Genomic DNA, 57671 nt, shown 5'->3' with positions numbered 1-57671 from the left:
ATTCTGCGTCTCCGGTGTCATGGAAGTGGAAACCCCCGACGGCGTCCGTTCCACGATCCATGCCAACGACACCTACACGCTGCCTCCCGGCCACGATGAATGGGTGGTGGGGAACGAGCCGTTCATCGCCGTCGAGTTCCTGGGCGCCGCGTCCTTCGGCCGTCCGGCCAGCCGCGGCGTCCACGCGCGGACCTGACGGCAGGCATCAGGGACGGCAGGCCGCATCGTGGTAGGATAGTTCGTTGTCTGGCAAGGCACGGACGCACAATCCACCAAATTCACTTTGATGAGGTTATGCCCTGCGCCCAGTAGCAAAAGGCAGCGGTTGGCCGATGCTCTCCATCGTGGAGGCCAGTAACACTGACACACCGCAGATATTGGAAGGACACAAGTGGCTAACAACACTCGTGCTCGCCGTACCGCACGCCTTTCGCGTGCACTCGGCATTGCTCTGACCCCCAAGGCCGCCAAGTACATGGAGCGCCGCCCGTACGGCCCCGGTGAGCATGGCCGTGCCCGCAAGAAGCAGGACTCCGACTACGCCGTACGTCTGCGCGAAAAGCAGCGTCTGCGCGCCCAGTACGGCATCCGCGAAGCCCAGATGACCCGTGCCTTCGAAGAAGCACGCCGCACCAAGGGCCTGACCGGTGAAAACCTGATCGAACTGCTCGAAATGCGTCTCGACGCCCTCGTGCTCCGTGCCGGCTTCGCCCGCACCATCGCCCAGGCCCGCCAGCTGGTTGTGCACCGCCACATCCTGGTTGACGGCATCCGCGTTGACCGCCCGTCCTTCCGCGTCGGCGAGGGCCAGCTGGTCCACGTCCACAGCCGCAGCGAAACCATGCCTCCGTTCCAGGTTGCAGCAGCCGGCGCGCACCGCGACGTCCTGCCCCAGGTTCCGGCCTACCTGGACGTCAAGCTTGACGCCCTGCAGGCACGCCTGGTTCGTCGCCCGAAGCGCTCCGAGGTTCCCGTAACCTGCGAAGAGCAGCTCGTCGTCGAATTCTACGCACGCTAAATAAAAGCAGCGTATACAAAGAAGCCCGTGGCAAGCGCCGCGGGCTTCTTTGTATGTAAGGTACTGGGGGGAGTTCCGCAAGAGCGGCCACGGCGCCGGTGCGGAACCCGCAGCAGTCCACGGAAATACAAGGAGATGAACGTCTATGTCTGGTGGCGATATTGCCGGCCTGATCGCGGCAGGGGTGTTTGCGCTCCTCGTGCTGTTACTCGCCGTGCCGATCCTGAAGCTCGGACGGGTTTTTGATGAAGTCCGGACGTCCATCCGTTCGATTAGCGACGGCGCCACACCGCTCATGGACGAAGTCACGGCAACGGTTTCCACCACGAACCAGCAGCTCAAGAAGGTTGACGGCATCTCGTCCAACGTCTCGGACGCCTCGGCCAACATCTCCGCCCTCTCGTCTCTCGTGGCGGCAACCGTGGGTTCTCCGCTGATCAAGGTGGCAGCCTTCAGCTACGGAGTCCGCTCCGCCCTCTCCGCCCGCAAGAAACCCGCCACCGGCCGCCGCAGCCGCTAATCCCGACGGAGCACTCAATGAAAAGAATCCTCTGGATGGGAATCGGCGTCGCCATCGGCGTCATCGCTTTCCGCAAGATCACCGAGGCCCAGTCCACCTTGGGCCCTGAAGGCCTCAACAGGGCGGTGGGCCGGCTGGCCGACGGCATCTACGACTTTGCAGACGCTGTCCGCGATGGCATGCAGGAGCGCGAAAGCGACCTGCGGGCTGCACTGGGCATTGACACCCAGGAGCTGGTGCGGCGCTAACCCGCAGCCCCTGGAACGGCCCGGAAACCGGTCCGGCACCCGCGCGGACATCACAATGCCCGGCGTAGGGGAGAATTAAACCGGTGGCTCCGGCATGTGCCAGGGCAGCCACGCGTTGCATTGCGTGAACCGCACGCATCAGAACTACACGCAGTACACCAAGAAGGGTAAGTAACCAGGTTATGAAGTCGCAGGAGATCACCAAGCGCTGGATCGACTTTTTTGTCAGTAAGGGCCACACGGCGGTGCCTTCCGCATCACTGGTCTCCAGCGACCCCTCCCTGCTGTTCACGGTGGCCGGCATGGTTCCGTTCATTCCGTACCTGACGGCCCGCGAGGAGGCGCCCTACAACCGCGCCACCAGCGTGCAGAAGTGCATCCGCACCGGCGACATCGAGGAAGTCGGGAAGACCGCCCGCCACGGCACCTTCTTCCAGATGTGCGGCAACTTCTCCTTCGGCGACTACTTCAAGGAAGACGCCATCAAGTTCGCCTGGGAGCTCCTCACCACCAGCGTCGACGACGGCGGCTACGGCCTGCCGCCCGAGAAGCTTTGGGTCACCGTCTACGAAGAAGACGACGAGGCCGAGCAGCTCTGGCTCAAGAACACCGGCATGCCCGCCGAGCGGATCCAGCGGATGGGCAAGGCGGACAACTACTGGTCCACCGGCCAGCCCGGCCCGGCCGGACCCTGTTCCGAGATTTACTACGACCGTGGCCCTTCCTACGGCGTCGAAGGCGGCCCCATCGCCGACGAGAACCGCTACGTCGAAATCTGGAACCTCGTGTTCATGCAGTACCAGATCGACAACGTGCGCTCGAAGGTGGACTTCGACATCACCGGTGAACTGCCCAAGAAGAACATCGACACCGGCCTGGGCATGGAACGCCTGGCAATGATCCTGCAGGACGTCGAAAACATGTACGAGACCGACCAGGTCCGTCCCGTCATCGACAAGGCCGCGGCACTGTCCGGCAAGGAATACACCTCGGCCGAGTCCGCCGACGATCCCCACCACACCGACGATGTCCGGATGCGCGTAGTGGCGGACCACATCCGGTCCGCACTGATGCTGATCGCCGACGGCGTGACGCCTTCCAACGAAGGCCGCGGCTACGTACTGCGCCGCCTCATCCGCCGGGCCGTGCGCTCCATGCGGCTCCTGGGCGTCGAAAAGGCCTGCCTGCCCGATCTGCTGCCGGCTTCCCGTGACGCCATGAAGGGCGTCTACCCGGTGGTGGAGACCGACTTCGACCGCATCAGCCGCATCGCCTACGCCGAAGAGAAGGCGTTCCTGCGGACCATTGCTTCCGGCACCGCACGCCTCGAGGACGCCGTCAAGGATTCCAAGGCAGCCGGCCAGCCGCTTTCCGGCGCCGATGCTTTTGCCCTGCATGACACCTACGGTTTCCCGATCGACCTGACGCTGGAAATGGCCGAAGAAGCGGGCCTGAAGGTCGACGAACCCGAATTCCGGAAGCTGATGCTTGAGCAGCGCCAGCGCGCCCAGGCGGACGCCAAGGGCAAGAAGGGTTCGCACGCCGACCTCAGCGCCTTCCAGGAGCTGCTGGCCGAGGGGGAGACGGTCTTCACCGGTTACACGGAGCTTGCCGGCGAATCCAAGGTCCGCGGCATCCTTTCCGGCGGCCGCAAGGTTTCCCAGGCCTCCACCGGCGAGGAAATCGAACTGGTGCTCGCCGAGACCCCGTTCTACGCGGAAGCCGGCGGCCAGGCTGCCGACACCGGGCTCATTACGGGAGACGGCTTCGTCGTCGAAGTGCTGGACGTCCAGCGCCCTGTCAAGGGCCTGAGCGTGCACAAGGCGATCGTCCGCGAGGGCGAAATCGGCGCGGACTCGCTCGTGCAGGCGGCGGTGGACCGCGAGCGGAGGCACTCCGCAGAGCAGGCCCACACCGGCACCCACATTGTGCATGCCGCCCTGCACCAGATCCTCGGCCCGGAGGCACTGCAGCGCGGTTCCTACAACAAGGCCGGATACCTGCGCTTCGACTTCGCCTGGGGAGAGGGACTCAGCGCTGCCACGCGCTCTGAAATCGAAGAAGTTTCCAACCTGGCCATCCGCAACAACTTCCAGGTTGAGACCAAAGTCATGGCGTTGGCCGAGGCCAAGGCCCTCGGCGCCATGGCGCTCTTCGGCGAGAACTACGGCAACGAAGTCCGGGTCGTAGAGATCGACGGCGCATGGTCCCGCGAGCTTTGCGGCGGAACCCATGTGGCCAACACCTCGCTCATCGGCAGCCTGTCACTGCTGGGCGACCAGTCCGTCGGCTCGGGAAACCGCCGCGTTGAAGCCTTCGTGGGAATGGAGGCTTTCCGGCACCTGGCTGCCGAGCGGGCGCTGGTCACGGAGCTTACGGAAATGCTGAAGGTGCCGTCAGGGCTGCTGGCGGACCGCATCGCCACCACCCTGACCAAGCTCAAGACGGTGGAAAAGGAACTAGAGCGCCTGCGCAAGGAGCAGCTGACGGCTGCCGCTGCGCAGCTGGTGGGTACGGCTAAGGACGCTGCCGGGGTGAAGGTCATTGCGCACGACGCCGGACAGGTGAGCGGCGCTGACGACCTCCGGGGACTGGCGCTTGACCTGCGCACACGTCTTGGCTCCGAGGCCGCGGCAGTTGCGGTTGCGGGTGTGAGCAACGACCGCCCTGTGATTCTTGTCGCCACCAACGAGGCGGCCCGTGCCGCGGGTGTGAAGGCCGGAGCACTCGTCCGGCTCGCAGCCGGGATCCTCGGCGGCGGCGGTGGCGGCAAGGACGACGTCGCCCAGGGCGGCGGCACCGATTCCGCGAAGGTGCCGGTGGCGCTGACCGCCGTCGTGGACGCAATCACGAGGCGATAACCGAACCGTGAACCAATCTGTTGAATCCGACGCCTACCCCCGGGGCATCAAACTGGGGGTGGACGTGGGCACGGTCCGTGTAGGCGTCGCGGTGTGTGACCGCGACGGCATCCTGGCCACACCGTTGAAGACGCTCGAGCGAAACGCCAAGAAAAATACGGATGTCCGTGTGCTGGCGGGTCTGGCATCCGAGCTTGGCGCCGTGCAGGTCTTTGTAGGGTTGCCGCGTACGCTCAAAGGGGAAGAGCATGCTTCGGCCCGGATGGCGACGGATTATGCGGAGCTGCTGGCCGAAGCCCTCGCGGCCCGTGGATCGGACATTCCGGTGCAGCTCGTGGACGAACGGTTGAGCACAGTGATGGCCCACCGCAACCTGCACGAAGCTGGCATGAGCAGCCGGAATCACCGTAAGGTAGTGGATCAGGTTGCCGCCGCAGGAATACTGCAGCACGCAATCGACATGCAAAAAGCCAGGGGAACGGATGTAGGAAGCCGCGTGTTCGCGGTTTCCCAGCCGGGGCTTTCCGGGGACGCCGCAGCGGAAAACGCTGATCCGGCAGTCCCGGGAATCAATGTGCAATCTTCAGAAAATGGAAGGCAACAGTGAGCCCGGTTAACAGCGGAGAGTCCTCAGGTGAGGAATTCAGTGACTCCGGACGTCAGCTGACGCGCAAGGAAATTCGGGCCAGGGAGAAATCCCTGACCACCGACGGTAACGACGTCGTCCCGCCGCAGGCGTTTGAAACCGGCCACTCGCCGCAGGTTCCGCCCGCCATGCCGGCGGAGCCGCCCACCGTGCAACAGGACGCTGTTCAGGAACCTGCCCGGGAACCGGTGCACCACGAGCCCGTGCAGCACGACGAACCGCTTCACCCCGACGCGCCGTTGCATCAGGAAGCCGTGCACCCCGAACCGCTCCACCACGAGGAACCGCTGCACCACGACGACTCTGCGGAGTTCGCCCCGCATGCCGGCTACCCCGTGCACCACGAGCACGAGGATGACGCGCACCACGTCTACCCTGTGCACCCCGACCACGAGGACGACGAGCACCACGTCTACGATGACGCCCACCTCTATGCAGCGGGGGAGCACCACGAGGAGCATCTTGACGAACCTGCACATCCGCTGATGGCCGGCGGCTCGTCCGTGGCGGTCGTTCCGGCTACGTCCAAGAAGGTCCGCCGTCGTCGACGCTGGCTCGCACTACTGCTGACCCTTGCGGTGTTCGTGACTGCCCTGGTGGTGGGCGCCCAGTTCCTGAAACCCCTTCTGGGCGGGAACACGATCGCCGATTACCCCGGCCCCGGCACCGGCGAGGTGAATGTTTCCGTGGAGCCCGGTGAAGGTACCCGGTCTGTGGCCACCAAGCTCGCGGAGCAGAAGGTAGTTGCCAACCCGGACACGTTCCTGCGCGAGCTCACAGCTTCCGGCGGCACGATAGCCCCGGGGGAATTCCAGTTTCGCCAGGAAATGAAGAATTCAGACGCCGTGGCCGTGCTGCTGGGCAAGGGCGAGGGCAAAGTCATGTACTTCGCCCTGAGCGCCGGCTTGAGGATCGGCGAATCACTGCAGGCGATATCCAAGGGCTCCGGTATCCCCGTTGCCGAACTCAAATCGCTCAGCGACTCCCCGGCCCAGTTCGGACTGCCGGCGAAAGCCAAGAACCTTGAAGGTTACCTGGCTCCGGGCGAGCACCGGTTCCCGCTGGGAACGCCGGCGAAGGAGATCCTCCAGAACCTTGTGACCACCACGACCGACGAGCTGAAGGCGCAGGGAGTCACGGATCCCGCGAAGCAGTACGACGTCGTCACGGTCGCCAGCATTGTCCAGGCTGAAGGCGGCCAGGCCGAGTACGGCGACGTCGCCGGTGCCATCTACAACCGGCTCAAGCCGAACAACACCGAGACGGCCGGCCTGATCCAGTCCGACGCAACGGTGACTTACGGGCTGGGAATCAAGAGCTTCCACATCGACGAGGATCAGAAAGCTGACAAGTCGAACCCCTACAACACGTACGCCAACCAGGGGCTTCCGGTGGGACCCATCGGCTCACCGGGCAAGAACGCCATCGACGCGGCAGCCAAGCCGAAGGCCAACGACTACATGTACTGGGTGACCATTAACCTGGACACCAAGGAGACGAAGTTCTCCAAGACGCTGGCTGAGCACAACCAGTACGTGGAGCAGTACAACGCCTGGTGCGCCGCCAACGCAGGACGTTGCACGTGACCTTGAAGGCTGCCGTCCTTGGGCACCCGATCGGCCATTCGAAGTCCCCGGCCCTGCACCGCGCTGCCTACCGGCGTTTGGGAATCGACGTCGAGTATTCCGCCATCGATGTGACTGTTCCCGACCTGCCGGCCTTCATGGCGTCGGTCCGCAACCAGCCCGGCTGGTGTGGACTGTCCGTCACCATGCCGCTCAAGACGGCCATGGTTTCCGAGGTTGACGAGGTCCGCGGCGTAGCCGGCATCCTCGGAGTGGTCAACACGGTGGTGTTTGAGGCCGACGGTACGGCCGTGCGACGGGTCGGCTACAACACCGACGTCGCGGGCATCGTCAACGCCGTGCGGCATGCCGGCGTGGTTTCCGCACCGTCAGCCGTGGTCCTGGGCGGCGGCGGAACCGCTGCCGCCGCGATCGCCGCGCTCAAGGACCTCGGCGCACCGTCTGCTGATGTCTACGTGCGCGACGTGGGCCGGGCGGCAGAAGCCCGGGCTGCCTCCCAAGGCGTGGGCCTTCCCGTCCGCATCCTCCCGCTATCCGGCGCGGCCGCCGCAATGGCCGCCGCCGACGTCGTCATCTCCACGCTCCCGCCCCGCGGGGCCGACGCCCTGGCGGACGAGCTCGCGGGCCTCGGGGCCCGGACGCCGGGAGTGCTGCTGGATGTCGCCTACGATCCGTGGCCCAGCAGGATAGCCTCCGTCTGGCAGGACGGGGGAGGCGCCGTGGTTCCCGGCCTGGAAATGCTGCTCTACCAGGCAGTAGAGCAGGTGCGGTTCTTTAGCGGCCTTGGCGACGACGTCACGGCCGAAGTCATAGATGTGATGTGTGACGCAGTCGGGGCACCCCGACGAGTGTTCTAACCGCCCTACGTGGCAGGATGGATTTTATGTTGCGTTGGTTGACTGCCGGTGAATCCCATGGACCGGCACTGGTCGGAATAATTGAAGGCGTCCCTGCCGGTGTTGAACTCACCAGCAGCCAGATCGCGGATGCCCTCGCCCGCCGCCGCCTCGGCTACGGCCGCGGTGCCCGGATGAAGTTTGAGCAGGACGTCGTTACCGTCCTTGGCGGCGTGCGCCACGGCATCACGCAGGGCGGTCCGGTGGCCATCCAGGTGGGCAACACTGAATGGCCCAAGTGGGAGCAGATCATGGCTGCGGACCCCGTGGCCCCCGAGATACTGGCGGACCAGGCACGCAACGCACCGCTGACGCGGCCGCGCCCCGGACACGCGGACTTCACGGGCATGCAGAAATATGGCTTTGACGAAGCACGTCCCGTACTGGAGCGCGCCAGCGCCCGCGAAACCGCTACCCGCGTTGCACTGGGCACCGTGGCGTCGCAGTTCCTCAAGCAACTGGGCATTGAACTAGTCAGCCACACAGTTTCGATCGCCAGTGTCTCTGTGCCGGAAGGGCGCCCGCTGCCTGTACCCGCCAACGTGATTGCCCTCGACGCCGATCCGCTCCGTTGTTTTGACCGGGAAACCTCCGACGCCATGGTGGCCGAAGTTGACGCCGCCCACAAGGAAGGCGAAACCCTCGGCGGTGTGGTGGAGGTGCTGGCCTACGGCCTTCCGCCCGGACTCGGCAGCTACGTCCACTGGGACCGCCGCCTGGACTCCCGCCTCGCCGCCGCCCTGATGGGCATCCAGGCCATCAAGGGTGTTGAGGTTGGCGACGGATTCCTCACGGCTTCCCGCCGGGGCTCAGCCGCCCACGACGAAATCGTCAAGGACTCCGACGGCCGGATCATCCGCACCAGCAACCGGGCCGGCGGCATTGAAGGCGGCATGAGCATCGGTGACGTTCTGCGGGTCCGCGCGGCAATGAAGCCCATCGCCACCGTTCCGCGCGCCCTCAAGACCATCGACGTGAGCACCGGGGAGGCCGCCAAGGCCCACCACCAGCGCTCTGACGTCTGTGCTGTTCCGGCCGCCGGCGTAGTGGCTGAGGCCATGGTGGCACTCGTATTGGCCGAGGCAGTGGCGGAGAAGTTCGGCGGCGATTCGGTCGCGGAAACGGCACGGAACATCAAGGGTTACCTGGACAACATTCCGGCGTCCCTGGACTCGATCGGCCAGTAGTGCCGGCCAGCAGCAGGAACGGCACTGCGGCCCGGCGGCCCATTGCGCTCATCGGACCCATGGCCGTTGGCAAGTCGGCAATCGGCCACCAGCTTGCTCAACAGCTGGGGGCGGCGTTCGTCGACACCGACGTCGTGATCGTGGAAAACCACGGAACCATTCCGGACATCTTCGCCGCCCGCGGCGAGCGTGCGTTCCGGGAGATTGAGGCCCGGACCGTCGCCCGGGTCATCGAAGAGGCCGGGAACACCGGCACCGTCATTTCCCTCGGCGGCGGGGCCGTACTCGACTCCGGCACCCAGCAGCTCCTGCGCCGCTGCACCGTTGTCTACCTTGAGTGCGACGCCGACACAGTTTCGGAGCGCATAGCCCGCAATTCCGGCCGTCCGCTCCTGGCCGGAGACGCCATGGGCCGGTGGCGTGCGCTTTTTGCCACCCGGCAACCGGTCTATGAACGGCTTGCCGACCTAGTTTTCGATGTCCGCCACGGATCCGTCACGGATCTCGGGCACCGGCTGGAAGAGGCGCTGCGTGAGTACGCGGCGGCACAAACCGCGGCGGCGGAGCCAGTGGCCGCTACAAAGGAAGTTGAAAAGTGAGTAGCGAATCAACCGTCATCAAAGTCACCGGCAAGTCTGCCGCTGACAACTACGACGTCATTGTGGGCCGCGGCCTGCTTGGACGCCTTCCCGAGCTGCTGGGCGAGCGTGTCAAACGGGTTCTGGTCATCCACCCGCGGGCCCTCCGGCTCACCGGTGACACCGTCCGCGATGAGCTGGCCTCGGCCGGGTTCACTGCGCTGACCGCAGAAATCCCGGACGCCGAAGAAGGCAAGCACATCCAGGTAGCCGCGTTCTGCTGGCAGGTCCTGGGACAAAACGACTTCACCCGCTCCGACGCCGTGGTGGCAGTAGGCGGCGGCGCCGTCACGGACCTCGCCGGCTTCGTGGCGGCCACCTGGCTCCGCGGCGTTAAGGTCATCCACATGCCCACCAGCCTTCTCGGCATGGTGGATGCATCCGTCGGTGGCAAGACCGGCATCAACACCGCCGAAGGCAAGAACCTGGTGGGTGCGTTCCACCCGCCGGCCGCCGTCCTCGCGGACCTCGATACGCTCAGCACCCTGCCGAAGAACGAGCTCATTTCGGGCATGGCCGAGGTCATCAAGTGCGGGTTCATCGCCGACCCCGCCATCCTGGACCTCGTGGAAAAGGATCCGTCCGCAGTCACCGATCCGCAGTCAGCGGTCCTCCGCGAGCTGATCGAGCGCGCCATCGCCGTGAAGGCCGACGTCGTGTCCGAAGACCTCAAGGAAACCGGCCGGCGCGAGATCCTCAACTACGGGCACACCCTGGGCCACGCGATCGAGCTAGTGGAACGCTACTCCTGGCGCCACGGCGCCGCTGTTTCGGTGGGGATGATGTTCGCCGCTGAACTCGCCCGCAGCGTGGGTCGCCTCAGCGACGCCGACGCCGACCGTCACCGCACCATCCTGGAAACGCTTGGACTGCCGATCACCTACCGCCGGGACCGGTGGCAGGGGCTGCTGGACGGCATGCGCCGGGACAAGAAGTCCCGTGGAGACCTGCTTCGTTTCGTGGTCCTGGACGGCATCGCCCGCCCGGGAATCCTTGACGTTCCGGACACGTCCCTGCTGTTTGCCGCCTACCAGGAGATTGCCTCTTGATGACGGGGAGCGTCATGATTGATTCCATGGGCGGCACGAGTGAGTGGCCGGACGCAGGGTTCCCGGGTGTCAAGATCAACCCGGACACCCTCATGCCGGGAATCGTCAACGAAGAGGCATGCAACCTGGCACTTCAGGCGTCCTCCGATCCGGCGGACCGCATCATGGTCCTCCTGGCGGAAGGCCACGCCGGCGATGCCGCGGAGCTCCTGGCCGAAGCACGCTACAACGACCCCGAATCTTTCCGGCTCCGGGCCTTTGAAGCCGAGCTCCTGCGGGTTTCCAAGCGTTATGACCGGGCAGTGGATCTTTACCGCCAGCTGTTGGCGGAGGTCCAGGGAACCGAGCTGGAGGCCATGGCGCACCAGCACCTCGGCCGTGCCTACTATGCCGGAGGCAACACGGCAGCGGCCGTCGACGAGTTCGCCAAGGCCCTGGACCTCCGCGTTGCGGGGGCCGCGGATGCCGCGCTGATCTACTCGTCCACAGTCGCGCTGCAGCGTGCGCGGAACGTCCTGGAAAGGTCGTCCTAGGCTCGGTCGCAGCAGCCCGCCGGCATTGCCGGTAGAATGGTTCTTGGATTTTTGACAAATACTCGCTGGCGGCCTTTTGGCGTGCCTGCCTGACATAACCGGCTGGCGGCTAGAAGCGGTCAGAGACAAACCAGAGGATACCAGTGGCAACCACAAACGACATCAAGAACGGAACCGTGCTGAAGCTTGAGGGCCAGCTCTGGAACATCATCGAGTTCCAGCACGTCAAGCCGGGCAAGGGCGGCGCTTTCGTCCGTACCAAGATGCGCAACGTTATGTCCGGCAAGGTGGTCGACAAGACCTTCAACGCCGGCCTCAAGATCGAGACCGCCACTGTGGACCGCCGCGACTACCAGTACCTGTACCAGGACGGCGCTGACTTCGTGTTCATGGACACGCAGGACTACGACCAGATCACGGTTTCCGGCGCCACCGTAGGCGACGCCACCAACTTCATGCTGGAAAACCAGATGGTCAACATTGCCATCCACGAAGGCACCCCGCTGTACATCGAACTGCCCCCGAGCGTCGTGCTTGAAATCACCTACACCGAGCCGGGCCTGCAGGGCGACCGCTCCTCCGCCGGCACCAAGCCCGCCACGTTGGAGACCGGCTACGAGATCCAGGTGCCGCTGTTCGTCGAGAACAACACCAAGGTCAAGGTTGACACCCGCGACGGCAGCTACCTCGGCCGGGTCAACGACTAGTGAGCGCCCGCGGTAAGGCCCGTAACCGGGCCCTGGATGTTCTTTTCGAGGCGGAGCAGCGCTCCCTCTCGGCTTTCGATGTGCTGCGGTCACGCCGTGAAAAAACCGACCAGATCGTCAACCCCTACACCCTCGAGATCGTCGAAGGCGTGGTGTCCCACCAGGCCGCCATCGACGAATTCCTGGAAACCTACTCGCAGGGCTGGACACTGGAGCGCATGCCGTCGGTGGACCGCATCATCCTGCGCATCGGCACGTGGGAACTTCTCTACAACGATGACGTTCCCGACGGCGTGGCGGTCAGCGAGGCCGTCGCCCTTGCCAAGACGCTGTCCACGGACGAGTCACCGTCCTTTATCAACGGCCTCCTCGGCCGGCTCCAGCAACTGAAGCCTTCGCTGCTGGCATAACAACAACATGAAAAAGGACCGGTCCCCGCCAAGGCGGGCGCCGGTCCTTTTTGTTTGCCCGCCTAGCTGTACTGCTCAGGCAGGTTGGTTAAGCGGCTGATGGGCGGGTGGCCTCCGATTGCGGTGTGGGGCCTGTGGTGATTGTAGTGGTGCAGCCATGCCGGGAGGGCGTTTCTGCGGGCTGATTCTGTGGCGTAGAAGCGTTTGAATGCCCATCCGTCGGCCAAGGTGCGGTGGAACCGTTCGATCTTGCCGTTGGTCTGCGGACGGTATGGGCGGGTCTTCTTGACCTTGATGTTCAACTCCCGGCAGGTGTCCCGCCAGAGGTGGGATTTGTAGGCTGAGCCGTTGTCGGAGAGGACCCGCTCGACGGTGACGCCGCGGGCAGCGAACCAGGACACGGCCCGTTTCAGGACGGCGGCTGCGGTGGGCGCGGTTTCGTCGCCGTGGATCTCGGCGTAGGCGACCCGGGAATGGTCATCGATGACGGTGTGCACGTAGGAGGTGCCGATCAGCGGGTTGCGGTGGCTGCTTTGCGGTTTGTCAGGTGTACCTGCCCGATTCCTGTTGCCTTCCTTCCGGCCGACGTAGCGCCAGCCGCCGCCGTCGGGAATGTTGCCGAGTTTTTTCACGTCGACATGGATCATCGCCCCCGGTGTCTCGTGTTCGTAGCGGCGGATGACTTCCCCGGTGCGCTTGTCCACGTGATGCAACCGGTTCAGCCGGCACCGCACCAGGACCGCGTGGACCGTGGAGGCGGGCATGGCCAGTTTCGCTCCGATCGCGACCGGCCCCAGCCTTTGCTTCCAGCGCAGGTGCACGACCTGGCGAACCAGTTGCGGCAGGGTCCGGTTCGCCACCCGGTGTGGGCGCGAGGATCTGTCGGTCATACCGGCTTCGCCCATCGCGGCATATCGGGCCGCCCACCGTTTGGCCGTGGGCCATGAGCAATTGAACTGTTCGGCAGCCCGAGACACCGGCCAGCCGTGGTCAATGACGAGACGCGCGACGCGTAACCGTTGGCGCGGAGTCAAAGCGGCATTAGCGTGGGACATTGAGGACCTCCTGGTCGCCTCAGCGGTTGTCTAAGCAACTCCACTGTGCAACCGGAGGTCCTCACCCATGAGTCAACGACTCCAGCGAGTCATCACATTCACCCAACCAACGTCCCTGAGCAGTACACCTAGCGCAGCACGGCGTCCCGCCGGGCCACGACTTCTGCGAGCTGGTGGTGCTCGTCCAGCTGGTGGGCCGGAACGTCCCGGCCACTGAGGATCCGTTGCCGGATGAAGGCAAGCCGGGTGGCCGATCGCAGGAACGCTTTCATCTGCGGCCCCCGGCCGAACTGCTTCGCCCAGCGGACCGCAGAACGGCGTCCGCCGGCGGTTGCCAGCATCTCCACTTCCGGCGGCGTGAACCACCCCGCGGCTGCATACTCCTGGAGCCGCTGCCGCGTTAGCCGGTTCTCCGCCACACGCAGCAGCACAATAACGACGACGGCCAGCACGAAGATGGGCACCTGGACCACGATGTACTGAACCAGGAAGTCCTGGCCCATGCTGTTCCACATACTGTGCAGGATCATCGCCGGGACCAGTCCCACGGCGAACGCAACGACGGACATCCCCGGGTGCCAGCGCCGCGCCGCAAAACCGAGAATGAGTCCGGTGGTACCCGTGAAGATGGCGTGGGCGAACGGGGACATGACGCCCCGCAGGAAGAACACGACCGCGAGGTCTGTGCCGGGTGTTGCGGACTCGGCGATGGCCCGGCCGAAGTAGAGGATGTTTTCCGTAAAAGCGAAGCCGCCGGCAATGGTGAAGGCGAACACCACCCCGTCCACTGGGCCGTCAAAGTGCTTCCGCGCCAGCACAAGCAGTAGCAACAGGCCCAAGGACTTGGCGAACTCCTCCACCACGGGGGCCTGCACGGTGACGGCAAAAGTCCGGTAGTCCACGCCGGCCGGGGGCACCGCTGCCAGCGCAAAGACCGGCTGGATCAGCAGCGTGACGGAAATGGACACGACCGCGCCCCACATAAAGGCGAACAGCAACAGGCGCTTGGGCTCGGGCTCCCAGCGGTCAATGACGTAGACAGCGAGGAGCACGGCGCTCAACGGGATCAGGGACGCGATGAAGCCGATCACGAACCCGGTGACGCCGGTGTTGCCAACAAGGTAGGGGAGGACCAGGAAGAGGCTGGCAAAAGCCAGGAAGCCGCCGCCGCCCACGAGTCCTACAACTCCCGCACTTGACCGGCTGCGCACCGCGGCAGGCGGCATCATGGTGTTCACGGTGGGCGCGTGGTTGCTGGCGGGTGCCGGACGGTAGTGATCGGGCAGGACCTGGCCCATCCAGGTGGGATTGGCCTGCTTCGGCAGCTCCTGCCGGGGCCAGGGTGGCTGCTGCCCGTATCCGTGGCCGCCGGTGGGATCGTGCTGCGGCCAGGGCGCGTTCGATGTCATGGGACTGAGCCTATGTCCCCGTCACTGTCGCTTCCAAGGCGACAAGCGCGGCGGTGCGGGCCCGCTGGCAGGACAGTGCGGGCCCGCACCGTCGGGTTAGCCGTTCGTGACGGTGACGTCGTCGAGATACATCCAGGTGTTGTCGGCCGGCACGGCCCCGTCGAGGTGGACGTTGAACCACAGCGTTACGGTTTGTCCCCTGAAGGGGGAAAGGTCGGCTGTAACGCGTGTCCAGGTTCCGGAGTTGCTGTTCAATTTGAAGAGGGTTGTCAGAATGCCGCCGGTGGAGCCGCGCACCTGTCCCTCCATCCAGTCCCACCTGCATTTCTTTCTGTTGTTTCCGCTGCAGACGGCGTCCGTTGTATGTGGCTGGTACCAGAACGACAGGATGGATGTCCCGGTGAGCGGGACGCTAATGGACTGGGACAGGGAGCTGTCTCCCAGCGGCTCGCTGCCGCTGGCGACACCAAGCAGCGCAGAGCCGCTGCCGCTGTGCGCCGTGCCCGCCGGTTTGGGCGGGGCTATTCCAGCCGCCGTCCAGGATGCCAGCCCGGACTCAAACCCGCCGTTTTGCACCACGGACTGCGGCGCAGACGGTGTCACCGCAGCGGTGGCAGCGGACGGTGCCGAGGAGCCGACGGCATTGGTCGCCGAGACCGTGAAGGTGTAGGCAGTGCCGTTCGCCAGACCCGTGACTGTGGCGCTCGTAGCCGGAGGGTTCCCGGTCACCTGCACCGGGGCCTGTGCCGCTGAACCTACGTAGGGCGTGACCGTATAGGAAGTAATAGCAGATCCCCCGTTATTCGGCGCCGTCCAGCTGACAATAGCCGAGGCGTTGCCGGCAACTGCGGTGGCTTCGGTGGGCGCAGCCGGGACAGTGGCGGCCGGGCCGCTGAGCGTGACAGGGTTTGTGGCGGAACCGGTGGCGCCTGCGTTGTCGGTCACCGTCAGTTTCACCTGGTACGTACCGCCGGCGGCATAGGTGTGTGTGGGCTTAGCGCCGGTCCCGGAGGGGGATCCGTCGCCGAAGTCCCAGCTGTAGGAGGCGAGCGAACCGTCCGGATCCGCAGATGCCGAGCCGTCGAAGGTCGCCGTCAACCCGGACGCTGACGATGTGAAGACAGCTGATGGCGGTTGGTTGGCCGGAGGCTGGGCGCCCAGGAACGTGGCATCGAAGGAGTTCAAGTCGACCACGACGCCGTTCAGGGTCTGATTGAACTTCTGCTGGACACCGATGCGCATGTTCGTGGATGTGTTCCATCCTCCATAGGGAACAGGCGTCGGCACGAGGTAGTCCGCTGTCCACGTGGAGTAATTGACGGATCCTGCGTTGGTATCCCACAGCGGGACGTCGTCAAAGGCTGTGCTGCTGTCCATGATCTGCGGCCACATCCCCGAGCCGCTGTAGATCACAGGCCTGACGCCCATGCCCTTGACGCCGTCCACCATGGCCCTGGTGACCGGGACACTGCCGGTCTCGACGTCCAGCGCGAAAAACTGGAGCTGGCCCTGGTACGGCCCGGCCGCAGATATGCCGCCCTGCCAGCAGCGCGGGTCGCGGGTGTAGACGGCGATCATGAGCCCCGCGTCGAGTGCCATCTTCAGCTGGGTCTGTGTCCGGTACCAAGGATCGCAGGTGCCCCAGGCAGTTGAATGCATGATGTAAAGGCGGAAGCCGGCGTTGTAGGCTTGGACGAACCAGGCCGGGTCAGTGATGGTATTAGCCGTGTCGAAGACTTTCACGGAAGGGTTCGGCGCCGAGTACGCGGCCGGGGCGGCGGCAATTCCGGCAATCGCCAGCATCGCCGCCAGGACGGCAGCAAAGATTTTCCTAGACATATCGTGGACTCCCCAATTAGCTGATGCGGTGATGGTCGCCGGCGGATAGTTCGGCGAGCATACAGTCGCGGGTTAAGGGGTAGCCCGAGTGTTAGCCACCCGTATACATGCCTCACCACACCCCACAGCCCGTGGTTACCACTCGAAGCTCCGCCGGCTTTTGGTCCATTGCAGGCACGCCTCACCATCCCGGGGGTGTGATGTTAAACGCCTTCCCGCCGCCCGCCGGCCCGCAGGGTGTGGGTGTGGCGTGTGGTAATTTTGAACTGCAAATGTTCCTTTTTTAATTCCGTCCCGTGAGGCGGGGAAAGGGGAGACGAGCGTTGACTTCAGTCACAGAAGCACCGGTTCCGGCCAGGGTTGTGCTCAACTCTGCGGACATTGACCGTGCACTCACTCGTATCGCCCATGAGATCCTCGAGGCCAACAAGGGTTCCCAGGATCTGGTGCTGCTGGGCATTCCGCGCCGCGGCTACCCGCTGGCCGTCCGCCTGGCGAAAAAAATCGCCGCCGCCGATCCCACCGTGGATGCCGCCGCCATCGTTGGCCAGCTGGACGTCACCATGTTCCGGGACGATTTGTCCCACCAGCCCACGCGGCCGCCCTATCCTACGCAGCTGCCCCGCACCGGCATCGACAACAAGGTCGTTGTGCTGATCGACGATGTCCTTTATTCGGGCAGGACCATCCGTGCAGCGCTGGACGCCATCGTGGACCTCGGCCGCCCGCGCATCGTCCGGCTGGCCGTCATGATCGACCGCGGCCACCGCGAGCTGCCCATCCGCGCAGACCATGTCGGAAAGAACCTCCCCACTTCCTCCTCCGAAAAGGTCCGGGTGCGGCTCGAAGAGACCGATTCCATCGACGGCACCCCCGTCAATGAAGTGGTCATCGAGGCAGGCGCATGAAACACCTGCTCTCCACCGAAGACCTCAGCCTGGCCAATGCCATCCGCATCCTCGACACCGCAGAGGAGATGGCGGCCGTGGGGGACCGGGAAGTCAAGAAGCTGCCTGCGCTCCGCGGCCGCACCGTGGTGAACCTGTTCTTCGAGGACTCCACCCGTACCCGCATCTCGTTCGAAGCGGCAGCGAAGCGGCTGTCCGCGGACGTCATCAACTTCGCCGCGAAGGGATCCTCGGTCTCCAAGGGCGAATCCCTCAAGGACACGGCCCAGACGCTTGCAGCGATGGGGGCCGACGCCGTCGTCATCCGCCACTGGGCCTCGGGTGCGCCGCACCGGCTGGCAGCCACGGACTGGATCGACGCCGCCGTCATCAACGCAGGCGACGGAACCCACGAACACCCCACCCAGGCGCTGCTGGACGCTTTCACCATGCGCCGGCATTGGGCCAGGCTGCATGGGACGCCGTCCGCCGGGGCAGACCTCAAAGGAATGCGCGTGGCCATTGCCGGCGATGTCCTGCACTCGCGTGTGGCCCGTTCGAATGTCTGGCTGCTGCGTACACTCGGCGCGGAGGTCACCCTCGTGGCGCCGCCCACCCTGCTGCCCATCGGCGTCGGGCAATGGCCCTGCAGCGTGAGCTACGACATGGACGAAACCCTGGCGAAGGGCGTTGACGCCGTGATGATGCTTCGCGTCCAGGGCGAACGGATGAACGCTTCCTTCTTCCCCACGACCCGCGAGTACTCCCGCCGCTGGGGATTCGACGACAACCGCCTCCGTGCCCTGGACAGCCTGGGCCTGAAGGACACCATCATCATGCACCCCGGCCCCATGAACCGCGGGCTGGAAATTTCCTCCGCGGCCGCGGACTCACCCCGTTCCACCGTACTGGCACAGGTGCGCAACGGCGTGTCCGTCCGGATGGCCGCCCTGTACCTGCTGCTCTCCGGAGACACCCGCGAACCAGCCCTGACCCCCAACGCCGCCTATTCCACCAAGGAGAGCCACTGATGGCACACGATCAACAGGATGCAGCCACCACCGGGGCATACCTCATCCGCGGCGCAGCGATTCTCGGCGGCGCGGCCGAAGACCTCCTGATCCGCGACGGCATTATCGCCGCGCGCGGCACCGACCTGGCCGGCACCGACGCAGCTGACGGCGCCACCGTCATCGAGGCCGCCGGCCTGGTGGCACTGCCCGGCATGGTGGACATCCACACCCACCTCCGCGAACCCGGACGGGAAGACGCCGAAACAGTGGAAACCGGCACCCGCGCCGCCGCGCTTGGCGGCTACACGGCCGTGCACGCCATGGCCAACAGTAATCCCGTTGCGGACACCGCAGGCGTCGTGGAACAGGTGCACACCCTGGGACGTGCCGCCGGCTGGGTGGAGGTCCGCCCTGTTGGCGCGGTGACCGTGGGCCTCGCAGGCGAACAACTGGCCGAGCTCGGCGCCATGGCTGATTCCCGTGCCAAGGTCCGGGTCTTTTCCGACGACGGCATCTGCGTCCATGACCCCGTGATCATGCGCCGTGCGCTGGAATATGTGAAGGCGTTCGACGGCGTGGTGGCACAGCACGCGCAGGAACCGCGGCTCACCGCGGGCGCCCAGATGAACGAAGGCGACGTCTCGGCAGTTCTCGGACTGACGGGCTGGCCCGCCGTGGCCGAGGAAAGCATCATTGCCCGGGACGTGCTGCTCGCCCAGCACGTCGGGTCCAGGCTGCACGTCTGCCACGTTTCCACGGCAGGCTCGGTGGAAATCATCCGCTGGGCCAAGGCCCACGGGATCAATGTGACGGCCGAAGTGACGCCGCACCACCTGCTCCTGACCGATGAACTGGTCCGCAGCTACGACCCCGTCTACAAGGTCAACCCGCCGCTGCGCACGGACTCCGACGTCCAGGCCCTGCGTGCCGCCCTGGCCGACGGCACGATCGACGTCGTCGGAACCGACCACGCCCCGCACCCGAGCGAACACAAGGAATGCGAGTGGGCGCAGGCGGCCATGGGCATGACCGGGCTGGAAACGGCGCTGTCCGTCGTCCAGGAAACCATGATCGAGACCGGCCTGATGGGCTGGGCCGACTTTGCCCGGGTGACGTCAACCGCTCCCGCCGCGATCGGACGGGTGGCGGACCAGGGACGTCCGCTGGAGGCCGGCGAACCCGCAAACGTCACACTGGTGGACCCGGCTGCGCGCTGGACCGTGGACCCTTCTAAGATGGCAACCATGGGCCGTAACTCTCCGTTCGCCGGCAGGGAACTCCCCGGCAAGGTGGTGGCGACGTTCTTCAAGGGCCACCCCACCGTCCTTAACGGCGAGCTCAACACCCCGTACCGCCACGGGCCCCACCAGGAAACAACCGCCGCCGCACCGGCGGGCGGGTACTGATGGACAAAGCACTCCCCGGACTCGCCATGCTGGCGATCATCGCGGTGGCCTTCGTGTTGCTCGGCATCGGGTGGCGAAACCGCCTGCGGCGCCAGTCCGACGTCGAGCAGCTGCCCGCGGTGCCGGCCGAACTGAGCCAGCCGCTGGCCACCGCCGACGGCCAGTACGTTGCCACCACGACGGCCGGCGACTGGCTGGACCGCATCGCTGTCCATGGCCTGGGCATCCGCACCAACGCTGAACTCACCGTCCACCCGGAGGGCGTGCTGTTCGAGCGTTCCGGGGCCGGGCCGGTCTTCATCCCGGCGAACCGGCTCACCGGAATCCGCCAGGACAGTGGCATGGCCGGGAAGTTCGTCGAAAAAGACGGACTCCTGGTGGTCAGCTGGACCCTGGGCGGCCGGGAACTCGATACCGGGTTCCGGACCCGCCGTGCCGCAGACAAACCGCCCGTCCTGGCAGCCTTTCAAGAATTGATCTCCGCAGCCCCTCAGGCAGATGCCGATAGTGGAAAGTAACAACGTGACAGAAACCGAAGTAACAGCAAACGCAGATACTGCACCTGAACAAGGAACTTCCGCACCCGCGGTGCTGGTGCTCGAGGATGGCCGCACCTTCCGCGGCACCAGCTACGGCGCCACCGGCACCGCGCTCGGCGAGGCGGTGTTCGCCACCGGCATGACCGGCTACCAGGAAACCATCACGGACCCCTCCTACGCCCGCCAGCTCGTGGTTCAGACCGCCCCGCACATCGGCAACACCGGCGTCAACAAGGACGACGCCGAATCGCGCCGCATCTGGGTGGCTGGCTACATTGTCCGCGATGCCGCCCGCCGGCCCTCCAACTGGCGCTCCGAACGCTCCCTGGACGACGAACTCGTGGAACAGGGCATAGTGGGCATCCAGGGTGTGGACACCCGTGCCATCACCCGGCACCTGCGCGAACACAAGACCATGCGTGCCGGGATCTTCTCCGGTGAGGCCGCCCGGGCCACGGACAAGGAACTGCTCGACGCCGTACTGGCCAGCGCCCCCATGGAGGGGTCCCGCCTCGCCGAGGAAGTCAGTGTTGACGAGGCGTATGTTGTGGAGCCCAAGGATTGGGGCTGGGACGGTGAGCCGCGGTTCACCATCGCCGCCATCGACCTCGGCATCAAGCGCATGACTCCCATTCGCTTCGCCGAACGCGGCGTCCGCGTCCACGTCCTGCCGGCAACGGCCACCCTGGCTGACGTCAAGGCGGTCAACCCGGACGGATTCTTTATGTCCAACGGCCCCGGCGACCCCGCCACGGCGGACAACCAGGTCAAGCTGCTCCGCTCGGTGCTGGACGAGAAGCTGCCGTACTTCGGCATCTGCTTCGGCAACCAGATCCTTGGCCGTGCGCTCGGCTTCGGGACGTACAAGCTCCGCTACGGACACCGTGGCATCAACCAGCCCGTCATGGACCGCCGCACCGGCAAGGTGGAGATCACCTCACAGAACCACGGCTTTGCCGTGGACGCCCCGCTCGACGGCGCCACCCAGGCTCCCGAGGAACGGTACGGCCGCGTCGAAGTCAGCCACGTCAGTCTCAACGACGACGTCGTGGAAGGCCTCTCCTGCCTGGACATCCCCGCATTCTCGGTGCAGTACCACCCTGAAGCTGCCTCGGGCCCGCACGACGCCGCCTACCTCTTTGACCGCTTCATCGAGCTGATGGCGGACACCGCTTCCGAGACAAAGACTGCCACCGAATCCAAGACTGAGGACAAGAAGTAATGCCTAAGAGAACTGACCTTAAGAGCGTCCTGGTCATCGGTTCCGGCCCCATCGTGATCGGCCAGGCCGCCGAGTTCGACTATTCCGGCACCCAGGCTCTCCGTGTCCTCAAGGAGGAAGGCCTGCGCGTAATCCTGGTCAACTCCAACCCGGCCACCATCATGACGGACCCCGAGTTCGCCGATGCCACCTACGTGGAGCCCATCACCCCCGAGGTGGTGGAGAAGATCATCGCCAAGGAACGGCCGGACGCGATCCTGCCCACCCTGGGCGGCCAGACGGCCCTCAACACCGCAATCGCGCTGGACAAGAACGGCGTGCTGGAAAAATACAACGTCGAACTCATCGGCGCCAACATCGCCGCGATCGAACTCGGCGAAGACCGCGAGAAGTTCAAGGGCGTCGTGGAGCGTTGCGGCGCGGAGTCCGCCCGCAGCCACATCATCCACAGCATGGACGAGGCACTGAAGGCCGCCGAGGACCTCGGCTACCCGATGGTGGTCCGCCCGTCCTTCACTATGGGCGGCCTCGGCTCCGGCCTCGCCTACACCGAGGACGACCTGCGCCGGATTGTCGGCCAGGGCCTGCAGTACAGCCCCACCAGCGAGGTCCTGCTCGAAGAGAGCATCCTCGGCTGGAAGGAATACGAGCTCGAGATGATGCGGGACAAGAACGACAACGTGGTTGTCGTCTGTTCCATCGAGAACTTCGACCCCGTGGGCGTCCACACCGGCGACTCCATCACGGTTGCACCCGCGCTGACCCTCACGGACCGTGAGTACCAGCGCCTGCGCGACATCTCCATCGCGGTCATCCGCGAAGTGGGCGTGGACACCGGCGGCTGCAACATCCAGTTCGCCGTCGAACCGGACACCGGACGCGTCGTCGTCATCGAAATGAACCCCCGCGTCTCCCGGTCCTCCGCGCTGGCATCCAAGGCCACCGGCTTCGCCATCGCCAAAATCGCCACCAAGCTCTCCCTGGGATACACCCTGGACGAGATCCCCAATGACATCACCCAGAAGACCCCGGCCTCCTTCGAACCGACGCTCGACTACGTCGTGGTGAAGGTTCCCCGCTTCGCCTTCGAGAAGTTCCCGGCAGCGGACCCCACCCTCACCACCACCATGAAATCGGTGGGCGAGGCCATGGCCATGGGCCGCAACTTCACCGAGGCCCTGCAGAAGGCGCTCCGTTCCCTTGAACAGAAGGGCTCACAGCTGGACTTCAGCCACGTTCCGGAATGGGAAGTCCCGGAGCTGATCGAAAAGGCCAAACGGCCCACCACGGAACGCCTGCACCAGGTGCAGCGCGCTCTGCTCGGCGGTGCAACGGTGGAGCAGCTCTTCGAGGCCACCAAGATCGACCCCTGGTACCTGGACCAGCTCCAGCTGCTCAACGAGATCTCGCAGGAGATCCGCAAGTCCACGGCCCTGACCCCGGAAATGCTGCAGCGCGCCAAGCGCCACGGCTTCTCCGACGAGCAGATCGGCGCCCTCACCAACAACCAGGAGGCCGTGGTCCGCGGCGTCCGCCAGGCCCTGGGCATCCGGCCGGTCTACAAGACCGTGGATACCTGTGCCGCCGAATTCGCCGCGTACACGCCGTACCACTACTCGTCCTACGACGAGGAGGACGAGGTTGCGCTGCACTCCAAGCCGTCCATCATCATCCTGGGTTCCGGGCCAAACCGCATCGGCCAGGGCATCGAATTCGACTACTCCTGCGTCCACGCCTCCATGGCGCTGCGCAAGGCCGGATACGAGACCGTCATGGTCAACTGCAACCCGGAAACCGTCTCCACCGACTACGACGTCTCCACGCGCCTCTACTTCGAGCCGCTGACCCTCGAGGACGTCCTCGAGGTCATCGCGGCGGAGGAGCGCACCGGCGGCGTCATGGGTGTTTTTGTCCAGCTCGGCGGCCAGACCCCGCTCAAGCTTGCGCAGCAGCTGGCTGACGCCGGCGTGCCGATCCTCGGCACGTCGCCGGAAGCGATCGACCTCGCCGAACACCGCGGCGCCTTCTCCCGGGTGCTGGACGAGGCCGGACTGATCTCACCCAAGAACGGCACGGCCGTCTCCTTCGAAGACGCCAAGAAGATCGCCGACGAAATCGGCTACCCGGTCCTGGTGCGCCCGTCCTACGTGCTGGGCGGCCGGGGCATGGAGATCGTCTACGACGAGCCCAACCTCTCGCGCTACATCGCCAACGCCACCGAGATCACCACCGAACACCCCGTGCTGATCGACCGGTTCCTGGAGGACGCCGTCGAAATCGACGTCGACGCCCTCTACGACGGAACCGAAATGTACCTCGGCGGCATTATGGAGCACATCGAAGAGGCAGGCATCCACTCCGGCGACTCCGCGTGCGTCCTGCCGCCGATCACCCTCGGCAACAACGTGATCGAACGCGTCCGGACCGCCACCCTGGCCATCGCCGAGGGCGTCGGTGTAAGAGGCCTTATCAACATCCAGTTCGCCCTGGCCTCCGACGTCCTGTACGTCCTCGAAGCCAACCCGCGGGCCTCCCGTACGGTGCCCTTCGTCTCCAAGGCCACGGGCGTCCAGATGGCCAAGGCCGCTGCACTGATCGGCACCGGGGTGACCATCAACCAGCTCCGCAGCGCCTACAAGATGCTGCCGGAGACCGGGGACGGCTCCACCCTGCCGTTCGACGCCCCCGTCTCGGTCAAGGAAGCCGTGCTGCCGTTCAGCCGCTTCCGGACTCCGGAAGGCAAGGTTGTGGACTCGCTCCTCGGCCCGGAAATGCGCTCCACCGGCGAGGTCATGGGCATCGACAAGCACTTCGACACCGCCTTCGCCAAGAGCCAGGCCGCCGCCAACAATGCGCTGCCGACTGAAGGGAAGATCTTCGTGTCCGTGGCCAACCGGGACAAGCGCTCGGTGATCATGGGCGTCAAACGCCTTTCCGACCTCGGCTTCGAGATCGTCTCCACCGGCGGCACCGCGGACGTCCTGCGCCGCAACGGCATCCAGGCAACCCCGGTCCGCAAGGTCGCCGAGGGCAGCAGCGCCGAGGGTGAAGGGACCATTGCCGACCTCATCGTCGCCGGTGAGATCGACATGGTCTTCAACACGCCTTCCGGCGGCGAGGCCCGCATCGACGGCTATGAACTGCGCGCCGCGGCAACCTCCATCGGCATTCCGTGCATCACCACGGTGGCCGAGTTCAACGCAGCCGTCCAGGCAATCGAAGCGCAGCGGACCTACGAATGGTCCGTGACCAGCCTGCAGGAGCACGCCGAGAACCTGAAGGCCCTGCAGAATGGCTGAGCAAGCGGCAGCAATGACGGCCGGCCGGGAGTCCTTCGGCTCCCGGCTGGGCCGGGCCATGGCGGACCGCGGTCCGTTGTGCGTGGGGATCGATCCGCACCCGGCGCTGCTAAAGGCCTGGGGGCTGAACGACGACGCCGCGGGCCTGGAGCGCTTCTCGCTCACCGTTGTGGAGGCTGTGGGTTCGCTTGCTGCCGCCGTGAAGCCGCAGGTGGCTTTGTACGAGCGGCACGGCTCCGCGGGAATGGCGGTGCTCGAACGCACACTCGCTGCCGCGGCTTCTGCCGGCGTGCTGACCATCGCCGACGCCAAGCGCGGGGACATCGGCTCCACGATGGCCGCCTATGCCGACGCCTGGCTCCGGGACGGCTCGTCACTCGCCGCGGATTCGGTGACACTGAGCCCCTACCTTGGCTTCGAATCGCTGCGTCCGGCCCTCGACCTGGCTGCAGAGTACGGTCGCGGCGTCTTCGTCCTGGCCCTGACATCCAATCCGGAAGGCGCCTCCGTCCAGCACGTGGGCGGTGCGGATTCAGTGGCGCGGAGGATCACCGAGGCCGCTGCCGGGGAAAACCGCCGGTACGGGGGCGCCCTGGGTTCGGTGGGCCTGGTGGTTGGCGCCACCGTGGGCGGAGCCCTGCAGGATCTGCAGCTGGACCTGACGGCTGTCCGTGGGATCATCCTCGCTCCCGGGCTCGGGGCGCAGGGCGCCACGGCCGCTGATCTGCGGACAACGTTCGGTGCCGCCTATTCGCAGGTCCTGGGCACCTCAAGCCGGGACATCCTCTCGGCGGGTCCCTCCGCCGGCGGACTCCGCGAGGCCGCGCTGCGTACCCTGGAACCGCTGCTGACCAGCTGATCCATTGACTTCGGCGCCATTGATTTCTGCGACGGGCAAAGGGTAGGTTCAGGAAAACTCCAACGGCCCTTGCCTTGGTTCAGACTGACGATTCGGCGGTGACTTGAGTGAGCCTGCGGCCCCTGACAGACCAGGAACGCGCGGAAGCCCTGGGGAAGGCGGCAGCGGCCCGGGCTGCCCGGGCGGAAGCCAAGGAGCAGCTGAAGTCCGGAACCCTCTCCGTGGCGGAGCTCCTCACCTCCGGCGACGGCAATTCCGCCCTTGCCCGGATGAAGGTCTCGGAGATGCTTGAGGCAATGCCCGGTATCGGCCGCGTCACGGCGGCGGCCATCATGGACGAGCTGGGTATTGCCGCGTCCCGCCGGCTGCGGGGACTCGGCATTCACCAGCGCCGGGCGCTGGTAGATTTTATGAACGAGAACCACGTCCATCCGAATAACGCCCAAAGGAATATGTGAGCAAGAAACCGGGACTGACAGTCCTCGCCGGCCCGACGGCTGTTGGCAAAGGCACCGTGTCCACCTACATCCGGGACAACTATCCTGAAGTCTGGCTTTCCGTCTCGGCCACCACCCGTGAGCCGCGCCCGGGGGAGCAGGACGGCGTTCACTACTTCTTCAAGTCCGCCGAGGAATTCGACGCCCTGGTGGCCCGCGGGGAACTGCTGGAGTGGGCCGTGGTCCACGGCCGCAACCGCTACGGCACGCTCCGCAGCACCGTGGACGCCGCCATCGCCGATGGCCGCTCGGTGCTGCTGGAGATAGATCTGCAGGGCGCACGGCAGGTCAAGCAGGCCGTTCCGGAGGCGCAGTTCGTCTTCCTCGCCCCGCCCAGCTGGGAGGAAATGGTCCGCCGCCTGGTGGGCCGCGGCACCGAAACAGCCGAGGAACAGCAGCAAAGACTGGAAACCGCTAAACTAGAACTTGCCGCTGAGCCGGAGTTCGATCACACCGTTATCAATGATGACGTTCGACGCGCAGCGGACGAGCTTGTTTCACTCATGGGGCTGACCCCGCACCCGCACTAGCCGCAGGGTCGGATCGGCCCGTTAGAATTTGGAGAATTCGTGTCCACGAACCTTGAAGGCATCATCAACCCGCCGATCGACGAGCTGCTGAAGGCAGCTGATTCCAAGTACGGCCTGGTGATCTTCGGTGCCAAGCGTGCACGTCAGATCAACGCATACTACGCGCAGCTGCACGAGGGCCTGTTCGAATACGTAGGTCCGCTGGTCGACACCAAGCTGAACGAGAAGTCGCTTTCCATCGCCCTGCGCGAGATCAACGAAGGCAAGCTCGTTTCCACGCCGATCGAGCCTGCAGAGTAAGAACTTTTCGGACTGGGTCTCATCGGAATACAGACTGCCTGTTGACGGAGGTCACGTGCGCATAGTCCTCGGAGTCGGGGGAGGGATTGCCGCCTACAAGGTGGCATCGCTCCTCCGGCTTTTTACTGAAGCCGGACACAACGTCACGGTGATCCCCACGGAGGCCGCGAACCGCTTTGTCGGAGTGGCCACCTGGGAAGCGCTGTCCGGAAATCCGGTCAGCAACAGCGTCTTCGACGACGTTCCTTCGGTCAACCATGTCCGCCTGGGGCATGAGGCGGACCTCATTGTTGTGGCTCCGGCCACCGCGGACCTCCTGGCCCGTGCCGCCGGCGGCCACGCCAACGACCTTCTGACAAACACCTTGCTGATGGCCAGCGGCCCCGTGCTGATGGCACCCGCCATGCACACCGAAATGTGGCAGCACCCCGCCACCCAGGCCAACGTGGAAACACTGCGCGGCCGTGGCGTCACCGTCCTCGAACCCGCCAGCGGCCGGCTAACCGGGTCCGACTCCGGTCCCGGCAGGCTCCCCGAACCGGAGGCAATCTTCTCGGCCGCCATGGCGCTTATGCAGGACAGCGGGGTTTCCGGGCAGCTGCCGCTGGCCGGCCGCACTGTCACCATCAGCGCAGGCGGCACTCGTGAACCTTTGGACCCGGTACGGTTCCTCGGTAACCGTTCCTCCGGCAAGCAGGGCGTGGCGCTTGCCGTGGCGGCACGCGACGCGGGGGCCAGCGTCCGGCTGCTCGCCGCCCACATGGACGTGCCGGCGCCCGCCGGCGTCGAGGTGGTCCGGGTGGAAACGGCGCTGCAGCTCCGGGAAGAGGCGCTGCGCGCGGCCGTCGATTCCGACGTCGTCATCATGGCCGCCGCCGTGGCGGACTTTCGTCCCGCGAACGTTTCAGACACCAAGATCAAGAAACGTGACGACACCGACGATCCGGTGATCAGCCTGCTGCGCAACCCGGACATCCTGCAGGAACTCGTGGAAGTGCGTGCGGCGAACAAGCCCGGGCAGCTGATCGTGGGTTTTGCGGCCGAAACCGGGGACGCCCACGGTGACGTCCTCGCCTACGCCGAGGCCAAACTGCGCAAGAAGGGCTGCGACCTGCTGGTGGTCAACCATGTGGGCGAAGGCCTGGTGTTCGGCCAGGACCACAATTCGGTAGTCATCCTTTCCCGCTCCGGCTCCGAACCACAGGCGGCATCCGGTTCAAAGGACGATGTTGCGGCCACCGTCATTGACCGCATCAGCTACGAGTTGAGCCGCGTTTTCCCGCGATCATGATTTTCGAGAAACTGTTTTCCGGAGACTGAGAGACCGGCGTGTGCAAAGCCTGCTTAGCAGGGGGACACATGCCGGGGCCTGAACGATTCCCAACCAGTAAGGTAGTTGAGTGACTTTACCGCTGCACATTCCCGCTTCCCATGGCGCGACGCCGCCATCCCTTCGTCTCTTCACGTCGGAGTCCGTGACTGAGGGCCATCCCGATAAGATCTGCGACCAGATCAGCGATGCCATCCTGGATGCCCTGCTTGCGAAGGACCCCGAGTCCCGTGTGGCAGTCGAGACACTGGCCACCACCGGACTGGTGCACGTAGCTGGCGAAGTCACCACCGACGCCTATGTGGAGATTCCGCAGATTGTGCGCGAGACCATCCTGGGGATCGGCTATGACTCCTCGGCCAACGGCTTCGACGGCGCCCGCTGCGGCGTCTCCGTGTCCATCGGCCAGCAGTCCAACGACATCGCCGGCGGCGTTTTCAATTCCCTGGAGGCCCGGGAGGGCCGCCAGGAAGATGACTACGACCTCCAGGGCGCCGGAGACCAGGGCCTCATGTTCGGCTACGCCAGCGACGAGACGCCGTCCTACATGCCGATCCCGATCTGGATTGCGCACCGCCTCTCGGAGCGGCTCACCGAAGTACGCAAGAATGGCGAACTGCCGTACCTCCGCCCGGACGGCAAGACCCAGGCGACGATCGGCTACGACCGGGACCGGCCCGTCTCCGTCGAAACCATCGTCATCTCCAGCCAGCATGCGGAAGGCGCGAGCCTCGAACAGTTGCGAGCCGATCTCGCCACGCACGTGATCAATCCCGTGCTGGCGGCAGCCAACCTGGACATCTCCCGCGCCCGCAACATCCTGAACCCCGCCGGTGCGTTCGTGATCGGCGGCCCCGTGGGTGACGCCGGCCTGACCGGCCGCAAGATCATCGTCGACACCTACGGCGGCATGGCGCGCCACGGTGGCGGGGCTTTCTCCGGCAAGGATCCGTCCAAGGTTGACCGCTCGGCGGCGTACGCGATGCGCTGGGTGGCCAAGAATGTAGTGGCTGCAGGACTCGCCAAGCGGGCCGAGATCCAGATCGCCTACGCCATCGGCCAGGCACGGCCCGTGGGTACCTACGTCGAGACCTTCGGCACGGAAACGGTGGATCCCGAGCGCATCAGCGCCGCGATTTCGGAGATCTTCGACCTTCGTCCCCGTGCGATCATCGACGCGCTGGACCTCAAACGGCCCATTTACGCCAAGACCGCGGCGCACGGACACTTCGGCCGCGACGATCCCGACTTCACCTGGGAACGGCTCGACCGGGTGGACGAGCTCAAGGCTTTCTTCAACGCCTGAGAACCGCCACCCGCAAACAAACCGCGGCGCGCTCGATCCGCACGGCATGAAATGTGCCGCGTCGGAGTAAAAGTCGGTGCCTTGTGCTTGGCTGTAGCAGGGCCCCCGTCCGGGTGGCCCTGCTACAGTGCTTTCCGGCCGGTGGCCGCCGGGGGCCCTACACCGGATCCACTGGCACCATAACTGGCACGATGCTGAACGGAGGGTGGCACCATAACTTCCTTTTCCTCCGACGGATCGGCCGCCGGCGAGCCGCTCCAGCTTTCACTCCTGCAGGGGTTCCCGGCGGGCCGCCCGGTGTCTCCATCCGGCCCGGCCCTCGCCCCCTCGCTGCCCGTGGCCAGGGTGCTCATCGAGTCTTCGCTGCCCCACCTGGACCGGCCCTTCGACTACAGCGTGCCGGCGGCGTTCGACGACGTCGCGCTGCCAGGCGTACGGGTCAAGGTCAAGTTCAACGGCCAGGAGCTCAGCGGCTACATCCTGGACCGGCTGGCGGTATCCGACGCCGGCCATACCCTGGTGCCCCTCCACAAAGTGGTTTCGCCCGTCCGGGTGCTCACCCCCGAACTCGCCGAACTCGCCGGCAAAGTGGCTGCCCGCTACGCAGGCACCGTCAGCGACGTGCTGCGCGTAGCCATTCCGCCGCGGGTTGCCAGGCTGGAAAAGGAGCTGGCCGCCGGGGGTGACCTCGGTCTGAACCCGGGTACGGCCGCCGAAGCCGCAACGAACCTTGCGCCGGAGGCGGACGGCACTCCTCCTGCACCGGGCCACTGGTCCCGCTACGTCAACGGGGCGGCGTTCCTGCAGCATCTTGCGGCCGGCGAATCGCCGAGGGCCGTCCTCAGCGCGCTGCAGGGTTTCGGCCCCGCCGGGTGGCCAGCCCTCGTTGCCGAAGCCGTTGCAGCCGCGCGGGCCTCCGGCCGCGGCGCGGTGGTGGTTGTTCCTGACTACCGCGATCTGGACCGTGTCGAGGAGGCGCTGGCGGAACTGCTGCCCCGGGAAGACATTGCCCGACTCACCGCAGACGACGGGCCAACGCCGCGCTACCGCAGCTACCTGCGGGTGCTCACGGGCAGCGCCGGGGTTGCCGTCGGTACGCGCTCGGCCGCCTATGCTCCAGTGCACAACCTGGGCCTCGTGGTGTGCTGGGATGACGGCGACGACCTTCACATCGAACAGCGGTCGCCGTACGCCCACACCCGGGAGGTCCTGCTGCTGCGGGCGGAACAGGAAAGCGCGGCGTGCCTCATGGCGGCGCACACACGCAGCACCGAACTCCAGCGGCTCGTGGAGGCGGGCTGGGCGAGGTCGGTGGAAGCCGACCGTCCGGAGGTCCGCCGGACCGTGCCGCGAGTTGTGAATACGGCGGACAGCTTCGAGCAGGAGCGCGACCCCCTGGCCAGGATCGCGAGGCTGCCCGGGGCGGCCTGGCGTGCCGCCAAGGAGGGCCTGGAACGCGGACCCGTCCTGGTCCAGGTCGCCCGTTCCGGCTACGCGCCTTCGCTGGTCTGTGATTCCTGCCGGGAGCCGGCACGTTGCACGGCCTGCAGCGGACCCCTGGCTGTTGCCGGCGCCGCAGGCAGTTCCGCCGTGCCGCAGTGCCGCTGGTGTTCCGCTCCCGCGCCGGCCTGGCGCTGCAGCCACTGCACGAGCCCCCGGCTGCGCCGCTCCGCTACCGGCGTGCTGCGAACCGCGGAGGAACTGGGCCGGGCGTTTCCTGGCAAGACGGTCATCACGTCGTCCGGTGACCAGGTCAAAGCCGCAGTCCCGAACACAAAATCCTTAGTGGTCGCCACCGTGGGAGCGGAACCTGTGGCGGCTGGCGGCTATGCCGCCGCAGTTCTGCTGGATGGAGACTCGCTCCTCCGCCGCGAAAACCTCCGCGCCGGGGAGGACGCCGTCCGGCGCTGGTTCAATGCCGCGGCGCTGGTCAGGCCTGCCCGCGAGGGCGGCCTCGTTGTTATCACCGCCGACGACACAGCAGGGGTCGGCGCGCTGCTGCGCTGGGACGCAGGGGGGTACGCGCATCGGGAGCTCTCACTGCGGCAGGAGCTCCAGCTGCCCCCGGCGGTCAGGATAGCCTCCGTGACCGGCGGCCGGACCGCCGTCGGGCACTTCACCGAAGCCATCGAACACAGCCTTGCCAGGCAGGGGATCACCCTTCGCAGCGCCGGACCGGCGCCTCTGGTGCTCACGGACGCACGCGCACCGCGACGGGACGCCAGCGAGGACGTCAGGACCCTGCTGTTTTTCCCATACTCCCGGGCGGCCGACGCCACGCGGGTGATGCGGGCCGTCAAGGCAGCTGCAGCGGCGCGGCGCAGCGACGACCCCGTCCAGTTGAGGCTCGACGGCGTGGATGTGCTGTAGCTGTGATTCACCCCGGGGGGGGGGGCGGCACCTCAGCGGCGGTTGATTCGGGCGGCCTCCTCGGCCAGCTGCACAAGCTGCCGGGCCGAGTGGTCCCAGCTGAATTCCGCGGCCCGTTCCACCGAACGGAGTGAGTGAGCTTTCCACACTTCCGGCTCTTCCAGCCTGCGGACCGCGTCGGCGAACTCCGAGGGGGAATCCGGGTGGACATAACTCACCGCGTCATGGCCTACTTCACGGAAGATCGGGATGTCGCTTGCGATTACGGGGGTCCCATGGGACATGGCCTCCACGAGCGGGAGGCCGTAGCCCTCCGCTCGTGAAAGGCTGATCAGGGCCGTTGTCCGGCCCAGCAGGGCCTCGTACTCGGCATCCGTCACGCCGTTGTGGAACACAACGTGGGCTCCCGGCGGCACCAGCGCTTCAAGCTCCGCCCGCCGCTGCGGCGTGATGCGGCTGAGCAGGTGGAGCGTCATGTCGGGAAGTTCGGCCATTCCCCGCACCATGGTTTCCACGTTCTTGTACGGCATGAACGAACCCATGTAGAGAAGCGTCCTGTCCGCGCCGGCACCGGGGTCGCGCGGAGTATGGCCGTGCTGCGGCGCATTGCCCACAATCCGGACCGGACGCCGGGTGAGGCGGTGTTTGGCGATCAGTGCTTCGGTGGTGTGGCTGATGGTAGCCACCACGTCCGCCCGGTCCAGGAGCAGCCGCTGCGGCCAGTACGCCTTGTGGTACAGGCGCCACAGCACACGGACGGGTGCCGGCAGGAAGCCCGGCGGGGAAGGGTGCTCGTAGTAGATGAGGTCGTGAAGTGTCAGCACCAGGCCGTACTTCCGGCCGAACGTGCCCATCGTCTGCATCGGGCACACCACGACGTCGGCGCCCAGCTTGTTGACCTTGCCGGCCACGAACAGCTCCGCGGGGGAGAGCGGGCTGTTGATCAGCGTGTAGGGCACATCCGGGAGGAGGGCCAGCTGCCGGGAATCGCTGATGAGCATTGAGACGTCTGCGATCTTGGCCGTGGCTGCGATCAGGCTGGCGCCGTACCGGCTGATGCCGTCGTGGTGGTCCAGGCGGGTGAAGCGGGCGTCGATAATGATTTTCACGCGGGATGGTCCTTCAGGAAGCGTCTGATGAAGCAGGCGGCCGGTTCGGGGGTCTCGTAGTGGATGAGGTGCCCCACGCCGGGAATCACCTCGAGGGTGCCGTCCGGCAGGAGTGCCTGCAGCTTGTGCTGGTCCGGGAGCATCGCGATCTCATCCTTCTCCCCGGCAATCAGCAGCACCGGGAGGGAAAGGTCCGGGGCAACCTCGGAGACGTTGCTTCCCACGGAGGCCTTGAACGACTCAAGCAGGCTGTCCCGGTTGGCGAAGGCGGAGAAGTAGGCGTTGTGCTGTCCATGGATGAACTGCAGGAGCTGCTTGTCCCTGGTCTTGGCCATGGCCATGCTCATGACCCTGACAATGAGCCGGCTGCGGAGCAGGTAAAGGCCGAGGGCCCGGGGGAGCCTGGCGGAGGCCTCGTAGTAGATGACAGCCAGTTTGGTCATAACGCCCTTGGGCCCCTCCAGCGCCGGTGCGGCAATGGGGTTGATGAGGATCAGCGGGAACACCGCGCCGGGGTTGGCAGCCACGAAATGGCTGGCAACGATGGACCCGAACGAGTGCCCCAGGAGCACCGTGTCCGGCCCCAGTCCAAGTGCGGCCATGAAATCGCTGATGAACTGCCCGTACCGCCTCACACTGTGCCCGCCGTCCGGGAACGCATCGGAGCTGCCGAAGCCGGGAAGGTCGGGCATGATGAGCCGCATGTCCGGGAGCTGGTCCGCTACCCGGAGCAGGCCGTGGTGGTCGCCCCGGAATCCGTGGACCACCAGGATGGTACGGGTCTCGGCCGTCACGCTGACAGGTTCATAGACCCAGTAGTCCACATTGCAGCCGTGCAGGTCCACGCTGGCAGCCCGCGTCCGGGCGTCCAGTTGCCCGCTGAAGAGGGGCGGGGCCTGCGCCGGTCCCATGTCCACTTGTTCCATGGTGTCGAATCCTAGTTGACGTCGTCAGGGTTGGAGCCGGTGCGGTGGCCGCGTTCCAGGGCGGCGAGGGCGGCCATCTCCGCCGGGTCCAGGGTGAACCCGAAGACGTCCAGGTTTTCCCTGATCCGGGCATAGGAACTGGCTTTCGGGATCACCACGTTGCCCAGCTGCACGTGCCATCTCAGGATGATCTGCGCCGCGCTCCGGCGGTGCGCTGCTGCCAGCTCGAGGACTACCGGATCCGCAAGCACCTGGCCCCGGCCCAGCGGGCTCCAGGCCTCGGTGCGGATGCCTAGCCGGTCGTGCAACTGGCGGAGTTCGTCCTGCTGCAGCCAGGGGTGGAGTTCGATCTGGTTCACTGCAGGGACGACTTCGGCGGTCTCCAGCAGGTGCTCCAGGTGGGCGGGCTGGAAGTTGGACACCCCGATGGCCCGGATCCTGCCCTCGCGGTAGAGGGTCTCCATGGCCCCGTAGCTTTCCGTGAAAAGCCCGCGGCGGGCGCATGGCCAGTGGATGAGGTACAGGTCAACATATTCCATGCCGAGGTTGGACATGGACGTGTCAAAGGCCCGCATGGTGGCGTCGTAGCCATGGTCGTCGTTCCACACCTTCGTGGTGACGAAGAGGTCCTCGCGGGAAAGCGACGGTGCTGCCTCGCCGGAGCCTCCGGCCGGACCGCCGCCCGCGAACCCGGCAAGCGCACCGATGGCCTTGCCTACCCCGGTTTCATTTCCGTACATGGCGGCAGTGTCGAAGTGACGGTAGCCGGCCTCGAGGGCCATGGTTACCAGGCCGGCGGCGTCTGCAGGGGGAACCTTATAGAGCCCGAAGCCCAGTTGGTCGATCAGCACACCGTTGTTGAGGCTTAGTCGGGGCGAGTTCTTCATAGGACTGACTCTACCGACTCGGCGCCGTCCGCTCCCCGGGACAGGCCGGGCGGGACTGGCAGCAGGCCTCAGGACAGTCCGTCAAAGCTGACCAGGCGGCGGGCGGTGGCCTCATCGAGGATCAGGTCCGTTGCCAGGCCGGCGGCGAGCGCGCCGCGCAATCCGTTGATCTTCGAGGCCCCTGACACAACGCAGATCCGCCGCCTGACCTGCCGCAGCTGCGCCAGGGCGGGGCCGGTGGACCTCTCATTGAGCGTGATGCCGTCAGAGGATCCGTCCCCGCGGAAAAACACGGTGGCTACGTCACCCACCACGTCGGAGTTCGCCAGAATATTCAGGTCGTCTTCGTCGAGGTATCCGCCGGCATAGACGTGGCTCGGGTAGTCGGCGTCCACCGACCCCACGCCGAAGATGGCAATGCTCATGCGCGACTGCAGCTCAAGGATGCGCTGGACGCTGCGTTCATTCCACATGGCGGTTTTGGTGGCTGCGTGGTCGAAGAAGGCAGGAACGGGAAACTGTTCAACGCGTGCACCGTAGGCACTGCCGAACCTGCGCATGATGTCGCTGGCGTAGGTAATGCCGGTGGTCTGCATGTTGCCGGCGCCGTTGAGCTGGACGATCACGCTGTCGTGGGTGATCTTGCGGGTGAGGTGCCTGCTGACGGCGCTAAGGGTGGATCCCCAGGCGACGCCGATGATGGCGTTGGAGTCAACCAGCGGCCCGATCGTCCTTGCAGCCTGCATGGCCACCCTGTCAAGGGTTTCCGCTTCATTAAGGGTGTCCAGCACCGGGACGACGTGGACATCCACCCGGTATTGGGTGCGGATCATGTTTTCCAGTTCCGGCCCGGTGTCGAGCGGATTGCGGATCTGGATCTGGACCAGGCCGGTCTCCCGGGCAGCGGAAAGAAGGCGGGAAACCGTGGATCTGGACGTCCTGAGCTCTCTGGCTATGGCGTCCATCGTGAGGTCCTGGAGGTAATACAGTTGTGCAGCCCTGAGGGCTTCTGAGTGGCGTGAGCGCGGCATTCGGCTTCCGTTCTGCACGTTTGTGCATAGTGCTTGACTCCATTTTCCATTACTCCAAAGAATAGTGATGAACGGCGCCGCGCTGTGAGGTGCGCCGCACAGGACCAAACCCGAAGGAGCAGATTTGGGAACCAACGATTCATCCGGCCATCCGGCTACCAGCCGCCAGCGGTCATCAGTGCAGAGCCTGCGCAAGCGGCCCCGCGCCCAAGTCCTGATTATCGGCGGCGGGATCAACGGAGTCGGCACCTTCCGCGACCTGGCACTGCAGGGCGTGGACGTTGCGCTCGTTGAACGCGGGGATTACTGCCAGGGGGCCAGCGGTGCATCGTCGCACATGATCCACGGTGGAATCCGATACCTGGAAAACGGCGAGTTCCGGCTGGTCCAGGAGTCCGTCGTTGAACGCAACAGGCTCCTGCGCATTGCTCCCCACTACGTCAAGCCGCTCCAGACCACCATCCCTATCTTCAGCACTTTCTCGGGTGTACTGTCCGCGCCCCTGCGGTTCCTGACCCACAAGCAGCAGGGCAAGCCGAAGGAACGCGGAGCTTTCCTCATCAAGGTCGGGCTGAGCATGTACGACTTCTTTTCCCGCGACGGGGGCACCGTTCCGCGCCACCAGTTCCGCGGCCGGAAGCGCGCCCTGGCGGAGCTGCCACGGCTGCACCCCGGCATCAAGTACGCGGCCACGTACTTCGATGCCTCGGTCCACAACCCAGAGCGACTAACCCTTGACGTGCTCCAGGACGGCGAGAAGGCCGGCGCCAGCGGGCAGAGCGACGCGCGGGCCAGCAACTACCTTTCGCTCGTCGCCATGGGTGGAGCGGCCGGCACGTCAGCCGGGCCCACCGGCGGCAGCACTGTCCAGCTGCGCGATGAACTGACCGGCGAGGTCTTCGACTTCACGGCGGACGTCATCGTCAACACCACGGGGGCGTGGGTGGACCTGACCAATGAGGCCATGGGCGCCGCGTCGATGTTCATGGGCGGCACCAAGGGCTCGCATATCGTGCTGGACCACCCCGGCCTCCTCGAAGCCTGCAACGGCCGCGAGATCTTCTTCGAGCACACGGACGGCAGGATCGTGCTCATCTACCCGATGGGCGACCGTGTCCTCGTGGGGACCACCGACGTGGACGCGGACATGGCCGAGGATGCCGTGTGCACTGACGACGAGATCGACTACTTCTTCGACCTGATCGGCCACGTCTTCCCGGACGTCGCAGTGCATAGGGACCAGATCGTCTACACCTTCGCCGGCGTTCGCCCGCTGCCCAGGCACGACGCCACCCAGCCCGGCTTCGTCAGCCGCGACTACCGCATCGAACGCAGGGCCGGCGGCCAGGAAGCGGCATCCGGCGGCAGCGGCGCCGTCGTACTCAGCCTGGTGGGTGGCAAATGGACAACATTCCGGGCGTTGGCCGAACACCTCACGAACGACGTGCTCAAGGAACTGGGCATGGACCGGAAAGTCTCGACGGCGAAACTCGCCATTGGCGGCGGAGCCGGCTTCCCGGACAGCCAGGCCGGAGTCCAGCAGTGGATCAAGGCCCACATGTCCGCCGGCCGCGACGCTGACCGGATCTCCGGATTGCTGACCCGATACGGCACCCGCGCCGAAGAGGTGCTGCGCTACCTCGATGCCGGCCCCGACCGGCTCCTGCACTCCACCCGTGAACTCAGTGTCCGCGAACTGGAATTCATGGCCCGGAACGAACAGGTGGGACACCTCGTCGATGTGCTGATCCGGCGCACCTCGCTGGCCTTCCGCGGCCTGGTTACGGGCGAACTCCTCAACGAGGTGGCAGACGTCCTCGCTGCCCCGCTGGGATGGGACGCCGCTGCCAGGGCAGCCGAAATCCACCATGCCCAGGAGGTGCTCGAACGCTTCCACGGCGTCCAGGTCCACAGCCTGGTCGCTTAGAAGGCTTGCGTGCCCGGGGAGGAATCGCCCGGGCGCAAGGGCTGCGCGGTCCCGCTGGAGGAGCAGCCGGCGCAGCAGCCGGCCGGCAACGCAACAACGTTGCCGGCCCAACAGCCCTTCAAATCGCGAGGGGCTGACAACAGAAAATAGAGGAGTCAAAGATGTCTCTTGGAATTGTTTTCCTTTCCGAAGTATTCGGAACCGCAATGCTGACCCTGCTGGGTTGCGGCGTTGTGGCAAACGTTGCGCTCAAAGGCACCAAGGGCAACAACGGCGGATTCCTAATGGTCACGTGGGGGTGGGGCATCGCGGTCTTCGCCGGCGTCTATGTCGCCGCCAGGTCCGGCGCGCACCTCAATCCGGCCGTAACCCTTGGCCTTCTGGTCAACGGCAAGGCGGAGTATGCTCCCGGCGTCAGCGTCGACTTCGCATCCACCCTGACCTACTTCGGCGGAGAACTCCTGGGCGCGTTCCTGGGCGCAGTCGTCATGTGGCTGGCCCACAAGCAGCACTTTGACGCCGAACCGGAACCCGCCAGCAAGCTCGCCGTGTTCTCCACCGGCCCTGCCATCCGCTCCACCCCCTGGAACCTGATCACCGAGATCATCGGCACGTTCGTGCTCGTCTTCGTCATCCTGACGTTCGGCGGCACCCCCTCGGGCCTCGGCCCGCTCGCTGTGGCCCTGCTCGTCGTGGGCATCGGCGTGTCCCTCGGCGGTCCCACCGGCTACGCCATCAACCCCGCCCGTGACCTTGGTCCCCGCATTGCGCACGCTCTGCTCCCCATCAAGGGCAAGGGTTCCAGCGACTGGAGCTACTCCTGGATCCCGGTCGTCGGGCCGCTGGTAGGCGGTACCCTGGCCGGCGCTGTCGCAGCTGTAGTGCCGATCATCGCCTCGGCAGCTTCCTGATCCGCCCGCGTTTCAACAACCCCGTCAAGCCCTTCAGACAACAGACAAGGACGTCAACATGAACCAGTACGTAATCGCCATCGACCAGGGCACCACCAGCACGCGCGCCATCGTCTTCGACCACAGCGGCAGCATCGTCTCCTCCGGCCAGATGGAACACGAGCAGATCTTTCCGCAGGCCGGCTGGGTGGAGCACGACCCCGCCGAAATCTGGAACAACACCCGCGAGGTCATTGCCTCGGCGCTTTCCAAAGCGAACCTGACCCGGCACGACATCGCCGCCGTCGGCATCACCAACCAGCGCGAAACCGCCGTCGTGTGGGATAAGACAACGGGCAAGGCGATCTACAACGCCATCGTCTGGCAGGACACCCGGACCCAGGACATCGTGGATGAACTGGCCAAGGACGGCGGACCGGAGCGCTTCAAACAGAAGGTGGGCCTGCCGCTGGCCACGTACTTCTCCGGCACCAAGATCAAATGGATCCTGGATAACGTGGAAGGCGCCCGTGCCAAGGCCGAAGCCGGTGATCTGGTCTTTGGCAACACTGACTGCTGGGTGCTGTGGAACCTCACCGGCGGAGTGGATGGCGGCGTGCACGTCACGGACGTCACCAACGCCTCCCGGACCATGTTCATGGACCTGGACACGCTGTCCTGGGACCAGGAGATCCTTGACGCCTTCGGTGTTCCCGCGTCAATGATGCCCGCAATCAAGTCCTCCTCCGAGGTGTACGGAACCGTCCACACCTCGCAGTTGCTCCGGGAAGTGCCGGTTGCCGGCATCCTCGGCGACCAGCAGGCAGCCACGTTCGGCCAGGCGGCATTTGATGCCGGCGAAGCCAAGAACACGTACGGAACGGGCTGCTTCCTGATCTTCAACACCGGCGAGGAGATCGTCCATTCCAAGAACGGACTGCTGACCACCGTGGGCTACAAGCTGGGGGATGCTGCTCCGCACTACGCCCTGGAAGGCTCGATCGCCGTCACCGGATCCCTGATCCAGTGGCTGCGGGACAACCTCGGCCTGATCAGCAGTGCCCCGGAGGTGGAGACGCTCGCGGCCTCGGTCAAGGACAACGGCGGCGTCTACATCGTGCCGGCGTTCTCCGGCCTCTTCGCGCCGTACTGGCGGTCCGACGCCCGCGGCGCGATCGTTGGCCTGACCCGCTTCGTGAACAAGAACCACATCGCCCGTGCGGCGCTGGAGGCCACGGCCTTCCAGACCCGTGAGGTGCTCGACGCCGTCAACGCGGACTCCGGTGTTCCGCTGACTGAGTTGAAGGTCGACGGCGGCATGGTTGCCAACGACGCCCTGATGCAGTTCCAGGCGGACATCCTGGGCGTTCCGGTGATCCGGCCGAAGGTTGTGGAAACCACCGCCCTCGGTGCCGCCTACGCTGCCGGCCTGGCCGTCGGCTTCTGGAAGGACCTAGGGGAGTGCTCGGCCAACTGGTCCGAGGACAAGCGCTGGGAACCGCAGATGGACGACGCCGAGCGGGACCGCCAGATGCGCCTCTGGAAGAAGGCCGTCACGAAGTCCATGGACTGGGTCGACGAGGACGTGAAATAGTCTGACCTGTCGTTGATGGCAGCCGCACCTGCCCCGCCCGCTTCGCGGTGCCCACCACACCCGGGCGAGGTGCGGCTGCCATCAACCTATCCGTCAGCTATTCAGCCGCTCGTGGCGACTTACGTTTAGCTGATGGTGGAGGTGCGCTAAAGTAGTTCTATGCGTGCGATCCTTCTGCTTAGCTAGCCGCCCGGTATCCCGGACCTACTCGGATTACCGCGCGGCAGCCCCTCCATGTCGAGGGGCTTTTGTGTGTCTGGAGCCCTTCGGGGCCGGCAGCAGGGGATAAGGGGGCCGGGGCTGGACAGCAAGCCCAGGCCGTACGAAAAGCGGTACAGAACAGAAGAGGGCAGCAGTGAGCGTTCAGCCGGAGACAGAGACCGGAACAGCAGCAGTCGCGACGGAAGGTCCCGAGGAGGGCACCTACAGCTTCGCCGCGATGGAGGCCAAATGGCCGCAGGTGTGGGAAGACCTCAAGGTGTTCACACCCGTCGACGACGGCTCGCGCGAGCGCCGCTACGTCCTCGACATGTTCCCCTACCCCTCAGGCGACCTGCACATGGGCCACGCCGAGGCGTTTGCCATGGGCGACGTCGTGGCGCGCTACCTGCGCCAGAAGGGCTACGACGTCCTGCACCCGATCGGCTGGGACTCCTTCGGCTTGCCCGCCGAGAACGCCGCCATCAAGCGCAACGCGCACCCCAGCGAGTGGACCTACGCCAACATCGACACCCAGGCGGCGTCCTTCAAGCGCTATGCGATCTCGGCGGACTGGTCACGGCGCCTGCACACCTCGGACCCGGAGTACTACCGGTGGACCCAGTGGCTGTTCAAGCGCTTCTACGAACGCGGCCTGGCGTACCGGAAGGATTCTCCGGTCAACTGGTGCCCCAAGGACCAGACCGTACTGGCCAACGAACAGGTGGTCAACGGGGCCTGTGAGCGCTGCGGCACCGCTGTAACCAAGAAGTCCCTGAACCAGTGGTACTTCAAGATCACCGACTACGCCGACCGGCTGCTGGACGACATGGACGAACTGCGCGGCCACTGGCCCGAGCGTGTCCTGGCCATGCAGAAGAACTGGATCGGCCGGTCCGAAGGCGCCCACGTCAACTTCGTGATCGAGGCCGCCGGCGATAAGCCGGCCAAGGACGTCACCGTCTTCACCACGCGCCCCGATACCCTCTACGGCGCCACGTTCTTCGTGGTTGCAGCAGATGCGCCGATGGCAGTGGAGCTGGTCACGGACGAGCACGCCGCGGCCCTGGACGCGTACCGCGAACAGGTCAAGGCGCTGTCCGAAATCGAACGGCAGTCCACCGAGCGCGAAAAGACGGGCGTCTTCACCGGCCGTTACGCCGTCAACCCACTGAACGGCGAAAAGCTGCCCGTCTGGGCGGCCGACTACGTGCTGGCGGACTACGGCACGGGCGCCATCATGGCGGTCCCGGCCCACGACCAGCGCGACCTCGACTTTGCCAGGACCTTCGACCTGCCCGTCCGCGCCGTGCTGGACACGGGGGAGGACGACCCCGCGGTGACCGGGAAGGCCACCGCCGGGGAAGGCACCCTGATCAACTCCGGCGTGCTCGACGGCCTGCCCAAGGCCGAGGCCATCCCGACGGCGATCGACATGCTGGAGAAACAGGGCACGGGCGAAAAGTTCGTCAACTTCCGCCTGCGTGACTGGCTGCTCAGCCGCCAGCGCTTCTGGGGCACGCCCATCCCGATCATCCACTGCCCTGCCTGCGGCGAGGTTCCGGTTCCCGACGACCAGCTGCCCGTCACCTTGCCGGCCGACCTGCGCGGCGAGGACCTGTCCCCGAAGGGCACCTCGCCGCTGGCCGCGGCCGAGGCCTGGGTCAACGTTGAGTGCCCCAACTGCCACGGTCCCGCCAAACGCGACACTGACACCATGGACACGTTCGTTGACTCGTCGTGGTACTTCCTGCGCTTCGTGTCGCCGCAGTACACCGAGGGTCCCTTTGATCCCAAGAAGATCAACGACTGGATGCCTGTGGGGCAGTACGTGGGCGGCGTGGAGCACGCCATCCTGCACCTGCTGTACGCCCGGTTCTTCACCAAGGTCATCCATGACCTCGGCATGATCGACGCCGACGAACCGTTCAGCGCGCTGCTCAACCAGGGCCAGGTCCTCAACGGGGGCAAGGCCATGAGCAAGTCCCTGGGCAACGGCGTCGACCTCGGTGAGCAGCTGGACAAGTACGGCGTCGACGCCGTGCGCCTCACCATGATCTTCGCCTCGCCGCCGGAGGACGACGTCGACTGGGCTGACGTTTCGCCGTCGGGCTCCGCAAAGTTCCTGGCCCGGGCCTGGCGCCTGGCGCAGGACGTAAGCAGCGCGCCCGGCGCGGACGCTGCCCAAGGAGACCGGGCGCTGCGCTCCGTCACGCACCGCACCATCGCCGATGCCGCCGCACTGCTGGACAGCAATAAGTTCAACGTGGTGGTGGCCAAACTGATGGAGCTGGTCAACGCGACCCGCAAAACCATAGATGCAGCCTCCGGCGCGGGCGGGGCGGATCCCGCCGTCCGCGAAGCAGCGGAAGCTGTCGCGGTCATCCTAAGCCTTTTCGCGCCGTACACGGCCGAGGACATGTGGAACGTTCTGGGGCATCCCGCCTCGGTGGCGAACGCCGGCTGGCCCTCGCATGACGAAGCGCTCCTGGTGCAGGACACGGTGACCGCCGTCGTCCAGGTCCAGGGCAAGGTCCGCGACCGTCTCGAAGTCTCTCCGGAGATCGGCGAAGACGAGTTGCGTGAACTGGCCCTCGCGTCGGAGAACGTCCAGCGCGCCCTCGACGGGCGGGGTATCCGCACGGTCATCGTGCGTGCACCTAAACTGGTCAACATCGTCCCGGCGTAGCCCGGGCACCGGCCGCCGGTATTGCCGGCGGCCGGCCATGACGTTTGACCGGAGCAGCAGGGGGACGCCGTGAACGACCGGGAGCCGGCCGGCTGGCCGTGGCTAAAGGAACGGCTTGTCCGCCTGCGGCAGGTTTCCAAGCCAGGGGCTGCGCCGGAAGCCGTGGTCCCGGCCGCCGTCGTGCGCACCGCGGTGGTGACCGATTCCGCAGCCGCGCTGCCTGCGGACTGGGTCACGGACTTCGCCGCCGACGGGCGGCTGACCGTGGTGCCCATGCCGGTCATGGTGGGGGCGGAGATTTACGGCGAGGGCGAAGACGACATCACCGACACGATCGCCGTGGCGCTGGCCACCGGGACGCCGGTCAAGACGTCACGACCATCACCCGGCCAATTCGAGCAGGCCTATCTTGCGGCGCTGCGACGCGGTTTCGAAGCCGTGGTCTCCGTGCACATCTCCGGAGCGCTGTCCGGCACCGCCGACTCCGCCAGGCTTGCGGCAACCCGTGTAGGCATCCCCGTGGAAGTGGTCGATTCGAAGACCGTGGGCATGGCGCTGGGCATGGGTGTGCAAAGCGCAGTGGTAGCGGCTGCGGACGGCCGCCCCGCAGCCGAAGTGCGCGCCTTCGCCGAAGACCGGATGGCCCGCACCAAAGTCTATTTCTATGTACCCAGCCTCGAGCAGCTGCGCCGCGGCGGCCGGATCGGAGCGGCGGCGTCCCTCTGGGGAACCATGTTCGCCATCAAGCCGATCCTCGCCGTGGATGACGGGAAAATCGTTCCGCTGGAGAAGGTCAGGTCCGCGGCAAGGGCCGTGGCGCGCCTTGAGGAAATCGTGGTTGCCGACGCCGCAGCGCGGCCCGCCGGCCAGGCCAGGCTGGCAGTCCACCATTTTGGCAACCCCGGTGAGGCGGCGGAGCTTGCGGGCCGGCTGGCAGCCGCGCTACCGGAAGTGCCTCCGGCGCAGATCAGTTCGCTCCCGGCCGTACTCGCTGCCCACGCGGGACTGGGGGTCCTTGCCGTGATCGTGGGGGAGAGCAGCACGCCGCAGAAGGAACCCCCTCTGGTCCGATAGCTGTGCCGGTAGTACAGTCTCCCCACCAAGCAAGGAGGCTCCCATGACAATGCAGGTGCACCACGTTGCGCAGTTCGACAAGGACGTGTCCGAAGAAGTCACCAACTGGCTGAAGTACCTCAAGGGCCAGGTGACAAGCGTCCAGTTCCTGACGACGACTGTTCCCGACCCCAAGGCGCCGGAATCCTGGCGGGTCCAGTACGAGGCCTACATCACCTACCAGAAGTAGCCGGCAGGCCGGGAAGCCGCAGAGGAAGCCGCCGGCAGCGCTTTCCACATACAGTCATTCGCGCTGTCTGTGCCGCCTCCATTTGCCTAGCGTGGGGGTATGTCACGCCGGAACGCGGAAGCGGGAGCACCTGCCGCGGCCAGCCGCGCGCGCCGGCGCCTGGCAACCACACTGGGTCCTTCCGGCGGCGGTGACGGCGGTGGATCCGATGCCGGGAACCCGGGTTCGGCGGGGCTCCTGGGGTACGGCGCCGGGGTTCACGGCCACGGGTCTTTCACGTATGACGGCGGTGCGCAGCCGGAACCTGGCGCCGTTGGCGGCTCGGCCGCCGATTCATCCGCCGTTTCCGGAACACATGCACCGGCGAAGTTCCGCTGGCGCTCGGGGTTTCGCGTTGCGGTGCTGCTGGGACTGCTGAGTCTCCTGCTGGGCGGCTGGTTCTGGTGGGATGTGGCAGCCAGCCGTCCCCACGTGGTGCCCCTGAGCGACGTCAGCAGCCCGGAAGTCAGCGCGCAACAGGAAGGACATCCCGGTTCAGGGCCGGGAGGATCCGACGGCGCCTCAACGGGACAACAGCCTTCAGGTGCCGCATCCGGAGCGAAGATCATTGTCCACGTGGCGGGGGCCGTCAACCGGGCGGGCGTTGTGGAACTGCCGGAAGGCAGCCGGGTCCACGAGGCCATCGCCGGTGCGGGTGGAAGTGCGGAAGGGGCTGACCTGAACCGGTTGAACCTTGCCGCCGTCCTGGCCGACGGCCAGAAAATCCACGTTCCGCTGGTCGGGGAACCGGTGGACGCCCCTGGGGCGGCAGCCGGCGCCACCGGACCGGGCGCCGCGGGATCGGGGCCCGGTGACTCAGGCCCCGGCCAAACGGGAGCGGAGGGCGGGAAGATCGACCTGAATTCGGCGTCTGCCGAGGAACTGGGCGCATTGCCCCGGGTTGGTCCCGTGCTGGCCCAGCGCATCGTCGACTGGCGCAAGGAACACGGCCGGTTCAGCACCGTTGAGGAACTAGACGCGGTGGACGGTGTTGGCCCCAAGATGCTGGAAACGCTGCTGCCCCTCGTTCGGGTGTCCTGAGGTGGGCAAGGTCAGTCCGTGGCACCGCTTCATCGACGCTGCCGTCAGCGGTGAGGAGGGAGGGACCCCCCGGCCGCCGCGCACTGCCGAGGACCCGCCGGCGGCCCGCCAGGCTGCGGAAGTCCGCGCTGCCGGCATCAGTGGCATCGTGCCGCGAACGGCGTCCGGCCTGCGGGAAGTGATCGCGGCGCGACTCCTTCCCGGACCGGAGGGCCGGGTACAGGGGACAGGAAGACCTGCGGGAGCCGCAACCGGCAACAGGCCGCAGCGCCGGACCGACCTGCGTCTCGTACCTCCGGCACTCCTCGCCTGGGCCGCCGCCGTCGCCGGCGTCTGGTTGCCGTTGCCCGCGCTCGGGGTCTTGATCGCGGGATTGCTCCTGGCAGCTGTGGCGCTGTTAGCTGCCATCCGCTGTCGCCGGATGCGGCGCCATGGGGCACGGCTGGTGCCACGGAGCTTCCTGACCACCCTCGGCATTGCCGTGGTGCTGTCCGCGGCCATCGCGTCCCACTCGGCCATCGCCGCGTCCCAGAAGCACGACGGGCCCGTTGCGGATGCAGTCACGGCCCGCTCCGCTGTAGTGGTTGAGGCCGAGATCGCGGGGACACCGCGCCAGCTGAAAATTCCCGGCCGCGGCGGTTCGGACCGTTGGGCAGTTGAAGCCACGGCATACGCGATTATCGCCAACGGCGGCCTCATCAGGAGTGACGCCCGCCTGTTGCTCGTGGGCGGCGGGGACTGGCAGTACGTGGTCCCCGGACAGCGGATCCGGACTACGGGAAAGCTGAGGCCGGCCGACGCCGGCCAAACGCAGGCGGGGACCCTGTCCGTCACCACGGACCCAGCCACCACGGCTGCCACTACCGCATGGCAGGAGGGACCAGGCGCCCTCCGCAGGGGGTTTGCCGCCGCGGCCGAATGGATCGGCGGCGATGCCCGCGGCCTCCTGCCGGGAATGGTCACGGGCGACACCAGCTACCTCGACGACCAGCTTGGAAGCGCCATGAAAACTGTCGGCATGACCCACCTGACCGCAGTCAGCGGGGCGAACTGCAGCCTCATCCTGGGGACTCTGTTGTTGGCTGCCCGAACTATCCGCCTGTCGAGGGCTCCCGCCGCTGCGGCTGCCCTCTCCGGCCTGGCACTGTTCGTCCTGATGGTGGGTCCGGACGCCAGCGTCCTCCGGGCTGCGCTCATGGGCGCAATCGGACTGGTCTCTCTGTCCGGCGGCCGGACCGGACGCGGGCTCAGCTTCCTCTGCCTGGCCGTGGTCGGGCTCCTCATGGCCGATCCGGGACTCGGGACCAGTTTCAGCTTTCTGCTGTCCGTGCTGGCCACTCTCGGCATCGTGACGGCCGGCCCGCGGATCATGGAATGGCTGCCACCGGTTGTGCCGCGCTGGCTGGCTGCCGGCCTTGCCGTTCCGCTGTCCGCCCAACTCTTCTGCAGTCCGGTGATCGTCCTGCTGCAGCCCCAGTTTTCGTCCTACGCCCTGCTGGCAAACATGGTGGCGGCTCCCCTCGTGGCGCCGGTGACCATACTCGGAACAGCCGCCGTGCCCGTGGTGCCGCTGGCCCCTTGGGCAGCTGTGGTTCCCATGGCGGTTGCGGGTGGCTGCGCGGCCGGAGTCGCGGCCGTTGCCAGGTTCTTCGCGGACCTGCCCGGCGCCGCCCTGCCGTGGCCTGAGGGACCGTTTGGCGCGGCCACCATGGTGGCGCTGTCCGGCTGCACGCTGCTTGTGCTTTGGCTTGTTCTGCACCCGCGGGCCTTGTGGACGCTGGTCCTGGCGACGCACCGAAAGACCGTCGATCTGCTGGATCTGTGGCCCCGGTTCACCGGCTTGGATGAGCGCCGCCACCGTGGGAGTCTTAGAGGTATTAATCCGATGTCCGGGAGGAACCAAGAGTGGCCGCTGCGCAAAAAGCACGATCCAAGCCGGCGACGTCAGCGACCGCCACCTGGCGCGACGTGACCCCGGCCCGCGTGGTGCTGATCGGCGGACCCGAAGAATACCTCGGCATCCGGGCCATGGACCGCATCAGGTCCCAGGTCCGCGGAGCCCAGCCGGATGTCGAGATCACCAGGCTCAACGCAGGCAGCTATGAATCCGGGTCCCTGGCCATGAACGTCAGTCCTTCGCTGTTCGGGGAATCGAAGCTGATTGAGGTGGAGTCGGCGGAAGCAATGAACGACGCGTTCCTCACGGACGCCCTCAAGTACCTGGCATACCCTGAGCCCGACGCCGTCCTGGTAGTCCGCCACGGCGGCGGCGTCCGGGGCAAGAAGCTGCTCGATGCCATCAAGGCCGCTGGCTGGCCGGTGGTCGATTGTCAGCCGCTCAAGAAGGATGCGGACAAGTCGGCATTCGTCGCTGCTGAATTCAAGGCCGCTTCGCGCCGCATCGAGCCCGAGGCCGTCCATGCGCTGGTGAATGCGGTGGGCGCCAACCTGTCGGAGCTCGCCGCCGCCTGCAGCCAGCTCATCGCGGATGCAGCCACTGCTGTGGATACGGACATGGTGGACCGTTACTATGGCGGGCGGATCGAGGCAACAGCCTTCAAAGTTGCGGACGCCGCGCTAGCCGGCAACGGACCGCTGGCACTCTCTACGCTCCGCCACGCCCTTGCGACGGGGGCGGACCCCGTTCCGCTCGTGGCAGCACTGGCCGCAAAACTCCGCACGGTGGCCAAAGTAGCCGGCGCGCAGGGATCCTCGGCGCAAATCGCCCGCCAGCTTGGCATGCAGCCGTGGCTTGTGGAACAGGCGCAGCGGGACGTCAGGCGCTGGACCCCGGAAGGCCTGGTCCGCTCCATCCAGGTGACTGCCGAGGCGGACGCCCAGGTCAAAGGCCTTTCCCGGGATCCGGTCTACGCGGTGGAGCACGCTGTCACCGTCATCGCAACATCGGTCCGCCGCAACTAACGGAGGACCGGTAGCGGGCGGAGCGCGGCGGCCTCTGCCAACCTGCAGCCGCGGTTAAAAGGATGTGGCCGGCACCCCGTCGGGGTGCCGGCCACGATCATCAGTTCAGGTGAACTGGAAAACCTTAGAGTGCGTTGACCTTCTTGGAGATCGCCGACTTGCGGTTTGCAGCGTTGTTCTTGTGAAGAACGCCCTTGCTGACAGCCTTATCCAGCTTACGGCTTGCAGCAACCAGCGCAGCAGCAGCGGCATCCTTGTCGGTGGACTCAACGGCGGTGTTGACGGCGCGGATGGCCGTCTTCAGCTCCGACTTGACTGCGTTGTTGCGCAGGCGAGCCTTCTCGTTGGTGAGGATGCGCTTCTTCTGGGACTTGATATTAGCCACGTGTGAACTCTCTTTTTAATGCGGAAATGGTCTAGAGGGCTTTCAGATTGGCCATTGACTGAGCGGCGTGGGGATACCTATGGCGGCCAACCATCAGTGGCCGTCGACCTGCACGGACACACAGCTGTCAATAGTAGCAGATGCTCTGGCATGCCGTTGTTTCTCCGCTGGCGTCTGTCGCTGCCCGGTGGTTGTCAGTCAGGTCCAGCCGTGCAGCTCACGCAGTACCGAGGCGACGGTGTCGAAGCGTCGCCGGTCCAGGACAGCGCCCTCCCTGCGGATGTCCGCCGGGCTGATCTGGATGATGCGGTCCAGCTTGGCCTCACTGGGCCGGCGCTGCCTGTCCCAGCTGCCTGTCCCGATATCCACGTAGCTATCGTTATTCCTGCGGTCCTGGTCATGGTCCTTGCTGGTGAGCATGAGTCCAAGCAGGTACCGCCCGCGGCTGCCGATCAGGAGCACGGGCCGGTCCTTACCCTGGGAATGGTCCTCTTCGTAGGGAACCCAGGTCCACACGACTTCGCCCGGTTCCGGCTTGCCGTTGGGGGAGGGGGCGTACTTGATATTCGTGGTGCCCTTGAAGTCGCCAGGGTATTTTCCGCTGAGGCCGCCGGCAGCGGCCTGCGGCACCTTTGAACGGGCGGGAGCGGAACGGCCGGGGGTCGGGCCGGCCGGTCGACCCGCGGCGGGGCGCCCTTCCAGCAGGCGAAAAGCGGTGCGGACAGCCCGGGCGAGTGAGCGGAGGTTGAATGCCATCCTGCAACGATACTTCGACCGCATGGACCGGACCTTTTGCGCCCCCGCAGTCCGGGTACGCAAACAATGCACCGAGTGGCGGCAGGACGTGGGACACTATAAGTTCACGTGCGGCAGGTCCCGCGACGGCCCCGGCCGTCCTGAGCACAGCCGCGGAAATGCCAACAGTAAGGACCCTGCGTGTCTCCCATGGCCCGCACCGCCCCGGTGCCCGCCGCAACAGATCCGGCCATCATCCGGAACTTCTGCATCATTGCGCACATTGACCACGGTAAATCCACTCTGGCCGACCGCATGTTGCAGTACACCGGCGTCGTTCAGTCCCGCGACATGAAGGCCCAGTATCTGGACCGCATGGATATCGAACGTGAGCGCGGCATCACCATCAAGTCCCAGGCAGTACGCATGCCCTGGGAAGTTGACGGCACCAGCTACGCGTTGAACATGATCGACACCCCCGGGCACGTCGACTTCACCTATGAGGTCTCCCGTTCGCTGGCCGCCTGCGAAGGTGCAGTGCTCCTCGTGGACGCGGCCCAGGGCATCGAGGCGCAGACGCTCGCCAACCTGTACCTGGCGATGGAAAACAACCTCACCATCATCCCGGTCCTGAACAAGATCGACCTCCCCGCGGCCCAGCCTGAAAAGTACGCCGAGGAACTCGCCAACCTGATCGGCGGCGACCCCGATGAGGTCCTTCGCGTTTCCGGCAAGACCGGCATGGGCGTCGAAGTCCTGCTCGACAAGATCGTCCGCGACCTGCCGGCACCTGTTGGCGACCCCGACGCTCCCGCCCGCGCTATGATCTTCGACTCGGTCTACGACACCTACCGCGGCGTGGTCACGTACGTGCGCGTGGTCGACGGCATGCTGCACCCCCGCGAACGCATCCAGATGATGTCCACGCGAGCCACGCACGAACTCCTTGAGATCGGCGTCAGCTCCCCGGAGCCCACCCCCTCCAAGGGCCTGGGCGTCGGCGAAGTGGGCTATCTCATTACCGGTGTGAAGGACGTCCGCCTGTCCAAGGTCGGCGATACCGTCACCAACCTGGCCAAGCCTGCCTCACAATCACTGCCGGGCTATGCGGACGCCAAACCCATGGTGTTCTCCGGGCTCTACCCGCTGGACGGCACGGACTACCCGGTGCTCCGCGATGCCCTTGAGAAGCTGATGCTCAACGACGCCGCCCTTGTTTACCAGCCGGAAACCTCGGCTGCGCTGGGCTTCGGCTTCCGTGTGGGCTTCCTGGGGCTGCTGCACCTGGAAATCACCCGTGAGCGCCTCGAACGCGAGTACAAGCTCGACCTGATTTCCACGGCCCCGAACGTGGAATACGAAGTGACCCTGGAGGACAAGCGGGTCGTCCATGTGACAAACCCGAGCGAATACCCCACCGGTAAAATCGCGGAAGTCCGGGAGCCGATGGTGTCCGCCACCATCCTGGCGCCGAACGAGTTCGTCGGGGCCATCATGGAGCTGTGCCAGAGCCGCCGAGGCGTGATGGGCGGCATGGACTACCTCTCCGAGGACCGTGTGGAAATCCGCTACCGCCTGCCGTTGGCCGAAATCGTCTTCGATTTCTTCGACATCCTCAAGTCCAAGACCCGCGGCTACGGCTCGCTGGACTGGAAGGCCGACGGCGATCAGGTAGCCGACCTTGTCAAGGTAGACATCATGCTCCAGGGCGAACAGGTGGACGCCTTCAGCGCCATTACCCACCGGGACAAGGCCTATGCCTACGGCGTGATGATGACGGGCAAGCTGCGCGAGCTCATCCCCCGCCAGCAGTTCGAAGTGCCCATCCAGGCCGCGATCGGCTCCCGGATCATCGCCCGTGAGAGCATCCGTGCCATCCGTAAGGATGTCCTTGCCAAGTGCTACGGCGGTGACATCACCCGTAAGCGCAAACTGCTGGAAAAGCAGAAGGAAGGCAAGAAGCGCATGAAGATGGTGGGTCGCGTTGAAGTGCCCCAGGAGGCCTTCATCGCAGCGCTCACCACGGACGAATCCAAGGACAAGGCCAAGAAGTAGTGATGATCGTGGCCGGAAACTCCGGAGGCCGCACCCATGCCTAGCGTCCTTCCCCTGGGCGACCCCGCGCCGTCGGACGGCCTGCTGCCCGCGCAGGCCGCTGACGGCGCTGCGCAGCGGCGATTCGGGCTCTACGTCCACATTCCCTTCTGTGCCGTCCGTTGCGGTTATTGCGACTTCAACACCTACACCGCGACAGAGCTAGGCGGCGGCGCGTCCCAGGACGCGTACGCCTCCACTGCCATCGCGGAAGTGGAGTTTGCCGCCAAGGCCCTGCAAGGCAGCGGTCTTCCGGAACGCCGGCTGGGCACGGTCTTTTTTGGCGGCGGCACACCAACTCTGCTGCCCGCGGAAGACCTGGCCCGCATCCTCACCGCGGCGGTATCGCAATGGGGCCTGGAACCGGGTGCCGAGGTCACTACCGAAGCCAACCCGGACTCGGTCACACCGGAGTCGCTGCAGCTCCTTGCGGATGCCGGCTTCACCCGTGTTTCCTTCGGAATGCAGTCGGCTGTTCCGCACGTCCTGAAGGTCCTCGACCGCACCCATACGCCCAGCCGGGTGCCGCAGGTGGTGCAGTGGGCCAGGGATGCCGGACTCGCCGTCAGCCTTGACCTGATCTACGGAACACCGGGGGAGTCGCTGGAGGACTGGCGGTACTCGCTCGAGACAGCCCTCTCGTACGGCCCTGACCACATCAGCGCCTACGCCCTGATCGTGGAGGACGGCACCAAGCTGGCCGCCCAAATCCGTCGCGGCGAAGTGCCGGGGATCGACGACGACGACCACGCGGCCAAGTACGAACTCGCCGATGAACTGATCACCGCCGCAGGCCTTGGCTGGTACGAGGTCAGCAACTGGGCGCGCACGGAGGAGCAGGCGTGCCGGCACAACCTGGCCTACTGGCGCGGCGATGACTGGTGGGGGATCGGCCCGGGCGCGCATTCGCACGTCGGCGGAGTCCGCTGGTGGAACGTGAAGCACCCCACGGCCTACGCGGGAAGGCTTGCCGGCGGTGTGTCGCCGGCGGCGGGCCGGGAAACGCTCGACGCCGAAACCCGGAATGTTGAGCGGGTCATGCTTGAGGCCAGGTTGAGCACGGGCCTCGAATTGTCCGGGCTGGGTGCGTCCGGGCGGCACGCCGTCGCAGGCCTGATCGCCGACGGCCTGGTGGATCCCGCTGCGGCATTCCAGAGCAGGCTCGTCCTCACCCTGAAAGGCAGGCTGCTCGCCGACGCCGTAGTCAGAAGGATCCTGCCCGACTAATTGGCAGAACCGGCGGTCACTTCGCCTCCGGTTAGCTTGCCGGGCCGGTTACCTTGGCCGGCCGGTTGGTCGGCCCTATGGCTTACTTGATCCAGCGCAGGTTGAAGTCGTAGCGGTGGGGCTGGCCACGGTTGACGTGGATACCGGCCGCCACGGAGAAGCAGGTTACAGCGATCCAGATCAGCGTGGCCAGCACTGCGAAGATGTTACCCACCACCGGCAGCATCACCAGGATGTTGCAGATGACGGCGGCGATTGTGGGAGGCAGGGTGAAGTTCAGCGCTTCCTTGGACTCCTGTGCCGTGAACGGGCCGCGGTCCTTGAAAATCAGGTAGATCAACAGCGACGGGACGCACCCGAGGATGCCGCCGAAGTGTGCGAGGGTTGCCCACTGCCGGTCTTCGTTGGCCGTCAGCGGCAGGGCATTGGCGGGGACACCATGATACTGGGGCTGGCCATGGCCGGCCTGGTTGTCCCGTTGTTCACGTGCGTCTTCTGCCACGGTGTCGTCCTTCGGATTGCAGTGGTGCGGTGGTTCCCGGAAAAGCGGGCGCTGCCTCAACAGCAACAACCGCCGTATCAAGAATACTGGGTCAGGGGTGCATTCGAAGAGTTCAACAGGCGCCCTCGGCACTGCGTACTTCCGTCAACAGGCTTGTGCTCTTCCACCTAGGGCACTGTGAGGAAGTCGATGACCTCTTCCACCCGGCCCAGCAGGGACGGTTCCAGGTCCGCGTAGCTGCGGACTGCCCCGAGCAGTTTCTGCCAGCCCAGGCCGATGTCCTCCTTGGTCTCGTGGGGCCAGCCGAAGGCCGTCAGGATGCCGGTTTTCCAGTCCATGCCCCGGGGGATGGCCGGCCATGCGTCAATGCCCAGGACGGCGGGCCGGATGGCCTGCCACACGTCCACGTAGGGGTGGCCCACAATCAGCACGTTTCCGGCGGCGCCGGGGGACGCCATCACGGCATCGGCAATCCGTGATTCCTTTGAGTCGGCAACCAGGTGGTCCACCAGCACCCCCAGCCGGCGGCCCGGGCCGGGCCGGAACGCGGCAACCGCCGCTGTGAGGTCGTCAATGCCGTGCAAAGGTTCGACGACGATGCCCTCCACCCGGAGATCGTCACCCCAGACTTTTTCCACGAGTTCGGCGTCGTGCTTGCCTTCCACCCAGATGCGGCTGGCCTTGGCCACCTGGGCGCGCTGGCCTTCCACCCGCACGGAACCGGAGGCCGTCCTGCCGGATCCGGCAGGGGCTGCCTGCGGCCGGGGCGCCGGCGGCATCAGCCGGATCGGCAGGCCCTCCAGGAGGAACCCGTAGCCGAGCCGGAACGTGCGTGATTTGCCCCGCCGGTCCTCCAAGGCAACAACATGCATTCCGCCGGACTTCTCCACCCTGGTAACGGCCCCCACCCAGCCGGACTGCACGTCTTCGAGCACCATGCCGCGTTCGACCGGCACTTCGGGCAGCTCGGATTTCCGGGGAGCAGTGATGTCCTGCGGGCCCCAGTTCTGGTACGACATCGGATAGACACAGCCTTGCGCTAGAAAAAATAAACAGGAGAAGTGAACAGGGCGTCTGTAGGTTCACGGCAGTGCACGTCCAGTCCCGCTCCCGGGTTTCGCCAGGAGCGGTACCAATGCTAACAACGCGGCGACTCATATTAGACTGGTTAGCACTTAGACATGTCGAGTGCTAACGGATAACGGGACATGCGCCCGGCGCAGCGCCGGGCCGCGCACCGGGAAAGCCGATCGGAGGTGGAGAATGAGCGAGCCACGCAAGCTTGAAGTATTGCGGGCCATCGTGGAGGACTACGTCCATTCCCGCGAACCTGTGGGCTCCAAGGCACTGGTTGAGCGGCACCACCTGGGAGTCTCCAGTGCCACCATCCGCAACGACATGGCGGCGTTGGAAGACGAAGGCCTCATCACGGCGCCGCACACCAGTGCCGGCCGGATCCCCACGGACAAGGGCTATCGGCTTTTCGTCGACCAGATATCAGCCGTCAAGCCGCTGTCGCAGGCCGAACGCCGTGCTATCCAGACGCTCCTGGAAGGGTCGGAGGACCTGGACGACGTCCTGGAGCGCACCGTGCGGCTGCTATCCCAGCTGACCAACCAGGTGGCCGTAGTGCAGTATCCGCACCTCAGCCGCGCCATGGTGCGGCATATCGAGTTTGTGCTGCTCGCGCCGCGGCAGGTGTTGATCGTGCTGATCGCGGACACCGGCAAGGTCGAGCAGCGGGTTATCGACGTCGGCCAGGAACTCGGCGATGATGCCCTCGCCGGCCTCCGCGCGCGGTTCCTGAAAAGCCTGGCGGGGACACCCCTGAGCCTGCTCCCGCAGGCGCTGCCCGCCGTCGTCGCCGGTTGTGAACCGTCACGCCGGCATGCCGCCCAGGCGCTGGCCCGTGGCCTGGATGCCCTGGCCAGCAGCAGCCGCGAGGAGCGGATGGTCATGGCCGGCACGGCGAACCTCGCGCGGTCCAACGTTGACTTCCCGCTGAGTATCGGCCCGGTCCTCGAAGCACTCGAGGAGCAGGTGGTCATGCTCCGCCTGCTCAGCGAAATGGCCCAGGACCCCCGCGGTGTCACTGTCAGCATCGGCAGGGAGAACCCTTACGACGGACTCGCGGAAGCCTCGGTGGTAGCCACAGGCTACGGCCCCGGCTCCAGCGCCAAGGTGGGCGTACTGGGCCCGACCCGGATGGACTATCCCACAACCATGGCCGCGGTCCGTGCCGTGGCCCGCTACCTTTCCAGGATCCTTGGGCCGTGACCGGTCCTACATCAGCCAACCAGGCCTCCGTGTCCCGGCTTCCGGGGCGCAGCAGCAGCACCACAGGCAGTACAACCAGGAAGAGATACGAACTTTGAGCAGCCACTACGACGTTCTTGGAGTCTCACCCGAAGCGACGGGCGAAGAGATCAAGAAGGCCTACCGAAAGCTTGCGCGCACCCTGCACCCGGATGTGAACCCCGGTGAGGATGCCTCGGACCGCTTCAAGGCTGTCACCCACGCCTACGAAGTCCTTTCCGACCCGCAAAAGCGCCGGGTCTACGACACCACCGGCAACGAGAACGGCACCGATAACGGCTTCGGCGGCGCCGGCTACTCGGGACAGGGCTTTGCCTTCCAGGACATCTTCGACACCTTCTTCGGCGCCGGCGGTTCGTCCGGTCCGGCCTCGCGGGTCCGCCGCGGGCAGGACGCCCTCATCAGCGTCCGCATCGACCTTCGCGATGCCGTCTTCGGCGTGAACAAGAAGCTTGAGGTGGACACGGCCGTTACATGCCCCACCTGCGAGGGATCCTGCTGCCAGCCCGGGGCCCACCCGGTGCGCTGCGACATCTGCGGCGGAAGCGGCCAGGTTCAGCGGGCCGTTCGTTCCATCCTGGGCCAGGTCATGACGGCTGCCCCCTGCGGTTCCTGCGAAGGCTTCGGAACCGTCATCAAGGATCCCTGCAACGAGTGCAACGGCCAGGGCCGCATCCGCAGCCGCCGTTCGCTGACGGTCAAGGTCCCCGCCGGCGTCGCCACCGGAACCCGCATCCAGCTCGGCGGGCAGGGCGAAGCCGGCCCGGCCGGCGGCCCCTCAGGCGACCTGTACGTGGAGATCCGCGTGAATAACGACGCCACGTACGTGCGTGACGGCGACGACCTTCACGCCACCCTGCACATTCCCATGACCGCCGCCGCCCTTGGCACCGAGCTCAGCCTGGACACCTTCGACGGCCAGCAGGAAATCGACGTCAAGGCGGGCACCCAGTCCGGCGAGGTCATCACCCTGCGCGGGCTCGGCGTTACCCATCTCCGGGGCTACGGCCGCGGCGACCTGAAGGTCCACCTGCAGGTCGAAACCCCGACGAAGCTGGATGCCGCCCAGGAAGACCTGCTCCGGCAGCTCGCCAAACTCCGGGGCGAGCAGTACACCGAGGGAAAACTCACCGCCAGCGGGGGAGTTTTTGCCAAGCTGCGGGACCGGTTCGGTAACCTGTAGCGGTGAGCAACCCGGTCTTTTTCGCAACCCCGGGAACCCTGGACGAACAGGTTCCCGGTTCGCACTTTGTCCTCCAGGGTGCTGAGGCCCGGCACGCGATCACCGTCAAGCGGATCGCTGTGGGGGAGTCGGTTGACATCGCCGACGGCGCGGGCAAGAGGCTCACCGGCACCGTTGCGGCCGTCGACCAGGGCGAACTGACGGTGGAGTGTTCGGTCCTTGAAACTGAGGAGCGTCCGGACCTCCGCCTCGTCCTGGTGCAGGCGCTGGCCAAAGGCGACCGCGACGAACTGGCAGCGGAAACAGCTACTGAACTGGGGATCGATGCCGTCATCCCGTGGCAGTCGGAGCGCTCCATAGTCCGTTGGAAAGGCGAGCGTGCCGCCAAGGCCCACGCCAAGTGGCAGTCTGTGGTGACCGCGGCGGCCAAGCAGGCGCGGCGGGCCTGGATTCCCGAGGTCCGTTCCGCCGTCGACGGCGCGGGTTTGCAGTCCGCTGTCGCCGCGGCGGACC

Annotated in this window: 52 protein-coding genes (2 of these 52 running past the window's edge); 41 read left to right on the top strand and 11 right to left on the bottom strand. The window is 65.9% G+C overall.

The window, feature by feature from the left end; genetic code table 11:
* The 14 genes from JOE41_RS01320 to nusB form a co-directional block, all read left to right on the top strand.
* A protein-coding gene (locus tag JOE41_RS01320) for a cupin domain-containing protein (protein ID WP_011692126.1) crosses the window boundary here: on the top strand, positions 1 to 196 show its 3' end. 203 nt of this gene lie to the left of the window's left edge; 196 of the gene's 399 nt are visible here — the last part of the coding sequence; its start codon lies off the left edge, out of view; its stop codon occupies positions 194 to 196.
* A gap of 195 nt (positions 197 to 391) precedes the next feature.
* The gene (gene rpsD / locus JOE41_RS01315) at positions 392 to 1018 is read left to right on the top strand and encodes a 30S ribosomal protein S4 (RefSeq protein ID WP_011692125.1); all 627 of its coding nucleotides are present in this window, start codon (positions 392 to 394) and stop codon (positions 1016 to 1018) included.
* Positions 1019 to 1163: 145 nt separating this feature from the next.
* Positions 1164 to 1538, top strand: a complete 375-nt coding sequence (locus JOE41_RS01310) for a DUF948 domain-containing protein (protein ID WP_011692124.1) — start codon at positions 1164 to 1166, stop codon at positions 1536 to 1538.
* 17 nt (positions 1539 to 1555) lie between these two features.
* Complete coding sequence (locus JOE41_RS01305; protein ID WP_011692123.1) at positions 1556 to 1786, top strand: DUF6167 family protein; 231 nt, start codon at positions 1556 to 1558, stop codon at positions 1784 to 1786.
* A 182-nt stretch (positions 1787 to 1968) separates the two neighbouring features.
* Entirely contained in the window at positions 1969 to 4647 is a 2679-nt protein-coding gene (gene alaS, locus JOE41_RS01300; protein WP_209750459.1) for an alanine--tRNA ligase, read from the top strand.
* A gap of 7 nt (positions 4648 to 4654) precedes the next feature.
* The gene (ruvX, locus tag JOE41_RS01295; RefSeq protein WP_209750457.1) at positions 4655 to 5254 is read left to right on the top strand and encodes a Holliday junction resolvase RuvX; all 600 of its coding nucleotides are present in this window, start codon (positions 4655 to 4657) and stop codon (positions 5252 to 5254) included.
* Positions 5251 to 6879 (top strand): endolytic transglycosylase MltG, encoded by a 1629-nt coding sequence (gene mltG, locus JOE41_RS01290; RefSeq protein ID WP_209750455.1) that lies wholly within the window; start codon positions 5251 to 5253, stop codon positions 6877 to 6879. The genes ruvX and mltG overlap by 4 nt, the downstream gene beginning before the upstream one ends.
* A complete protein-coding gene (locus tag JOE41_RS01285) occupies positions 6876 to 7736 on the top strand; it encodes a shikimate dehydrogenase (RefSeq protein WP_011692119.1) in 861 nt (286 codons plus the stop codon). The genes mltG and JOE41_RS01285 overlap by 4 nt, the downstream gene beginning before the upstream one ends.
* Before the next feature lie 26 nt (positions 7737 to 7762).
* Positions 7763 to 8962: a chorismate synthase gene (gene aroC / locus JOE41_RS01280; protein WP_011692118.1), complete on the top strand. Its 1200-nt coding sequence runs from the start codon at positions 7763 to 7765 to the stop codon at positions 8960 to 8962.
* Entirely contained in the window at positions 8962 to 9561 is a 600-nt protein-coding gene (locus tag JOE41_RS01275; protein ID WP_011692117.1) for a shikimate kinase, read from the top strand. The genes aroC and JOE41_RS01275 overlap by 1 nt, the downstream gene beginning before the upstream one ends.
* Positions 9558 to 10649: a 3-dehydroquinate synthase gene (aroB, locus tag JOE41_RS01270; RefSeq protein WP_209750453.1), complete on the top strand. Its 1092-nt coding sequence runs from the start codon at positions 9558 to 9560 to the stop codon at positions 10647 to 10649. Before JOE41_RS01275 ends, aroB begins: the two co-directional genes overlap by 4 nt.
* Positions 10650 to 10663: 14 nt before the next feature.
* The gene (locus tag JOE41_RS01265; RefSeq protein ID WP_043430731.1) at positions 10664 to 11182 is read left to right on the top strand and encodes a tetratricopeptide repeat protein; all 519 of its coding nucleotides are present in this window, start codon (positions 10664 to 10666) and stop codon (positions 11180 to 11182) included.
* Positions 11183 to 11325: 143 nt separating this feature from the next.
* Positions 11326 to 11889, top strand: coding sequence for an elongation factor P (gene efp, locus JOE41_RS01260; RefSeq protein ID WP_011692114.1), 564 nt, complete (start codon positions 11326 to 11328; stop codon positions 11887 to 11889).
* Positions 11889 to 12299 (top strand): transcription antitermination factor NusB, encoded by a 411-nt coding sequence (gene nusB, locus JOE41_RS01255; RefSeq protein ID WP_011692113.1) that lies wholly within the window; start codon positions 11889 to 11891, stop codon positions 12297 to 12299. The genes efp and nusB overlap by 1 nt, the downstream gene beginning before the upstream one ends.
* 62 nt (positions 12300 to 12361) lie before the next feature.
* On the opposite strand, the gene JOE41_RS01250 is transcribed toward nusB, so the two are convergent.
* From JOE41_RS01250 to JOE41_RS20930, 3 genes are all read right to left on the bottom strand, one after another.
* Complete coding sequence (locus JOE41_RS01250) at positions 12362 to 13354, bottom strand: IS481 family transposase (RefSeq protein ID WP_209750450.1); 993 nt, start codon at positions 13352 to 13354, stop codon at positions 12362 to 12364.
* A gap of 128 nt (positions 13355 to 13482) precedes the next feature.
* The gene (locus tag JOE41_RS01245; RefSeq protein ID WP_209750448.1) at positions 13483 to 14763 is read right to left on the bottom strand and encodes a PrsW family intramembrane metalloprotease; all 1281 of its coding nucleotides are present in this window, start codon (positions 14761 to 14763) and stop codon (positions 13483 to 13485) included.
* Between the two features lie 96 nt (positions 14764 to 14859).
* Positions 14860 to 16602 (bottom strand): PKD domain-containing protein, encoded by a 1743-nt coding sequence (locus JOE41_RS20930; RefSeq protein WP_245200595.1) that lies wholly within the window; start codon positions 16600 to 16602, stop codon positions 14860 to 14862.
* Between the two features lie 323 nt (positions 16603 to 16925).
* Here JOE41_RS20930 and pyrR point away from each other — a divergent pair, with 323 nt between their 5' ends.
* From pyrR to JOE41_RS01175, 13 genes are all read left to right on the top strand, one after another.
* Positions 16926 to 17510, top strand: a complete 585-nt coding sequence (gene pyrR, locus JOE41_RS01235) for a bifunctional pyr operon transcriptional regulator/uracil phosphoribosyltransferase PyrR (protein WP_011692111.1) — start codon at positions 16926 to 16928, stop codon at positions 17508 to 17510.
* On the top strand, positions 17507 to 18520 hold the full coding sequence (locus JOE41_RS01230; protein ID WP_209750446.1) for an aspartate carbamoyltransferase catalytic subunit: 1014 nt from the start codon (positions 17507 to 17509) through the stop codon (positions 18518 to 18520). The genes pyrR and JOE41_RS01230 overlap by 4 nt, the downstream gene beginning before the upstream one ends.
* On the top strand, positions 18520 to 19908 hold the full coding sequence (locus tag JOE41_RS01225) for a dihydroorotase (RefSeq protein ID WP_209750444.1): 1389 nt from the start codon (positions 18520 to 18522) through the stop codon (positions 19906 to 19908). Before JOE41_RS01230 ends, JOE41_RS01225 begins: the two co-directional genes overlap by 1 nt.
* Positions 19908 to 20426, top strand: a complete 519-nt coding sequence (locus JOE41_RS01220) for a hypothetical protein (protein ID WP_011692108.1) — start codon at positions 19908 to 19910, stop codon at positions 20424 to 20426. Before JOE41_RS01225 ends, JOE41_RS01220 begins: the two co-directional genes overlap by 1 nt.
* A complete protein-coding gene (gene carA / locus JOE41_RS01215) occupies positions 20407 to 21669 on the top strand; it encodes a glutamine-hydrolyzing carbamoyl-phosphate synthase small subunit (protein ID WP_209750443.1) in 1263 nt (420 codons plus the stop codon). Before JOE41_RS01220 ends, carA begins: the two co-directional genes overlap by 20 nt.
* On the top strand, positions 21669 to 24968 hold the full coding sequence (gene carB / locus JOE41_RS01210; RefSeq protein WP_209750441.1) for a carbamoyl-phosphate synthase large subunit: 3300 nt from the start codon (positions 21669 to 21671) through the stop codon (positions 24966 to 24968). Before carA ends, carB begins: the two co-directional genes overlap by 1 nt.
* Positions 24961 to 25827, top strand: a complete 867-nt coding sequence (gene pyrF, locus JOE41_RS01205) for an orotidine-5'-phosphate decarboxylase (protein ID WP_209750438.1) — start codon at positions 24961 to 24963, stop codon at positions 25825 to 25827. The genes carB and pyrF overlap by 8 nt, the downstream gene beginning before the upstream one ends.
* Before the next feature lie 107 nt (positions 25828 to 25934).
* The gene (gene mihF / locus JOE41_RS01200; protein ID WP_011692104.1) at positions 25935 to 26285 is read left to right on the top strand and encodes an integration host factor, actinobacterial type; all 351 of its coding nucleotides are present in this window, start codon (positions 25935 to 25937) and stop codon (positions 26283 to 26285) included.
* The gene (gene gmk / locus JOE41_RS01195) at positions 26282 to 26854 is read left to right on the top strand and encodes a guanylate kinase (RefSeq protein ID WP_011692103.1); all 573 of its coding nucleotides are present in this window, start codon (positions 26282 to 26284) and stop codon (positions 26852 to 26854) included. Before mihF ends, gmk begins: the two co-directional genes overlap by 4 nt.
* A 39-nt stretch (positions 26855 to 26893) precedes the next feature.
* On the top strand, positions 26894 to 27154 hold the full coding sequence (rpoZ, locus tag JOE41_RS01190; protein WP_011692102.1) for a DNA-directed RNA polymerase subunit omega: 261 nt from the start codon (positions 26894 to 26896) through the stop codon (positions 27152 to 27154).
* 55 nt (positions 27155 to 27209) lie between these two features.
* Positions 27210 to 28445 carry a bifunctional phosphopantothenoylcysteine decarboxylase/phosphopantothenate--cysteine ligase CoaBC gene (gene coaBC / locus JOE41_RS01185; protein WP_209750437.1) on the top strand — a complete coding sequence of 412 codons (1236 nt, stop codon included), beginning with the start codon at positions 27210 to 27212 and terminating at the stop codon, positions 28443 to 28445.
* Between the two features lie 109 nt (positions 28446 to 28554).
* The gene (metK, locus tag JOE41_RS01180) at positions 28555 to 29790 is read left to right on the top strand and encodes a methionine adenosyltransferase (RefSeq protein WP_209750435.1); all 1236 of its coding nucleotides are present in this window, start codon (positions 28555 to 28557) and stop codon (positions 29788 to 29790) included.
* Between the two features lie 213 nt (positions 29791 to 30003).
* Positions 30004 to 32160: a primosomal protein N' gene (locus JOE41_RS01175; protein ID WP_209753495.1), complete on the top strand. Its 2157-nt coding sequence runs from the start codon at positions 30004 to 30006 to the stop codon at positions 32158 to 32160.
* A 32-nt stretch (positions 32161 to 32192) separates the two neighbouring features.
* On the opposite strand, the gene JOE41_RS01170 is transcribed toward JOE41_RS01175, so the two are convergent.
* The 4 genes from JOE41_RS01170 to JOE41_RS01155 all read right to left on the bottom strand — a co-directional run bounded on the left by JOE41_RS01170 (position 32193) and on the right by JOE41_RS01155 (position 36113).
* The gene (locus JOE41_RS01170; protein WP_209750433.1) at positions 32193 to 33269 is read right to left on the bottom strand and encodes a glycosyltransferase family 1 protein; all 1077 of its coding nucleotides are present in this window, start codon (positions 33267 to 33269) and stop codon (positions 32193 to 32195) included.
* Positions 33266 to 34195 (bottom strand): alpha/beta fold hydrolase, encoded by a 930-nt coding sequence (locus tag JOE41_RS01165; protein WP_209750431.1) that lies wholly within the window; start codon positions 34193 to 34195, stop codon positions 33266 to 33268. Before JOE41_RS01165 ends, JOE41_RS01170 begins: the two co-directional genes overlap by 4 nt.
* Before the next feature lie 11 nt (positions 34196 to 34206).
* Entirely contained in the window at positions 34207 to 35082 is an 876-nt protein-coding gene (locus JOE41_RS01160; protein ID WP_209750429.1) for an aldo/keto reductase, read from the bottom strand.
* A 68-nt stretch (positions 35083 to 35150) separates the two neighbouring features.
* Entirely contained in the window at positions 35151 to 36113 is a 963-nt protein-coding gene (locus JOE41_RS01155) for a sugar-binding transcriptional regulator (protein WP_011692095.1), read from the bottom strand.
* 124 nt (positions 36114 to 36237) lie between these two features.
* Here JOE41_RS01155 and JOE41_RS01150 point away from each other — a divergent pair, with 124 nt between their 5' ends.
* From JOE41_RS01150 to holA, 9 genes are all read left to right on the top strand, one after another.
* Entirely contained in the window at positions 36238 to 38040 is a 1803-nt protein-coding gene (locus JOE41_RS01150; protein WP_209750427.1) for a glycerol-3-phosphate dehydrogenase/oxidase, read from the top strand.
* A gap of 161 nt (positions 38041 to 38201) precedes the next feature.
* The gene (locus JOE41_RS01145) at positions 38202 to 38951 is read left to right on the top strand and encodes an MIP/aquaporin family protein (RefSeq protein WP_209750425.1); all 750 of its coding nucleotides are present in this window, start codon (positions 38202 to 38204) and stop codon (positions 38949 to 38951) included.
* A 58-nt stretch (positions 38952 to 39009) separates the two neighbouring features.
* On the top strand, positions 39010 to 40524 hold the full coding sequence (gene glpK, locus JOE41_RS01140) for a glycerol kinase GlpK (RefSeq protein WP_011692092.1): 1515 nt from the start codon (positions 39010 to 39012) through the stop codon (positions 40522 to 40524).
* A gap of 355 nt (positions 40525 to 40879) precedes the next feature.
* The gene (leuS, locus tag JOE41_RS01135; RefSeq protein ID WP_011692091.1) at positions 40880 to 43411 is read left to right on the top strand and encodes a leucine--tRNA ligase; all 2532 of its coding nucleotides are present in this window, start codon (positions 40880 to 40882) and stop codon (positions 43409 to 43411) included.
* A gap of 69 nt (positions 43412 to 43480) precedes the next feature.
* Positions 43481 to 44485 carry a DegV family protein gene (locus JOE41_RS01130; RefSeq protein WP_011692090.1) on the top strand — a complete coding sequence of 335 codons (1005 nt, stop codon included), beginning with the start codon at positions 43481 to 43483 and terminating at the stop codon, positions 44483 to 44485.
* A gap of 43 nt (positions 44486 to 44528) precedes the next feature.
* Positions 44529 to 44714, top strand: a complete 186-nt coding sequence (locus JOE41_RS01125; RefSeq protein WP_043429806.1) for a hypothetical protein — start codon at positions 44529 to 44531, stop codon at positions 44712 to 44714.
* A 99-nt stretch (positions 44715 to 44813) separates the two neighbouring features.
* Positions 44814 to 45794 carry a ComEA family DNA-binding protein gene (locus tag JOE41_RS01120; RefSeq protein WP_209750423.1) on the top strand — a complete coding sequence of 327 codons (981 nt, stop codon included), beginning with the start codon at positions 44814 to 44816 and terminating at the stop codon, positions 45792 to 45794.
* 1 nt (position 45795) lies between these two features.
* A complete protein-coding gene (locus tag JOE41_RS01115; RefSeq protein WP_209750421.1) occupies positions 45796 to 47766 on the top strand; it encodes a ComEC/Rec2 family competence protein in 1971 nt (656 codons plus the stop codon).
* Positions 47700 to 48716, top strand: coding sequence for a DNA polymerase III subunit delta (gene holA / locus JOE41_RS01110; protein WP_209750419.1), 1017 nt, complete (start codon positions 47700 to 47702; stop codon positions 48714 to 48716). Before JOE41_RS01115 ends, holA begins: the two co-directional genes overlap by 67 nt.
* A 124-nt stretch (positions 48717 to 48840) precedes the next feature.
* Here the strand turns inward: holA and rpsT are convergent, their stop codons facing one another.
* Positions 48841 to 49101, bottom strand: a complete 261-nt coding sequence (gene rpsT / locus JOE41_RS01105) for a 30S ribosomal protein S20 (protein ID WP_011692086.1) — start codon at positions 49099 to 49101, stop codon at positions 48841 to 48843.
* A 198-nt stretch (positions 49102 to 49299) separates the two neighbouring features.
* Complete coding sequence (locus JOE41_RS01100; RefSeq protein ID WP_209750417.1) at positions 49300 to 49857, bottom strand: type II toxin-antitoxin system PemK/MazF family toxin; 558 nt, start codon at positions 49855 to 49857, stop codon at positions 49300 to 49302.
* Positions 49858 to 50037: 180 nt separating this feature from the next.
* Here JOE41_RS01100 and lepA point away from each other — a divergent pair, with 180 nt between their 5' ends.
* Positions 50038 to 51891, top strand: coding sequence for a translation elongation factor 4 (gene lepA / locus JOE41_RS01095; protein WP_011692084.1), 1854 nt, complete (start codon positions 50038 to 50040; stop codon positions 51889 to 51891).
* Between the two features lie 36 nt (positions 51892 to 51927).
* Positions 51928 to 53157, top strand: coding sequence for a radical SAM family heme chaperone HemW (gene hemW, locus JOE41_RS01090; RefSeq protein ID WP_209750415.1), 1230 nt, complete (start codon positions 51928 to 51930; stop codon positions 53155 to 53157).
* 82 nt (positions 53158 to 53239) lie between these two features.
* On the opposite strand, the gene JOE41_RS01085 is transcribed toward hemW, so the two are convergent.
* Positions 53240 to 53659 carry a DUF4870 domain-containing protein gene (locus JOE41_RS01085; protein ID WP_011692082.1) on the bottom strand — a complete coding sequence of 140 codons (420 nt, stop codon included), beginning with the start codon at positions 53657 to 53659 and terminating at the stop codon, positions 53240 to 53242.
* Positions 53660 to 53826: 167 nt separating this feature from the next.
* Positions 53827 to 54678, bottom strand: a complete 852-nt coding sequence (locus JOE41_RS01080) for a DUF3097 domain-containing protein (RefSeq protein WP_209750413.1) — start codon at positions 54676 to 54678, stop codon at positions 53827 to 53829.
* Between the two features lie 244 nt (positions 54679 to 54922).
* Here JOE41_RS01080 and hrcA point away from each other — a divergent pair, with 244 nt between their 5' ends.
* The 3 genes from hrcA to JOE41_RS01065 all read left to right on the top strand — a co-directional run.
* Positions 54923 to 55936, top strand: coding sequence for a heat-inducible transcriptional repressor HrcA (gene hrcA, locus JOE41_RS01075; RefSeq protein WP_209750411.1), 1014 nt, complete (start codon positions 54923 to 54925; stop codon positions 55934 to 55936).
* A gap of 94 nt (positions 55937 to 56030) precedes the next feature.
* Positions 56031 to 57158, top strand: a complete 1128-nt coding sequence (gene dnaJ, locus JOE41_RS01070; protein WP_011692079.1) for a molecular chaperone DnaJ — start codon at positions 56031 to 56033, stop codon at positions 57156 to 57158.
* A gap of 2 nt (positions 57159 to 57160) precedes the next feature.
* Positions 57161 to 57671: the 5' portion of a 16S rRNA (uracil(1498)-N(3))-methyltransferase gene (locus tag JOE41_RS01065; protein WP_209750409.1), read on the top strand. Its footprint extends 266 nt past the window's final position; 511 of the gene's 777 nt are visible here — the first part of the coding sequence; its start codon is at positions 57161 to 57163; its stop codon lies beyond the right edge, outside the window.

This window comes from Arthrobacter sp. PvP103, assembly GCF_017833075.1.
Lineage (GTDB): Bacteria > Actinomycetota > Actinomycetes > Actinomycetales > Micrococcaceae > Arthrobacter.
This window is presented reverse-complemented; position numbering and strand designations above follow the sequence as displayed.

Coding starts and splice junctions, on each gene's coding strand:
- JOE41_RS01310 (WP_011692124.1), top strand. CDS start 1,164: ATGTCTGGTGGCGATATTGCCGGCCTGATCGCGGCAGGGGTGTTTGCG.
- JOE41_RS01305 (WP_011692123.1), top strand. CDS start 1,556: ATGAAAAGAATCCTCTGGATGGGAATCGGCGTCGCCATCGGCGTCATC.
- alaS (WP_209750459.1), top strand. CDS start 1,969: ATGAAGTCGCAGGAGATCACCAAGCGCTGGATCGACTTTTTTGTCAGT.
- aroC (WP_011692118.1), top strand. CDS start 7,763: ATGTTGCGTTGGTTGACTGCCGGTGAATCCCATGGACCGGCACTGGTC.
- JOE41_RS01265 (WP_043430731.1), top strand. CDS start 10,664: ATGATTGATTCCATGGGCGGCACGAGTGAGTGGCCGGACGCAGGGTTC.
- JOE41_RS01250 (WP_209750450.1), bottom strand. CDS start 13,354: ATGTCCCACGCTAATGCCGCTTTGACTCCGCGCCAACGGTTACGCGTC.
- JOE41_RS01245 (WP_209750448.1), bottom strand. CDS start 14,763: ATGACATCGAACGCGCCCTGGCCGCAGCACGATCCCACCGGCGGCCAC.
- JOE41_RS20930 (WP_245200595.1), bottom strand. CDS start 16,602: ATGTCTAGGAAAATCTTTGCTGCCGTCCTGGCGGCGATGCTGGCGATT.
- JOE41_RS01230 (WP_209750446.1), top strand. CDS start 17,507: ATGAAACACCTGCTCTCCACCGAAGACCTCAGCCTGGCCAATGCCATC.
- JOE41_RS01225 (WP_209750444.1), top strand. CDS start 18,520: ATGGCACACGATCAACAGGATGCAGCCACCACCGGGGCATACCTCATC.
- JOE41_RS01220 (WP_011692108.1), top strand. CDS start 19,908: ATGGACAAAGCACTCCCCGGACTCGCCATGCTGGCGATCATCGCGGTG.
- carA (WP_209750443.1), top strand. CDS start 20,407: ATGCCGATAGTGGAAAGTAACAACGTGACAGAAACCGAAGTAACAGCA.
- carB (WP_209750441.1), top strand. CDS start 21,669: ATGCCTAAGAGAACTGACCTTAAGAGCGTCCTGGTCATCGGTTCCGGC.
- pyrF (WP_209750438.1), top strand. CDS start 24,961: ATGGCTGAGCAAGCGGCAGCAATGACGGCCGGCCGGGAGTCCTTCGGC.
- JOE41_RS01165 (WP_209750431.1), bottom strand. CDS start 34,195: ATGGAACAAGTGGACATGGGACCGGCGCAGGCCCCGCCCCTCTTCAGC.
- JOE41_RS01160 (WP_209750429.1), bottom strand. CDS start 35,082: ATGAAGAACTCGCCCCGACTAAGCCTCAACAACGGTGTGCTGATCGAC.
- JOE41_RS01155 (WP_011692095.1), bottom strand. CDS start 36,113: ATGCCGCGCTCACGCCACTCAGAAGCCCTCAGGGCTGCACAACTGTAT.
- JOE41_RS01145 (WP_209750425.1), top strand. CDS start 38,202: ATGTCTCTTGGAATTGTTTTCCTTTCCGAAGTATTCGGAACCGCAATG.
- glpK (WP_011692092.1), top strand. CDS start 39,010: ATGAACCAGTACGTAATCGCCATCGACCAGGGCACCACCAGCACGCGC.
- JOE41_RS01125 (WP_043429806.1), top strand. CDS start 44,529: ATGACAATGCAGGTGCACCACGTTGCGCAGTTCGACAAGGACGTGTCC.
- JOE41_RS01120 (WP_209750423.1), top strand. CDS start 44,814: ATGTCACGCCGGAACGCGGAAGCGGGAGCACCTGCCGCGGCCAGCCGC.
- JOE41_RS01100 (WP_209750417.1), bottom strand. CDS start 49,857: ATGGCATTCAACCTCCGCTCACTCGCCCGGGCTGTCCGCACCGCTTTT.
- hemW (WP_209750415.1), top strand. CDS start 51,928: ATGCCTAGCGTCCTTCCCCTGGGCGACCCCGCGCCGTCGGACGGCCTG.
- JOE41_RS01080 (WP_209750413.1), bottom strand. CDS start 54,678: ATGTCGTACCAGAACTGGGGCCCGCAGGACATCACTGCTCCCCGGAAA.
- hrcA (WP_209750411.1), top strand. CDS start 54,923: ATGAGCGAGCCACGCAAGCTTGAAGTATTGCGGGCCATCGTGGAGGAC.